Source organism: Faecalicatena sp. Marseille-Q4148, assembly GCA_018228665.1.
GTDB lineage: Bacteria > Bacillota > Clostridia > Lachnospirales > Lachnospiraceae > UBA9414.
In genome coordinates this window covers 2,755,833-2,812,285 of sequence record CP073692.1, presented here as the reverse complement: position 1 = coordinate 2,812,285, position 56,453 = coordinate 2,755,833, and the positions used below count along the sequence as shown (strand labels likewise).

70 protein-coding genes (2 of these 70 cut by a window edge) are annotated in these 56,453 nt (G+C 41.5%); 8 read left to right on the top strand and 62 right to left on the bottom strand.

From position 1 onward, the window contains the following. Window positions 1-797, bottom strand: partial view of a trigger factor gene (gene tig, locus KFE17_13595; GenBank protein ID QUO31840.1) — the 5' portion only. It extends 265 nt beyond the left edge of the window; 797 of the gene's 1,062 nt are visible here — the first part of the coding sequence; its start codon is at window positions 795-797; its stop codon lies off the left edge, out of view. Between the two features lie 263 nt (window positions 798-1,060). Beyond that, on the bottom strand, window positions 1,061-2,788 hold the full coding sequence (locus KFE17_13590; GenBank protein ID QUO31839.1) for an IS1634 family transposase: 1,728 nt from the start codon (window positions 2,786-2,788) through the stop codon (window positions 1,061-1,063). A 259-nt stretch (window positions 2,789-3,047) separates the two neighbouring features. Between KFE17_13590 and KFE17_13585 the strand changes: the two genes are divergently transcribed. Next, window positions 3,048-3,494, top strand: coding sequence for a hypothetical protein (locus tag KFE17_13585; protein QUO31838.1), 447 nt, complete (start codon window positions 3,048-3,050; stop codon window positions 3,492-3,494). Between the two features lie 135 nt (window positions 3,495-3,629). Here the strand turns inward: KFE17_13585 and KFE17_13580 are convergent, their stop codons facing one another. From KFE17_13580 to KFE17_13530, 11 genes are all read right to left on the bottom strand, one after another. After that, entirely contained in the window at window positions 3,630-4,106 is a 477-nt protein-coding gene (locus tag KFE17_13580; protein ID QUO31837.1) for a DUF1934 domain-containing protein, read from the bottom strand. A gap of 14 nt (window positions 4,107-4,120) precedes the next feature. Beyond that, window positions 4,121-4,948: a glutamate racemase gene (locus KFE17_13575; GenBank protein ID QUO31836.1), complete on the bottom strand. Its 828-nt coding sequence runs from the start codon at window positions 4,946-4,948 to the stop codon at window positions 4,121-4,123. 173 nt (window positions 4,949-5,121) lie between these two features. Continuing rightward, entirely contained in the window at window positions 5,122-6,096 is a 975-nt protein-coding gene (gene pfkA / locus KFE17_13570) for a 6-phosphofructokinase (protein QUO31835.1), read from the bottom strand. Between the two features lie 86 nt (window positions 6,097-6,182). After that, window positions 6,183-9,656 carry a DNA polymerase III subunit alpha gene (locus tag KFE17_13565; GenBank protein QUO31834.1) on the bottom strand — a complete coding sequence of 1,158 codons (3,474 nt, stop codon included), beginning with the start codon at window positions 9,654-9,656 and terminating at the stop codon, window positions 6,183-6,185. A gap of 9 nt (window positions 9,657-9,665) precedes the next feature. After that, the gene (locus KFE17_13560) at window positions 9,666-10,493 is read right to left on the bottom strand and encodes a S1 RNA-binding domain-containing protein (GenBank protein ID QUO31833.1); all 828 of its coding nucleotides are present in this window, start codon (window positions 10,491-10,493) and stop codon (window positions 9,666-9,668) included. 22 nt (window positions 10,494-10,515) lie between these two features. Then, complete coding sequence (locus KFE17_13555) at window positions 10,516-11,223, bottom strand: acyl-[acyl-carrier-protein] thioesterase (protein ID QUO31832.1); 708 nt, start codon at window positions 11,221-11,223, stop codon at window positions 10,516-10,518. Window positions 11,224-11,241: 18 nt separating this feature from the next. Then, entirely contained in the window at window positions 11,242-11,868 is a 627-nt protein-coding gene (gene spoIIR / locus KFE17_13550) for a stage II sporulation protein R (protein QUO31831.1), read from the bottom strand. Window positions 11,869-11,934: 66 nt separating this feature from the next. Next, window positions 11,935-12,606 (bottom strand): GntR family transcriptional regulator, encoded by a 672-nt coding sequence (locus KFE17_13545; protein ID QUO31830.1) that lies wholly within the window; start codon window positions 12,604-12,606, stop codon window positions 11,935-11,937. Between the two features lie 4 nt (window positions 12,607-12,610). After that, on the bottom strand, window positions 12,611-13,489 hold the full coding sequence (locus KFE17_13540) for a 4-(cytidine 5'-diphospho)-2-C-methyl-D-erythritol kinase (GenBank protein ID QUO31829.1): 879 nt from the start codon (window positions 13,487-13,489) through the stop codon (window positions 12,611-12,613). A gap of 69 nt (window positions 13,490-13,558) precedes the next feature. Then, the gene (locus KFE17_13535) at window positions 13,559-15,118 is read right to left on the bottom strand and encodes a DUF3794 domain-containing protein (protein QUO31828.1); all 1,560 of its coding nucleotides are present in this window, start codon (window positions 15,116-15,118) and stop codon (window positions 13,559-13,561) included. A gap of 14 nt (window positions 15,119-15,132) precedes the next feature. Beyond that, entirely contained in the window at window positions 15,133-15,540 is a 408-nt protein-coding gene (locus KFE17_13530; protein QUO31827.1) for a protease complex subunit PrcB family protein, read from the bottom strand. A gap of 110 nt (window positions 15,541-15,650) precedes the next feature. Between KFE17_13530 and malQ the strand changes: the two genes are divergently transcribed. From malQ to KFE17_13500, 6 genes are read left to right on the top strand one after another with little or no spacing between them, the layout of a single operon-like run. Beyond that, window positions 15,651-17,177, top strand: a complete 1,527-nt coding sequence (gene malQ, locus KFE17_13525; GenBank protein ID QUO31826.1) for a 4-alpha-glucanotransferase — start codon at window positions 15,651-15,653, stop codon at window positions 17,175-17,177. 15 nt (window positions 17,178-17,192) lie between these two features. Beyond that, window positions 17,193-17,927 (top strand): 1-acyl-sn-glycerol-3-phosphate acyltransferase, encoded by a 735-nt coding sequence (locus KFE17_13520; GenBank protein ID QUO31825.1) that lies wholly within the window; start codon window positions 17,193-17,195, stop codon window positions 17,925-17,927. 13 nt (window positions 17,928-17,940) lie between these two features. After that, the gene (locus tag KFE17_13515; protein QUO31824.1) at window positions 17,941-19,395 is read left to right on the top strand and encodes a nicotinate phosphoribosyltransferase; all 1,455 of its coding nucleotides are present in this window, start codon (window positions 17,941-17,943) and stop codon (window positions 19,393-19,395) included. Window positions 19,396-19,439: 44 nt separating this feature from the next. Next, complete coding sequence (locus KFE17_13510; GenBank protein ID QUO31823.1) at window positions 19,440-20,501, top strand: D-alanine--D-alanine ligase; 1,062 nt, start codon at window positions 19,440-19,442, stop codon at window positions 20,499-20,501. A 19-nt stretch (window positions 20,502-20,520) separates the two neighbouring features. Next, window positions 20,521-21,897, top strand: coding sequence for a UDP-N-acetylmuramoyl-tripeptide--D-alanyl-D-alanine ligase (locus tag KFE17_13505; GenBank protein QUO31822.1), 1,377 nt, complete (start codon window positions 20,521-20,523; stop codon window positions 21,895-21,897). Between the two features lie 2 nt (window positions 21,898-21,899). After that, complete coding sequence (locus KFE17_13500; GenBank protein QUO31821.1) at window positions 21,900-22,712, top strand: HAD family phosphatase; 813 nt, start codon at window positions 21,900-21,902, stop codon at window positions 22,710-22,712. A gap of 146 nt (window positions 22,713-22,858) precedes the next feature. Here KFE17_13500 and KFE17_13495 read toward each other — a convergent pair whose 3' ends face one another. From KFE17_13495 to KFE17_13450, 10 genes are all read right to left on the bottom strand, one after another. Continuing rightward, a complete protein-coding gene (locus KFE17_13495) occupies window positions 22,859-23,938 on the bottom strand; it encodes a M20/M25/M40 family metallo-hydrolase (GenBank protein ID QUO31820.1) in 1,080 nt (359 codons plus the stop codon). Between the two features lie 125 nt (window positions 23,939-24,063). Continuing rightward, the gene (locus tag KFE17_13490; GenBank protein QUO31819.1) at window positions 24,064-24,807 is read right to left on the bottom strand and encodes an amino acid ABC transporter ATP-binding protein; all 744 of its coding nucleotides are present in this window, start codon (window positions 24,805-24,807) and stop codon (window positions 24,064-24,066) included. Beyond that, the gene (locus KFE17_13485) at window positions 24,797-25,438 is read right to left on the bottom strand and encodes an amino acid ABC transporter permease (protein QUO33722.1); all 642 of its coding nucleotides are present in this window, start codon (window positions 25,436-25,438) and stop codon (window positions 24,797-24,799) included. Before KFE17_13485 ends, KFE17_13490 begins: the two co-directional genes overlap by 11 nt. 77 nt (window positions 25,439-25,515) lie before the next feature. Further along, on the bottom strand, window positions 25,516-26,310 hold the full coding sequence (locus KFE17_13480; protein ID QUO31818.1) for a transporter substrate-binding domain-containing protein: 795 nt from the start codon (window positions 26,308-26,310) through the stop codon (window positions 25,516-25,518). A gap of 317 nt (window positions 26,311-26,627) precedes the next feature. Next, window positions 26,628-27,128: a GNAT family N-acetyltransferase gene (locus KFE17_13475; GenBank protein QUO33721.1), complete on the bottom strand. Its 501-nt coding sequence runs from the start codon at window positions 27,126-27,128 to the stop codon at window positions 26,628-26,630. An 87-nt stretch (window positions 27,129-27,215) separates the two neighbouring features. Then, window positions 27,216-28,847: a Na/Pi cotransporter family protein gene (locus KFE17_13470; protein ID QUO31817.1), complete on the bottom strand. Its 1,632-nt coding sequence runs from the start codon at window positions 28,845-28,847 to the stop codon at window positions 27,216-27,218. A gap of 15 nt (window positions 28,848-28,862) precedes the next feature. Then, complete coding sequence (locus KFE17_13465) at window positions 28,863-29,783, bottom strand: serine acetyltransferase (protein QUO31816.1); 921 nt, start codon at window positions 29,781-29,783, stop codon at window positions 28,863-28,865. A 106-nt stretch (window positions 29,784-29,889) separates the two neighbouring features. Continuing rightward, window positions 29,890-30,831 carry a magnesium transporter CorA family protein gene (locus KFE17_13460; GenBank protein ID QUO31815.1) on the bottom strand — a complete coding sequence of 314 codons (942 nt, stop codon included), beginning with the start codon at window positions 30,829-30,831 and terminating at the stop codon, window positions 29,890-29,892. A gap of 20 nt (window positions 30,832-30,851) precedes the next feature. After that, window positions 30,852-31,280 (bottom strand): gamma-glutamylcyclotransferase, encoded by a 429-nt coding sequence (locus KFE17_13455; protein QUO31814.1) that lies wholly within the window; start codon window positions 31,278-31,280, stop codon window positions 30,852-30,854. A 9-nt stretch (window positions 31,281-31,289) separates the two neighbouring features. Then, on the bottom strand, window positions 31,290-32,051 hold the full coding sequence (locus tag KFE17_13450; protein ID QUO31813.1) for a TSUP family transporter: 762 nt from the start codon (window positions 32,049-32,051) through the stop codon (window positions 31,290-31,292). Between the two features lie 130 nt (window positions 32,052-32,181). Here KFE17_13450 and truA point away from each other — a divergent pair, with 130 nt between their 5' ends. Beyond that, window positions 32,182-32,955 (top strand): tRNA pseudouridine(38-40) synthase TruA, encoded by a 774-nt coding sequence (truA, locus tag KFE17_13445; GenBank protein ID QUO31812.1) that lies wholly within the window; start codon window positions 32,182-32,184, stop codon window positions 32,953-32,955. Here truA and KFE17_13440 read toward each other — a convergent pair. The 39 genes from KFE17_13440 to KFE17_13250 all read right to left on the bottom strand — a co-directional run. Continuing rightward, window positions 32,952-34,073, bottom strand: coding sequence for an aldo/keto reductase (locus KFE17_13440; GenBank protein QUO31811.1), 1,122 nt, complete (start codon window positions 34,071-34,073; stop codon window positions 32,952-32,954). The two genes, truA and KFE17_13440, sit on opposite strands and share 4 nt — an antisense overlap. 91 nt (window positions 34,074-34,164) lie before the next feature. Then, a complete protein-coding gene (gene rsmH / locus KFE17_13435) occupies window positions 34,165-35,214 on the bottom strand; it encodes a 16S rRNA (cytosine(1402)-N(4))-methyltransferase RsmH (GenBank protein QUO31810.1) in 1,050 nt (349 codons plus the stop codon). 176 nt (window positions 35,215-35,390) lie between these two features. Beyond that, on the bottom strand, window positions 35,391-35,915 hold the full coding sequence (locus tag KFE17_13430) for a 50S ribosomal protein L17 (GenBank protein QUO31809.1): 525 nt from the start codon (window positions 35,913-35,915) through the stop codon (window positions 35,391-35,393). 96 nt (window positions 35,916-36,011) lie between these two features. Next, on the bottom strand, window positions 36,012-36,971 hold the full coding sequence (locus KFE17_13425; GenBank protein QUO31808.1) for a DNA-directed RNA polymerase subunit alpha: 960 nt from the start codon (window positions 36,969-36,971) through the stop codon (window positions 36,012-36,014). A 62-nt stretch (window positions 36,972-37,033) separates the two neighbouring features. After that, window positions 37,034-37,627, bottom strand: a complete 594-nt coding sequence (rpsD, locus tag KFE17_13420) for a 30S ribosomal protein S4 (GenBank protein QUO31807.1) — start codon at window positions 37,625-37,627, stop codon at window positions 37,034-37,036. Between the two features lie 20 nt (window positions 37,628-37,647). Beyond that, window positions 37,648-38,043, bottom strand: a complete 396-nt coding sequence (gene rpsK, locus KFE17_13415; protein QUO31806.1) for a 30S ribosomal protein S11 — start codon at window positions 38,041-38,043, stop codon at window positions 37,648-37,650. A 98-nt stretch (window positions 38,044-38,141) separates the two neighbouring features. After that, entirely contained in the window at window positions 38,142-38,510 is a 369-nt protein-coding gene (rpsM, locus tag KFE17_13410; protein QUO31805.1) for a 30S ribosomal protein S13, read from the bottom strand. A 384-nt stretch (window positions 38,511-38,894) separates the two neighbouring features. Further along, complete coding sequence (gene rpmJ / locus KFE17_13405; protein QUO31804.1) at window positions 38,895-39,008, bottom strand: 50S ribosomal protein L36; 114 nt, start codon at window positions 39,006-39,008, stop codon at window positions 38,895-38,897. A gap of 112 nt (window positions 39,009-39,120) precedes the next feature. Beyond that, entirely contained in the window at window positions 39,121-39,339 is a 219-nt protein-coding gene (gene infA, locus KFE17_13400; protein ID QUO31803.1) for a translation initiation factor IF-1, read from the bottom strand. Further along, a complete protein-coding gene (locus KFE17_13395; protein ID QUO31802.1) occupies window positions 39,326-39,607 on the bottom strand; it encodes a KOW domain-containing RNA-binding protein in 282 nt (93 codons plus the stop codon). Before KFE17_13395 ends, infA begins: the two co-directional genes overlap by 14 nt. Window positions 39,608-39,671: 64 nt before the next feature. Next, window positions 39,672-40,316: an adenylate kinase gene (locus tag KFE17_13390; GenBank protein QUO31801.1), complete on the bottom strand. Its 645-nt coding sequence runs from the start codon at window positions 40,314-40,316 to the stop codon at window positions 39,672-39,674. Between the two features lie 75 nt (window positions 40,317-40,391). Continuing rightward, window positions 40,392-41,708: a preprotein translocase subunit SecY gene (gene secY / locus KFE17_13385; GenBank protein QUO31800.1), complete on the bottom strand. Its 1,317-nt coding sequence runs from the start codon at window positions 41,706-41,708 to the stop codon at window positions 40,392-40,394. After that, window positions 41,708-42,148, bottom strand: coding sequence for a 50S ribosomal protein L15 (gene rplO / locus KFE17_13380; GenBank protein ID QUO31799.1), 441 nt, complete (start codon window positions 42,146-42,148; stop codon window positions 41,708-41,710). Before rplO ends, secY begins: the two co-directional genes overlap by 1 nt. Before the next feature lie 22 nt (window positions 42,149-42,170). Then, the gene (gene rpmD, locus KFE17_13375; GenBank protein ID QUO31798.1) at window positions 42,171-42,350 is read right to left on the bottom strand and encodes a 50S ribosomal protein L30; all 180 of its coding nucleotides are present in this window, start codon (window positions 42,348-42,350) and stop codon (window positions 42,171-42,173) included. Between the two features lie 16 nt (window positions 42,351-42,366). Further along, window positions 42,367-42,876, bottom strand: a complete 510-nt coding sequence (rpsE, locus tag KFE17_13370) for a 30S ribosomal protein S5 (GenBank protein QUO31797.1) — start codon at window positions 42,874-42,876, stop codon at window positions 42,367-42,369. Window positions 42,877-42,888: 12 nt separating this feature from the next. Continuing rightward, window positions 42,889-43,257, bottom strand: coding sequence for a 50S ribosomal protein L18 (rplR, locus tag KFE17_13365; protein ID QUO31796.1), 369 nt, complete (start codon window positions 43,255-43,257; stop codon window positions 42,889-42,891). Window positions 43,258-43,274: 17 nt separating this feature from the next. Continuing rightward, window positions 43,275-43,817 (bottom strand): 50S ribosomal protein L6, encoded by a 543-nt coding sequence (gene rplF, locus KFE17_13360; protein QUO31795.1) that lies wholly within the window; start codon window positions 43,815-43,817, stop codon window positions 43,275-43,277. Window positions 43,818-43,877: 60 nt separating this feature from the next. After that, complete coding sequence (rpsH, locus tag KFE17_13355; GenBank protein ID QUO31794.1) at window positions 43,878-44,279, bottom strand: 30S ribosomal protein S8; 402 nt, start codon at window positions 44,277-44,279, stop codon at window positions 43,878-43,880. Window positions 44,280-44,387: 108 nt separating this feature from the next. Next, window positions 44,388-44,573, bottom strand: coding sequence for a type Z 30S ribosomal protein S14 (locus KFE17_13350; GenBank protein ID QUO31793.1), 186 nt, complete (start codon window positions 44,571-44,573; stop codon window positions 44,388-44,390). A gap of 16 nt (window positions 44,574-44,589) precedes the next feature. Further along, window positions 44,590-45,129, bottom strand: coding sequence for a 50S ribosomal protein L5 (gene rplE, locus KFE17_13345; protein ID QUO31792.1), 540 nt, complete (start codon window positions 45,127-45,129; stop codon window positions 44,590-44,592). Between the two features lie 23 nt (window positions 45,130-45,152). Further along, window positions 45,153-45,464: a 50S ribosomal protein L24 gene (gene rplX, locus KFE17_13340; protein ID QUO31791.1), complete on the bottom strand. Its 312-nt coding sequence runs from the start codon at window positions 45,462-45,464 to the stop codon at window positions 45,153-45,155. A gap of 13 nt (window positions 45,465-45,477) precedes the next feature. After that, entirely contained in the window at window positions 45,478-45,846 is a 369-nt protein-coding gene (rplN, locus tag KFE17_13335; protein QUO31790.1) for a 50S ribosomal protein L14, read from the bottom strand. Between the two features lie 20 nt (window positions 45,847-45,866). Next, the gene (gene rpsQ, locus KFE17_13330) at window positions 45,867-46,121 is read right to left on the bottom strand and encodes a 30S ribosomal protein S17 (GenBank protein ID QUO31789.1); all 255 of its coding nucleotides are present in this window, start codon (window positions 46,119-46,121) and stop codon (window positions 45,867-45,869) included. Between the two features lie 32 nt (window positions 46,122-46,153). After that, on the bottom strand, window positions 46,154-46,351 hold the full coding sequence (gene rpmC, locus KFE17_13325) for a 50S ribosomal protein L29 (GenBank protein ID QUO33720.1): 198 nt from the start codon (window positions 46,349-46,351) through the stop codon (window positions 46,154-46,156). Continuing rightward, the gene (gene rplP / locus KFE17_13320; GenBank protein QUO31788.1) at window positions 46,347-46,784 is read right to left on the bottom strand and encodes a 50S ribosomal protein L16; all 438 of its coding nucleotides are present in this window, start codon (window positions 46,782-46,784) and stop codon (window positions 46,347-46,349) included. Before rplP ends, rpmC begins: the two co-directional genes overlap by 5 nt. Continuing rightward, window positions 46,784-47,440, bottom strand: a complete 657-nt coding sequence (gene rpsC / locus KFE17_13315) for a 30S ribosomal protein S3 (GenBank protein ID QUO31787.1) — start codon at window positions 47,438-47,440, stop codon at window positions 46,784-46,786. Before rpsC ends, rplP begins: the two co-directional genes overlap by 1 nt. 11 nt (window positions 47,441-47,451) lie before the next feature. Then, window positions 47,452-47,838, bottom strand: a complete 387-nt coding sequence (gene rplV / locus KFE17_13310) for a 50S ribosomal protein L22 (protein QUO31786.1) — start codon at window positions 47,836-47,838, stop codon at window positions 47,452-47,454. Between the two features lie 31 nt (window positions 47,839-47,869). Next, complete coding sequence (rpsS, locus tag KFE17_13305; protein ID QUO31785.1) at window positions 47,870-48,151, bottom strand: 30S ribosomal protein S19; 282 nt, start codon at window positions 48,149-48,151, stop codon at window positions 47,870-47,872. 24 nt (window positions 48,152-48,175) lie between these two features. Further along, window positions 48,176-49,018 (bottom strand): 50S ribosomal protein L2, encoded by an 843-nt coding sequence (gene rplB, locus KFE17_13300; GenBank protein ID QUO31784.1) that lies wholly within the window; start codon window positions 49,016-49,018, stop codon window positions 48,176-48,178. Window positions 49,019-49,100: 82 nt separating this feature from the next. Beyond that, a complete protein-coding gene (gene rplW / locus KFE17_13295) occupies window positions 49,101-49,400 on the bottom strand; it encodes a 50S ribosomal protein L23 (protein QUO31783.1) in 300 nt (99 codons plus the stop codon). Then, entirely contained in the window at window positions 49,400-50,020 is a 621-nt protein-coding gene (gene rplD / locus KFE17_13290; protein QUO31782.1) for a 50S ribosomal protein L4, read from the bottom strand. Before rplD ends, rplW begins: the two co-directional genes overlap by 1 nt. A gap of 28 nt (window positions 50,021-50,048) precedes the next feature. After that, window positions 50,049-50,729 carry a 50S ribosomal protein L3 gene (gene rplC / locus KFE17_13285; GenBank protein QUO31781.1) on the bottom strand — a complete coding sequence of 227 codons (681 nt, stop codon included), beginning with the start codon at window positions 50,727-50,729 and terminating at the stop codon, window positions 50,049-50,051. Window positions 50,730-50,800: 71 nt separating this feature from the next. After that, window positions 50,801-51,118: a 30S ribosomal protein S10 gene (gene rpsJ, locus KFE17_13280; GenBank protein QUO31780.1), complete on the bottom strand. Its 318-nt coding sequence runs from the start codon at window positions 51,116-51,118 to the stop codon at window positions 50,801-50,803. A gap of 420 nt (window positions 51,119-51,538) precedes the next feature. Then, window positions 51,539-51,730, bottom strand: coding sequence for a hypothetical protein (locus KFE17_13275; GenBank protein QUO31779.1), 192 nt, complete (start codon window positions 51,728-51,730; stop codon window positions 51,539-51,541). A gap of 94 nt (window positions 51,731-51,824) precedes the next feature. Continuing rightward, entirely contained in the window at window positions 51,825-52,295 is a 471-nt protein-coding gene (locus KFE17_13270; GenBank protein ID QUO31778.1) for a proline reductase, read from the bottom strand. Window positions 52,296-52,307: 12 nt separating this feature from the next. Beyond that, window positions 52,308-53,072, bottom strand: a complete 765-nt coding sequence (prdD, locus tag KFE17_13265; GenBank protein QUO31777.1) for a proline reductase cluster protein PrdD — start codon at window positions 53,070-53,072, stop codon at window positions 52,308-52,310. A gap of 123 nt (window positions 53,073-53,195) precedes the next feature. Beyond that, window positions 53,196-54,602 (bottom strand): cardiolipin synthase, encoded by a 1,407-nt coding sequence (cls, locus tag KFE17_13260; GenBank protein QUO31776.1) that lies wholly within the window; start codon window positions 54,600-54,602, stop codon window positions 53,196-53,198. 92 nt (window positions 54,603-54,694) lie between these two features. After that, window positions 54,695-55,591, bottom strand: a complete 897-nt coding sequence (locus KFE17_13255) for a S8 family peptidase (protein QUO31775.1) — start codon at window positions 55,589-55,591, stop codon at window positions 54,695-54,697. A gap of 62 nt (window positions 55,592-55,653) precedes the next feature. Next, window positions 55,654-56,453, bottom strand: the 3' portion of a protein-coding gene (locus KFE17_13250) for a recombinase family protein (protein QUO31774.1). It continues 793 nt past the right edge of the window; 800 of the gene's 1,593 nt are visible here — the last part of the coding sequence; its start codon lies beyond the right edge, outside the window; its stop codon occupies window positions 55,654-55,656.

The following is a 56,453-nucleotide window of genomic DNA, read 5'->3' as shown; positions in this document are numbered from 1 at the left end:
AAAGTTTCTTCTGTCATTCCGTTCATTGCCTGAGAAAGAAAATCAGCAAATTCCAAACCATTCATCTCCGCAAGCTGTTTGTACTGGGCAATTAATGCTTCTTTCTGCTCCTGCACCTGTTTTTCCGGATATTTCTTTACTTCTGTATTATCTAATACGACCTGCCATGCATTGTTCTCCAAAGAAGTTCTGGCAGCTTCTTCATTTTTTTCTTTCAGTTCTTTTTTAATATTCTTTTTAAATTCTTCTACTGTCTTAGCATCTTCTGACACATCCTGTACAAACTGATCATTCAGTTCCGGAAGCGTATATGTTGTAATAGAGTTGACCGTAATGGCAAATACTGCAGGCTTTCCGGCAAGCTCCGGTGTATAGCTCTCCGGAAATGTCAGGTTGAGCTCAAAACTTTCTCCGACGCTATGTCCGATCAGCCCGTCTTCAAATCCCGGAATCATACTTCCGCTTCCGATCTCAACATCCAATGTACCGGAGTCGAACTCTTCTCCTTCGCTTGTTCCCGTATAGTTGATTGACACCGTATCTCCGCTCTGAGCCGGGCGATCTGACACATCATTTACAATTCTGTTTGCATATAATACGGACTGAATCTCTTCATCCACGTTTTCTTCTGTTACTTCAGCAATTTCTGCTTTCTCTGCTTCAACACCTTTATACTGAGAAATCTTAATATTATCATTTGACAATTCTTTTGAACCGCTTAATTTGCTGCATCCTGCCAGAGAGGAAATTACCATAGCGCCGGCAAGAATTGCTATCAACTTTTTCTTCATATTCATACCTCAATCTTCCTAATAATTTCTGTCTGCCGCACGCTTTCTTACATACATGCTTTGTCGCAGACGCTCTTTCATTTATAACACATTTCTTTCACAAATAAAAGGGATTTATCCTTTTTTCACAGAAGATTCATTTTCGCTTGCACTTCCCAGGTAACAATGATACAATCCCATCTTTGACAGTTAGGAAGAGCAAAAATCGCTGTATCCCTTGTGGTTACTGGGCTGCAGCGATTTTTGCTGTTGTCACGGATTATAGTATTTTATTCTTTCCCTTTACTTTTTTTCTGAATATTTCTCATTTTGCTTTTTGTTATGAACTGATAATCTGTTCGGAAACCACAGACGTCATGAAGATCATCCGTAATTCTTTCTCGTTTGTATAAAGGAATGAATCCCTGTTCCTGTATTTCGGCGAAATTCATTTCTTTTAGAATATCTAATAATTCTTCACATGTATATTTAGCATCCAGTTTTTTCTCAAGGAAGCGGTATATGGTCAATGCAAGAAAACAGATTAGAAAATGTGCTTTGATCCGGTTTTCATCCTGTAAATAGACAGGTCTTGCAGAAAAATCTGTTTTCATAATCCGGAAACACTCTTCTATCTGCCATCTTCCTTCACTTACTTTTAAAATATCACCAACTTCGTCATCTAAAAGATCTGTGCATACTGCGTAAAATCCATCATACTGGGCTTCTTCAAAAATCTTGATTTCATCTAGATAATGCTTTACATCAGCAGCTTCGCCTTCTTCTGTTATAGCCATAGTTCCGATGAAACGTGCTGGATCATTTGGATTTTTGCGGTTCTTTTTTGTGCTCCCTGAATCCAGCATCTTTTGTGCCCGTTCAATCTGTTTGTCTCGAATAGATTTTTGATAAAGGGCATATTTAGGAGAATAGGTAATGATCAGGCGTTGATGCAGCGTCTTTGTGGTGTAGGGCTCGTCTTTATAATAAAGTCCTTTATCATCTTCGGGTAGTTTTGTGATATCAACAGGGGTTCCATCGGATACTCTTTTAAATCCCTGTAAATTTAATGCCCATTCTTTTTCTTCTTTCTTCAGCTTTTTGATGGACTGGGTTACGATATAAGCACGTTCTCCCATGTGATTGTATTCCCGGATTGATTCAGAGCCAAGCCCGGCATCGCTGCAATAAATAAATCTCTGACAACCAAAATCTCCAAGAACTTTCTTTTCTAACGGTTTGAGAGAGGTCTGCTCGTTTGCATTTCCCGGAAAAAGAGAAAAAGCAAGAGGAATTCCATCTCCATCCATAAACAATCCCATTTGGATGATTGGGTTTGGTCTGTGTTCTTTACTTTTACCGTATTTTTTCTTTCCATCTTCTTGTTCAATTTCAAAGTAATAATTCGAGCAGTCATAATAAAGGATCTTATCATTTCTTTTCCCAAGGAAGTGGGAGTTTTTATAAACTTCCGTCTGAATAAGATCACATTCCGTACCAAGTACATCCAATGCCCGGTAGACATCATGAAGTTCGTAGGATGGTTTTTCTAAGAATTCAGATGCAACTTTGTAAGAAGAACGTTTGCTGCAAGGTTCTAAGATTCTTGCATAAATCAAATCCGAGAGGATTGCATTGATATCATACTTGAATTTATATTTTTGTTTCAATTTCCGGCAGATTTTATTCATTTGTAGTTGATAATAAATAGATTGGAGAAACAGATAGCCACCACGGAAGAAGACCTGCTTGTCATAATCTAATTGTCTATCCGCATGGAATGGTATCAATACTGTCTGTGCTTCTTTTTCCTTTTTATATTTTTCAGTTTCTATTTTCACTTCATTTTTCGCCCATGCAACGACATCATCTCTTGTAGGACCATGTTCAGGCAAAAGTTGTTCTAAGGTTCCCAGCTTGCGGACGATAGCTGAAGTAGTGCTGCCATTTGCTTTTGTATAAGATTTACAGATATAAAAGGACTCTGCATTTTTTGATTTTGTTATGTGAAGATTCATCTGTCATCCCTCCTATCCCTTATTATACCATACAATAACATAAAATAACAGCCATAAAAACAGAAAATTTGACATAAAAAAAGCAGGTTTTATGCGACCTGTGAGTACTTTTTTCGATATTCAACTGTCAAACTCCCGATTTATCCTTTTTTCACAGAAGATTCATTTTCGCTTGCACTTCCCAGGTAACAATGATACAATACAATCGTTATACATAAGTATATACAGAATCAGAATCTAAAAATGAGGAGGGATACTTTTGTCTTTATTTGCTAAAATCATGCTGATTATCCTGATCGTTATGATCGTTGTTTTAGTTGTCTTATATTTTCTTGGAAAGAAAGCTGAGAAGAAGCAGGCAGAACAGCAGGAAAAGCTGGATGCTATCAAGCAGAACGTCACGATGCTGATCATTGATAAGAAACATATGAAGCTCAAAGAAGCAGGATTTCCTGCCGCTGTAGTGGAGAATACTCCAAAGTATCTCCGCCGCTCCAAAGTACCGGTCGTAAAGGCCAAGATCGGACCTAGAATCATGACTATGATGTGTGATGAAAAGATCTTCGAGAACATTCCGGTAAAAAAAGAAGTAAAAGCTGTTATCAGCGGTATCTACATTACTTCTGTCAAGGGGCTTCGCGGACCACTGGAAGCGCCGCCGAAGAAAAAGAAATTTTTCGACCGCTTCAAAAAGAATCATAAATAAACTTTCAAACTGTGTTTACAGTATGTATAAAAAGAGACAGAAACTTTCGGGGAATCAATACTCCCGCAATAGCTTCTGTCTCTTTTCTTCTTCCATTTTCAGCTCTGTGCTTCCAATTCCGGAATACGCCGGCTTCTACTGCCAGTCTGTCTCCGTTACCGGAAATTCTTTTACCTCTTTTGATTGTACTGTAATTCGGATCTCACAATCTGCTATCGGATCATGATTCACATCTAATCCATATTCAATCAAAATCCTGATAAAATTCTCTGTCTCTTCCACTTGAACTTCCGTTGTGTGAATTCCTACAAGCATTTTTCCGTAGGGCGTGTCATAATAAGTCATGCTGTCTTTCCCTTTGCAGAAAAGCATATGGGTATTGACATTACCACTCTTCAAAATTTCAATTGTATTTGCATCCGTTACTTTAATTTTATTCTTTGTAACTCCCGGAAAGCCTTCTGTAACTTCCTCGTAAATGAGGTAATGTTTCCCGTTTTTGTAGAAATAGCTAGCAGGAGTAACGACTTCAATTGGTTCATCCTCTGTATCCTCTCTTGGAACAACGTCTGTCTGCAGTCCGGAAATGGTCACTAATACATCTCTTGTCATAAAATTGCTCTCTCCTAATATTCTTCAATACTGATCTGCTTTGTTGTATCAATCTCACACGGCCAGATTGTTCCCGCAAACTGACGGAATTTTTCTGCGGCATCACTCACATAAAAATCATATTCTGCATGTGCCCCTTCCGATACATCCTTTGCGATTTGTTTCTCTTCTAAAAGCTGTTTCAGATTCATTGCTGTCTCGTAAGCCGGATTCACAATATTGACTTCTTCTCCCATATAAGCACGGATTCCGGAACGGAGCAGCGGGTAGTGAGTACAGCCAAGTATCAACGTATCAATATCTGATTCTTTCATTGATTTCAGATAGTATTCAATGATTTCTTCTGTAACGTGATGCTTTGCAAATCCTTCCTCTACAAGCGGAACAAATAGCGGACAGGCTTTCCCTGTCACCTCAACATCCGGTTCCATTTCCTTCATCACTTTCGTATACATCTCACTTCGAATCGTTGCCTCCGTACCGATTACCCCGATCTTCTTTGTCCGCGTTGCCTGAAGCGCAGACTTAGCTCCCGGCACAACAACTCCCAGCACCGGAATATCCGTCTCATTCCGTACAATGTCAAGCGCCAGCGCACTTGCTGTATTGCATGCAATTACGATTGCCTTCACATCTTTCGTCTGAAGAAATCGAACAATTTGTCTGGAATACCGGATAATATTATCTTTTGATTTGCTTCCATATGGCACTCTTGCCGTATCGCCAAAATATACAATATCTTCCTTCGGGAGCTGGCGCATGATCTCTCTTGCTACAGTCAGACCTCCGACACCGGAATCAAAGACGCCGATCGGTGCATATTTTCTGTCATCTATATTCACAATCTAACTCTCCTTTTCAAGTCTACCTATTTTATTGTACTCACTCCGCCAGAACTTTTCAAGAGAAAAAAACAGACAGAAAATTTCCCGTGAACACATCACAGTCCTTTTCTGCCTGCATTTTCTATTTTCAATAGCTGATTCCCCAGCTCTTTCTCAAACGGCTCAATCTCTTATAATGCAAGAGCTTTCGCAACCTGATACTGATATTCCGGAATCTCTTTACTCATCTGAAGGGCTTCATTGATATCAAAGTCCACATATTCTCCATGGCGATATCCTACTACGCGGTTTGTCTTGCCTTCCAAAAGCAGATCAACCGCCTTACTTCCCATAATGGATGCATACACACGGTCTTTACATGTCGGACTTCCGCCGCGCTGCATGTGTCCGAGAACAGTTGCTCTTGTCTCCATGCCTGTTGCCTCTTCAATACGTTTCGCCATATTGATTGTATCGCCGATTCCTTCTGCATTAATAATGATATAATGCTTCTTACCGCGCTCACGGCTCGCAATAATATCTTTAATGATCTTTTCCTCATCATAATCATGTTCTTCCGGCATGATAATGCGTTCTGCACCATTGGCAATTCCACACCACAATGCAAGCCATCCCGCATCACGTCCCATAACTTCAATCACACTGCATCTCTCATGAGATGTGGAAGTATCACGCACTTTATCAATCGCTTCCATAGCTGTATTTACCGCTGTATCAAATCCAATTGTATACTCTGTACATGCAATATCCAAGTCGATTGTTCCCGGAATTCCGATTGTATTTACTCCCAGATATGCAAGTTTCTGTGCTCCCGCAAAGGAACCGTCTCCGCCAATTACTACAAGTCCGTCAATTCCGTATTTCTTGCAGATTCCCGCTGCTTTTCTCTGACCTTCTTCTGTTCTCATCTCCGGACAGCGCGCTGTCATCAGCATTGTTCCGCCTCTATGGATGGTATCTGACACATCCCTGGCTGACAGCTCAATGATCTCTTCATTTAAAAGTCCTGCGTAGCCTCTTCTGATTCCAACAACATTCAGTCCTTTTCCAAGTGCCGTTCTTACAACTGCACGAATAGCAGCATTCATTCCAGGTGCATCTCCACCGCTTGTTAAAACTCCAATTGTTCTCAATTTGCGTGTCATAGTTTTCCCTCCATTGTGATATCAACAATATCTATCTTCTTCACATTTCGACATTATTTTAACATTTCGAATAGATTGTACATGATTTAGTACATCTTTTCAATAGGTTTTTCTACAACTTTTACACAGCTTTCGCCATAGTAATTTGACAATATGCTTAAAAGCCCATCATTTACCTTGATATTTCTATTTGCCGGAAGCCGTTTGATCGCTTTTTCTGCCCGGCAGTAGATGACAACGCTGTCTTTCCCTTCGGATTCTTTCAATAAGTCATACAGTTCTCTCTCTCGTCTCAAAAAAGTCTGTTTATCTTCAAATTGAATCCAAAGTTCACATCGCGTCTCCTCAAACGGCACGATCGACTCACAGATCAGCTTGCTCGGACGGTCATCTTCTTCCACAACCCGACCCTGCACAAATACTTTTGCATCTTCATTCAGATATTCCCGATTCTTCTCATAGTCTCTTGGAAATACCACTACTTCTACTGTACCGAGAAGATCTTCGATCGTCAGAAATGCCATCGTCTGATTCTTCTTTGTATATTTAATCGTCTTGCCGACGATCATTCCGCCAATAATTTCTTTGGCTCCATCGGATACTTTCGTTCGTCCTGTCTCTTCGTCCATCTGGAAATCGAGAGTGGTCGCTGAAATACTCTTTCGCCACTTTTCTTCATATTCTTCCAGCGGATGTCCTGTCAGATACACTCCAAGTACTTCTTTTTCAAATGCAAGCTTTGTCTCTTTTTGATATTCTCCTACCGGTGGAAGGGCAATATCGAATTCCTTCTTCTGCTCTTCACTTACAATATCAAATAACGACAACTGTCCTGTCATCGAATATTTCCGCTCCTGATTTACCTGCTCAAGAATTTGGAGATAAATCACCATATACTGTTTTCTCGTTCCTCCGAGACTGTCAAGCGCTCCTGATTTGATCAGATTTTCAATTGTTCTCTTATTGACATCCTGTCCGCTCATTCGCTCAATGAAATCTTTCAGGTTTTTAAATCTGCCTCTGGATTCCCGTTCACGGATCATTGATTCAATGACCGGACGTCCAATGCTCTTGATTGCTCTCAGACCATAACGGATATTTCCTCCATCTGCCGAGAAGCTTCCCTCTCCCTCATTAATATCCGGAGGCAGAATTTCTATTCCCATCTGCCGGCTTGCATAAATATACTCCGTAACCTTTCCCGGATTATCAATCACAGAAGTCATCAAAGCTGCCATAAATTCCACCGGATAATAATATTTCAAATAAGCTGTCTGATAGGAAACAACAGCATAGGCTGCTGCATGGGACTTATTAAATGCATATTTGGCAAAATCAATCATTTCATCATAAATCTTATTCGCAGTTTTCTCATCAATTCCATTTGCAATACAGCCCGGAACGCCTTCTTCTTGATTTCCATAGACGAAATTCTGCCGTTCCTTTTCCATGACATCGCCTTTTTTCTTAGACATTGCTCTTCGTAACAAATCGCTCCGTCCCAGCGTATAACCTGCCAGATCCCGCACAATCTGCATTACCTGCTCCTGATAAACAATACATCCGTAAGTCGGAGCCAGAATCGGTTCCAGCTGTGGGCAGTCATATGTGACAGAGGCAAAATCATTTTTCCCTTTAATATACTGCGGAATAAAGTCCATCGGTCCCGGACGATATAAGGAAATCCCCGCAATGATATCTTCCAGATTATTTGGCTTTAGCTCTTTCATAAAGTTCTTCATACCGCCGCTTTCCAACTGGAAGACGCCCTCTGTCTTTCCCTGACCGATCATTCCAAGTACATTCGGATCGTTGTAATCAATCTGATCCATATCCAGTTTCTTTCCACTGCTCTTCTCAGCAAGAAGCACTGCATTCTGGATAACGGTAAGTGTTCGCAGACCAAGAAAATCCATTTTCAAAAGCCCCAGCTGTTCAAGCGTTGTCATTGTAAACTGCGCCACAACAGAACCATCTGCGCCAAGTGACAGCGGAACATATTCATCCACTGATTTCTGACTGATTACAACACCTGCTGCATGCATAGAAGTATGTCTTGGAAGTCCTTCCAGCCTTCGCGACATATCGATCAGTTCTTTGACCTGTGGATTTTCTTCATAGGCTTTTTTCATTTCCGGATTATTCAATGCCTTATCAAGTGTAATATTTAGTTCTTTTGGCACAAGTTTGGCAATGGAATCTACAAAAGCATATGGAAGATCCATAACTCTTCCAACATCCCGAATGACTCCCCGCGCTGCCATCGTACCGAAAGTAACAATCTGTACAACCCGATCTGCACCGTATTTTTCTACAACATAGTCAATGACTTCCTGACGCCGTTCAAAACAGAAATCCACGTCAATATCCGGCATAGACACTCGCTCCGGATTCAGAAACCGCTCAAAGAGCAGCTGATACCGGATCGGATCTATCGTAGTGATTCCAAGACAGTAGGACACGATGCTTCCCGCTGCCGAACCACGTCCCGGACCTACTTTAATCCCGTGATCTTTGGCATATTTAATAAAATCCCATACAATCAGAAAATAATCCACATACCCCATTGTCCGGATTACCTCTAACTCATAGTTAAGCCGGTCCCGCAGTTCCTGATCCGGAGCTTCATAAAGCCGCTCCAACCCCTCAAAACATAGTTTATTCAGATATTCCCATGACGTATACCCTTCCGGCACATCATATTTCGGGAGCTTCGTTACGCCGAACTCAATCGTCACTTCACATCGATCTGCAATTTTCTGCGTATTCTCTAATGCCTGAAGCGCATATGGAAAGAGCGCTTTCATTTCTTCCGGAGACTTTACATAGTACTGTCCTCCTTCGTAACGCATCCGATCTTCATCTGCCAGTTTTTTCCCTGTCTGAATGCAAAGAAGGATATCATGAGCCTTCTCATCTTCCGCATAAGTGTAGTGAACATCGTTTGTCGCCACAAGAGGGATTCCTGTCTCTTCTGACAGGCGAAGCTGTCTCTGGTTTACCGTTGCCTGTTCTGAAAGGCCATGATCCTGCAGCTCCAGGAAAAAATTTCCTTTACCGAAAATCTCTTCATACTGAAGCGCCGCCTTTTTGGCTTCATGATACATGCCGCGCAGCAGATTTTTCTGTACTTCTCCTGCCAGGCAGGCGCTAAGAGCAATAATCCCCTCATGATATTCCCTCAATACCTCCAGATCCACACGCGGTTTATAATAATAACCTTCCACAAATCCTTTTGACACAATCTTCATAAGATTCTGGTAACCTGTATTATTTTCCGCCAGAAGCACAAGGTGATAATATCGGTCTTCTCCGCTTCCTCCCGCCTCTTTCTCAAAGCGTGAACCCGGCGCCACATAAACTTCGCATCCGAGGATTGGTTTAATCCCCTGGGCTTTTGCCTCCCGATAGAAATCAATCACCCCGAACATGACGCCGTGATCTGTAATTGCCGCACTGTTCATGCCAAGTTCCTTGACTCTGGAAACATATTCTTTTATTTTATTGGAACCGTCCAGCAGACTGTACTCTGTATGGACATGTAAATGTGCAAAATTCATCTCAACCTCTTATTTCGTCGTAATCTTCTGTTCTCCGATTTCTATTTTTCCTGCTTTCAGAAGACGTCCCACCGCTCTCTTAAAAGCTGCTTTGCTCATTCCAAACTCTCTCTTGATGATCTCCGGATCTGCCTTATCTGTAAATGGGAGCATACCGTTTTGCGATTTCATTTTTTCATAAATCATCTCCGCATCCGCATCCATCTGAACAAATGCCTTTTCGCGCAGACTCAGATCCAGTTTGCCGTCTTCTTTGACTGACGTAACACGAGCATGGACGATTGTTCCAACCGGTATTTCACGGAATAATTCCCGTCGCGGAATCAGGGCTGAAAATTGATTATCTACTGCAACAAATGCACCGAACTGCTGGCTTGTCTCATACACGATTCCTGTTACCATATCATCTTTCTTATATTCGGAATCTTTTCGGAGCAATTCATATACCCGCATCGTTGCACATAATCTCTGGCTTTTGTCCACATACAGTGTCACAAGACATTTATCGCCTTTTTTAACACGGCTTGTCTGCTCCTTGAATGGAAGAAAAAGATCTTTTTCCAGTCCCCATTTCAAAAATGCCCCGTATTTACCGGTTTCTGCTACCTCTAAAACCGCCAACTCTCCCAGTGTAAGCAATGGTTCATTGGTTGTCGCAATCAGGCGATCCTGAGAATCTTTATAGAGAAAGACTTCCACCGGATCTCCCGGTTCTGCTCCTTCCGGCACCTGTTTTTTCGGCAAAAGCACTTTTTCTTTCTCTGTCCCGAGATAGACACCAAATTCCACCTGTTTTACAATTGTCAATACTTGTTTTTTCCCTAATGTTAATTCCATCTTTTGTCTCCTTTTTATCCGATTATTTCTGAAACTCCACAATTGCAAACAACTTTTTCTCGCTATCGCAAAGTCTGATCAGAATTCTATCCTCTTCTTCCATAACCCATGGAACAATCACATCTCCAAGCACAGCAGAACGCCTGTATTCTACTCTCACTTGATGAAATGCCGTATCCTGTGGAAGTACGTCCAATGCGATTCGGATATAAATACAGTTGTTCATATGTTCATTTGTATCAATATCACTTCCTGCAACCGTGATTTCTTTCCGACAGCTTCCATACTCCTCCGGAAGCGGAATCTTCCGGGGAGCATACTCCATTTCCAGAGGCGCTTCTACCCCGTAAGGCGCAATGTCTTCTTCCGCCGGACGTGCCGGTCTTCCTTTACTGAGATCCATAAAAACCCATATGGAATTGGCATACGCTAATTTTTTCCCGCTCTCATCACACATTAAAAAATTTCTCGTTCCATATAGCCCTTCAAATCCACTGGCCCATGTCCCTGTCCGGATCTTCGTTCCTAAATGCGGGTACTCTTCCACAACAATCTGCCATGCATTCAGCACCCAGGCTTTCTTATGTGTCTCCAGATATTCCACACCCAATCCGATATCTTCCGACTGAAATGCACTGCAGTCCTGAAAATAATTCACAATTGCAGGCAGCGTTGCTTTTCCTTTGTGATCCGTCTCGCTCAGACGGATTCTTCCATCTATTGTATACATATTTCCTCCGCTGTCATATTATTTTCCAAAAAAGAACCATTTTATCTTAAAATCTGTATAGGCGCTTACCATCTCATATTCCTCTTCCGTCAATACATTCTGCAGCTGTATTTTCCCCTCTTTTGGCACAACTGCATTCATAGCGTCCACAAAACAAAGATTTGGATAGAGTACACACCACCAGTTTCTTCCGGAAGCATTGCCAATCAGAATTTCCAGCGCTTCGTACATTCCAGCCGGAAATGTAATATCTCCATACGTTTTATCCGGGAATTTGCACGGACCGATTTGAACTTGAACCGAATAATCATAGCCTTCTGCCCGGATTACCCGCCTTGCTTCCCGAATCAGTTCTTCCTGATGCTTTATGGCCCAATCCTTTGTTTCCTTTGCACTGTCCGAATCCGGAAGCGCCTTTTTCATGTATGTAATCACTGCGTCCTTTACTTTCAGTTTCAATGTTTGATCTTCTTCCCTGTCACTGTTGGCACGCACATGAAAGCGAAATACTTCCTGTGCCAGTTCCTCCTGCAGTCCGGCTATTTTCTCCGCTGCCCTGCACTCTCTTTTCTCAATGATTCCTGCTGTCAAAAATACTGCCATAATAACTGACACGATAAAACAGATTCTATCTTGTTTTCTCATACCGATCTTTCACTCCTTCCTCTCTGTCAGGAGTATATCCGTCTTTTGACAGCCTATTCACATGATTTATTCTTTTCGGATTAAATCTGCAACAGCCTGTACCTGATTATCAATATGGCGGTTTGTGATTTCTGTTGCCTTTTCTTTATTATGAGCTTCAATCATATGAATCAGTTCTTCATGTTCATTCAACAGTCCTTCGTGACATTCCTTTCGTTTCAGGTATTCTACCCGATAGCGATACATCTGCTCCCGCAGATTATTTAGAAGCTGGATCAGACGTTGATTATCTGTTGCAAAATAAATCACATCGTGAAATCTCACATCCGCCTCAGCTATCTGTGTAATATCATCATGATCGAGACTCTCCTTAAATTCCCTGGCGCACTTTTTCAATTCAGCAATTCCTTCTTCTGTAATCTTATCACAGGCCAGCTGCACTGCCAGTTCCTCCAGAGCTTTCCTCACTTCCAGAACGTCTCTTAAATTCTTTTCTGTAATTTCCGCAACCTCTGCTCCCTTTCGCGGAATCATCAGCACAAGCCCTTCCAGTTCCAGTTTACGAATTGCCTCGCGAATCGGTGTACGGCTCACTCCTAATTTATTCGCCAGCTGAATCTCCATCAGACGTTCCCCCGGCTTAAGTTCTCCTCTCAGAATTGCCTGGCGCAGTGTGTTAAACACCACATCTCTGAGCGGAAGATATTCGTTCATCGTCACATTAAATTTGGCATCCATTCTCTTATATGTTCCTCCTTGCTCCATGTATATTTGTCAGGTATACCTGTTTTGTCACCGTATGCTCCCGAATCATCCGCATTGCTTTTGACGCCTTTTTCCGGTCATCAAACAGCCCGAACACCGTTGGACCGCTTCCACTCATCATTGCATTCAGCGCCCCTGCTTCTTTCATCATCTTCTTTACCTGATCAATAACCGGATATGCTTCTACCGTTACCTGTTCCAGTACATTTCCCATCTTAGATGCAATTCGCTGTAAGTCTCCCTCTTTCAGCGCTTCCATCATTCCATCCACATCCGGATGCTCCACAATCTCCTTTGCATCCAACTTCTCATACACCATCTTCGTCGATACACTGATCGGCGGTTTTGCAATGAGTACATAACATTTCGGAAGCGCAGGAAGTCTTGTCAATTCTTCTCCAATTCCTTCTGCGAGAACAGTTCCTCTCATAATGCAATACGGAACATCTGCTCCCAGTTTTACACCGCGCTCCATCAGTTCTTCTATACTTAATCCCAGGCCATACATCCGGTTCATTCCAAACAACACTGCGGCAGCATTAGAGCTTCCTCCGGCCAATCCTGCTGCCACCGGAATATATTTCTGAAGTGAAATACTGATTCCACCCGGAAGCCCGAACTCATCCATTAGAAGCTTTGCTGCCTTATATGCAATATTATTTTCATCAACCGGAAGGAAATACAGATTTGTTGAAATCCGGATTCCCGGCTCTTTTGTCTTTTCCAAAAGCACATTATCATACAGGTAAATACTCTGCATAATCATTCTCACGTCATGATATCCATTTTCCCGTCGTCCAAGTACATCAAGCGCAAGGTTAATTTTCGCCAATGCTCTTAACTTCAGCTTATCCATGTTGTATATTCCCTCCTTTTCTTTCGCATATATCATGTATTAGCTGTATCTTGTATACATTATACTATTTTAAAGTATACTCGTACTTTCTTTAAAAATCAATATTTTCTCTCCTTCTTTTACTTCTTCTGTCTGCAGATGATTCACTTCCCGGATTCCCTCTGCTGTTGTACTGTAGCGTTTCGCAAGCGCCCATAATGTATCGCCTTTTTTTACTGTATAACCTACGATCCCCGGACGTTTTTCCAACTCTTTTTTATCAATTTCACTGACTTCTATGGATTCCATTGTGTCCATCTCAAATGCTCTTTTCAAAAAACTCTGAAAAGAAAGTACCGCCTTTACTTCCACCTGATTTCCGCCAAGCAGATTCACAAAAAGCTGTTCAATCCCGTGCGTAATATCGTATTTCATGTCCGGTACAGTCTCATTGCTCTCAATCAGATGAGAAAATGGGATCATCCCCTGCCATACGTCAAACGGTACCTCATCACTGGCTTTCACATACAGAAAACAAATATGAATCACACCTTCTACGCGAATACCATCGGATTCCACACGGTAATTCTCCGGCTGCAGTACACCTTTACTGTGACAGATCTGTAAAATATCATTTTGCAGTTCCGGCAGCGATAACTGCTCTGTCAGCTTACACTTAGAGTGATTCTGCATAACCATACTCTCATAGCAGCATTTTCGAAAAGAAGGCTTCAGCTCCTGCTGCAGAGAATATACGTCTTCCAGAAAAGTTACTTCCTCTTCCTCATATACTGCGATTTTTAAATCAATCGTCCCTTCAATTCCCAAAATTCTCGGCTCCCCGTCTTCATCCATGCGAAGATCTATATTTACATCCCCGAGATTTTTCATAACATGATGATACATTCCACTTTCCGCTTTACTTACTTCAATGCGCCCCTCATAAGGAACCGTCTGTTCCAGCCAGTCCAGTTTTCCTTCTGCCGACTCATAGAAAACAAAGACAAGAAGCTCTCCCTGAAGCGCCAACGCTCCCTCCTCAAGCTTTGTTTCCAGTTTTCTTTCCGTTACGTCTGACCAGAGGATTGTTCCGACATTTTCCTTTGTTCCCGGAAGACGTATTTCTTCTTTCATCCGATAAGTATCTTTTTTACTTGCCCGCAGTTCCAAAAGATTTTCTTTCCGGAACTTCTTGCAGATGCTCTCCTCACTATCCACATCAATAGCTGCTTCTTCATCCCGAAGTCCCTCCGGCGCTGCTGCCAGATCCACGACTGCTTTGATACTAAGCTTTCTGGAATGTACAATGGATGCTGAAAATTCCACTTTCATATCCGTCAGCTGATAGCGCCCTTCTTCCTGTTCTTCTATGTAGATCATTTCCTCAAACGGAAGTTTCCCTTCCAGTGAAGCCAGCCTTTTCTCTCCCTCTTCCGTCACATACAAAATGGAAAATATAAGCCTGCCGGAGATCTTCAGATAGTTTTCCATGTGCCGCAGCTCTTCTACCCGAAGCTTTCCTTCACTCAGAACAATCCGCCCTACATCATTTTTTGCATCCGGCACATTATAATCTTCATCAAGAAAAAACTGAGCTGTGACCTTCTTTCCCGCATCATTAAAATGAATCATCTTTTTTACTAATTCCATTGCTTCTTCCTCCTCTACTTGAATACAATATATTTATCGGTCTGTTCCATTTTTATGACAATATATGGATATGTTTTTCTTTCCTCTGTCTTTTCTCCTTTCTTTGGACCAAGCAGATTTGTATGGATCCAAACCGCATCTTTGCTTTCATAAACCTCATCTGCAATAATACTGTAACCGCTCATTTCCTGCTCCCCGTAGCCCTTTGCTGCATAAATCATTCCCTGATCTTCATATGTCATTTGAAAAGGCTCTTTCTTCGCAGTTTCCAGTTCTTTTAGAAATGTTTCCGGAATCTCATGTTCTTCAAGAATGACATAATCCAGATCTTTTCCGCTTGCCTCATGGAGCTTCTGGAAATGACATCCTGATAACAAAACCAAAAAGCCTGTCAGCAGCACGCCCAGTATTGCCCGTTTCATATCCCCTCCGGCTTTCATTCTTTTTTAACATCATACACAGGAAGGTTGTGAAAAATACCAAAATCGAGTATAATAAACTTCAAATCATTTCAAAAAAGGAGAGGGCACTTATGAATTTTGAAACTGCCCAGACGACATATGGTCCGTCAGACCGTCTGTCCGGGATTTTACTGCACCCTACTTCTCTTCCATCTCCATACGGTATCGGAGATCTCGGAGACGGTGCTTATGAATTTATTGATTTTCTAAATAAAGCAGGTCAGCATCTCTGGCAGGTGCTTCCACTTAACCCGACCGGATTCGGAGATTCTCCTTATCAGAGTTTCTCTGCATTTGCCGGTCAACCGCTTCTGATCAGTCCTGACGATCTTCAAAAACTGGATCTCATCAGCGCAGAAGACTTAAAAGACTTGCCGGACACAGATTCTGAAACTGTTGATTATGGGACTGTGATTCCGTGGAAGAATGAACTTCTCCAGAAAGCCTACGAAAAATTCTGTCACACAGCTGACAAGATGCTTCTGGAAGAGTACGACTCTTTCTGCCTTGAAAATGAATTCTGGCTTTCTGACTACACGCTCTATATGGCATGTAAAGCTGCCAATGACGGGCGTTCCTGGCTGGACTGGAAGGCTCCGTACCGGAATCCTTCTCCGGCAGAAAAGACAGAATTAATGCTGTCTCTGAAACATGAGATTCATTATTACAAATTTGTTCAGTTCATATTCTTCCGTCAATGGTATGCCTTAAAAGCATATGCCAATGACAAAGATATCAAGATTATCGGTGATATCCCTATCTTCGTCTCTTTGGACAGCGCAGATGTATGGAGTCATCAGGAACTCTTTCTTCTTGATGAAGAAGGCTATCCAACTGTCGTTGCAGGTGTTCCGCCGGATTATTTTTCTGCAACCGGACAGCTTTGGGGCAATCCCCTCTATGACTGGAAAGTCCACAAGAAAACCGGATACGCCTGGTGGATTGCGCGGATTCGTAACCAGCTCGATCTTGTTGATTATTTGCGGATTGATCATTTTCGTGGATTTGAAGCCTTCTGGGCAGTTCCTGCCAACGCCGAATCTGCTGCTCTTGGAACATGGAAACGCGGTCCAAAGGAAGATCTTTTTCTTGCGATCCAGAAAGCTCTTGGAGATCATCTGCCAATCATCGCAGAAGATCTTGGGATCATCACACCGGAAGTCGAAAAACTTCGGGATACGTTTGGCTTTCCGGGAATGAAAGTTTTGCAGTTTGCCTTTGAATCAGAAGAAGAAAGCGCATATCTTCCTCACCAATTCACAACAACGAACTGTGTTTGTTACACCGGCACCCACGATAACGATACTTCTATGGGCTGGTATACGAATGCTTCTCCGAAAGCTCAGGATAAAGTGCGCCGCTATATGAATACGGACGGCAATTCTGTTCATTTTGACTTCATCCGCACCTGTCTCGGAAGCATTGCGGCCTATGCTATCTTCCCAATGCAGGATGTACTCGGCGTCAACTCAGACGGACGCATGAACGTACCCGGTAAAGCAGCCGGAAACTGGAGTTGGCGCTTTTGCCGCGAAGCATTGAGTGATTCCCTCGCGGAATATTTAAAATCTCTCTCCCATTTATATGGAAGATATTAGAAAGGACCGAATACTATGATTCGCTTTATCTTCGTCTTTATTTTTTTAGTCAGCTTTTTAATCTTGTCTATTCCTGTTATGCTTGTGGAATGGCTCATAGGTAAATTCCGTCCAAATGCACGGGACTACTCCAGTCTGCGTATTGTACAGTGGGGTTTTAAATGTATTCTTAAAATCACCGGGGTAAAGATTACTGTCATCGGAGAAGAACGTGTTCCGGATGAACCGGTGCTTTTTATCGGTAACCATAGAAGCTTTTTCGATATTCTTCTCACATATTCCCGCTGTAAGCGGCTGACAGGCTATGTAGCCAAAAAAGAAATGGAGAAAATCCCGCTTCTTTCCACATGGATGCGTCTGCTCTACTGCCTCTTCCTTGACCGCGAGAATATTAAAGAAGGATTAAAGACAATTCTGCAGGGCATCGACTATGTAAAAAAGGGAATTTCTATCTGTATTTTCCCGGAAGGAACGCGGAATAAAGGAGAAGAACTCTCACTCCTTCCGTTCAAAGACGGCTCATTAAAAATTGCCGAAAAAACAGGCTGTGCCATTGTACCGATTTCTATGAATAACACAGCTGAGATCTTCGAGAATCATCTCCCGCGGATCAAAAAAACACATGTGGTTATCGAATATGGCGAACCGATCTATCCGGGTTCCCTTGATAAAGAGACTCGTAAACATCTGGGACGTTACTGCCAGAATATCATCGACGAAACCATACACAAAAATGCAGCATTGCTGTAGGAGGACAATTAATATGGATTCAAGAAATTTAACATTACTTACAGATTTATATGAATTAACGATGATGCAGGGATATTTTGAACGGGGAGACAATGAAGTAGTCGTTTTTGATATCTTTTTCCGGGCGAATCCATGCGGCTCCGGATATTCCATTGCCGCCGGACTTCAACAGGCTATCGACTATGTAAAGAACCTGAATTTTTCTTACGATGACGTAGATTATTTAAGAAGTCTTCATATGTTCAGTGAAGAATTTCTCCACTATCTAAGCGGATATCATTTTAGCGGGAGCATCTATGCCATTCCGGAAGGAACTGTTGTCTTTCCTCGGGAGCCTCTTGTAAAAGTAATCGCACCGATGATGGAAGCGCAGCTTGTAGAAACCGCTCTTTTAAATATCATCAATCACCAGTCGCTGATCGCAACAAAAGCTTCCAGGGTAGTTCATGCTGCCCAGAATGATACCATTATGGAATTCGGTCTGCGACGGGCTCAAGGACCGGATGCAGGACTCTACGGCGCCAGAGCTGCTATGATCGGAGGCTGTGCCGGAACTTCCAACGTACTGGCCGGCAAAGAATTTGATGTCCCGGTTATGGGTACCCATGCTCATAGCTGGATTATGAGTTTTCCGGATGAATACACTGCATTTAAGACATATGCAAGACTCTACCCTTCTTTCTGCTGTCTTCTCGTTGACACTTATGACACATTGAAATCCGGTGTTCCAAATGCCATCCGGGTATTCCGCGAAATGAAGGAAGAGGGAATCGAACTGGAAAAATACGGTATTCGTCTTGACAGCGGCGACCTTGCTTATCTTTCCAAAAAGGCCCGCAAGATGCTGGATGAAGCCGGTTTTCCGGATGCATTTATTTCTGCCTCTAATGATCTGGATGAATACCTGATCCATGATCTGAAGATGCAGGGCGCAGCCATTAATTCCTGGGGCGTCGGCACAAATCTGATTACCTCCAAAGACTGCCCTGCTTTCGGCGGTGTTTACAAATTGGCTGCCATTCAAAATGAAGAAGGAGAATTTCTCCCGAAGATTAAACTTTCTGAAAATTCAGAAAAAATTACCAATCCAGGAAATAAAACCATTTACCGAATCTATGAGAAAGAAACCGGAAAGATTAAAGCCGATCTGATCTGCTTTGCCGATGAGATTCTGGACCCGGAAAAGGAACTTCTTCTTTTTGATCCAATTGAAACATGGAAGAAAACACGCTTAAAAGGCGGTTCCTACACTGTTCGTGAATTGATGTGCCCGGTATTTTTAAATGGGGCTTGTGTTTATCCTGAGAAATCTGTTACCGAAATTGCTGACTACTGCCGTCAGGAGAAAGAAACTCTCTGGGATGAGACAATGCGTCTCTTTAACCCGCATCCGGTCTATGTTGACCTTTCCCAGAAACTCTATGATGTGAAGAAGTCACTGCTTGACCAAATGAGCATGGATGATTAAAATAGGATAGACTATCGTTAAACTGAGAAAAGAGGATAATATATATGAAAATAGTTGTATTAGCAGGCGGATTAAGCACAGAGCGTGATGTTTCTCTTACATCCGGTGCCGGTATCTGCCGTACATTACTTGCAAATGGTCATCAGGCTGTCCTGATGGATGCATTTATGGGAATTCCATATGATGCTGATAAATTAGATGAACTGTTCTCCCTTCCGGATGCAGGACTTTCCATTGCATCTGGAATCAGCGCAGATGAACCTGATCTGGCTGCCATCCGCGCTTCCCGCCCGGACCAGTCTCCATGTCTGCTTGGACCAAATGTAATCGCCCTTTGCCAGATGGCAGACATTGTATTTATGGGACTTCACGGTGATATTGGTGAAAACGGAAAGCTCCAGGCTACTTTCGATGTGCTGGGAATCAAATATACCGGCCCGAATTCTCTTGGCAGCGCTCTGGCAATGGACAAAGGACTGACAAAACAAATTTTCCGCACAGAAGGCGTACCAACACCAAAGGGAACATGGCTTTACAAATCCTGCCGGGATACTTCTCTTGCTGCTCTTGGTCTTTCACTCCCAGTCGTTGTAAAACCATGCTCCGGCGGTTCCAGCGTTGGTGTATATATCGTACACACGGAAGACGAATATAAGCAGGCGATTGAAGCTTCTTTTTGCTATGAAGATGAGCTGATTATTGAAGAATATATTAAAGGACGGGAATTTGCTGTCGGAATTATTGAAGGAAAAGCGCTCCCGGTTATTGAAATCATTCCAAACAGCGGTTTCTTCGATTATAAAAACAAATATCAGGACGGATGTACTCAGGAAATCTGTCCGGCACAAATTCCGGAAGACATTGCACATAAGATGCAGTCTGCTGCCGAAAAAGCATTTGCTGCATTAAAATTAGATGTTTATTCAAGAGCAGATTTCCTTCTGACAGAGAATGGAGATATCTACTGTCTGGAAGTCAACAGCCTCCCTGGTATGACTCCTGCAAGCCTTCTCCCAAAGGAAGCCGGCGCTGCCGGAATCAATTACAGTGAGCTTTGTGAGATGATCATCGAAAAATCTCTTGCCCGCTACAACAAAACGGTCTAAACAAAAGAGGAACGGTATTATGAAACAAATGTCATTAAAAGAAATTGCCGCTGCCTGCGGCGGCACCTATTTTGGTAAAGATGAATTTGCCGCCCGGGAAGTTACCGGCGTTGCTATTGACAGCCGCAAAATTGAAACCGGATTTTTATTTGTCCCGATCAAAGGCGCCCGGGTAGACGGACATGATTTTATTCCGCAAGTCATAGAAAAAGGAGCTCTTGCCACGCTTTCTGAAAAACCGCTCGGCAATGTATCTTTTCCATACATCCTTGTGGAATCTGCTCCTCAGGCGCTCAAGGATATCGCCCGTCACTATCGTCAGGCGCTTGGAATTAAAGTAGTCGGTATTAGCGGAAGTGTCGGAAAAACAAGTACAAAAGAAATGATTGCCTCTGTATTGGCTCAGAAATACCATGTTCTGAAAACAGAAGGTAATTTCAATAACGAAATCGGTCTTCCTTTGACCGTATTTCGTATCCGTGAGGAACATGAAGTTGCTGTCCTTGAAATGGGAATCAGCGATTTCGGCGAAATGGATCGCCTGGCTGCCATCGCACAGCCGGATATCTGTGTCATTACAAATATCGGCTACTGTCACTTGGAACAGCTTGGAGACCGCTTGGGCGTTCTTCGTGCCAAAACAGAGATGTTCCGTCATATGCATCATGGCGGAGATGTGATTTTAAACGGAGATGACGATATGCTGGTTCATGCAGAAGTGCCGGATCACGCTTCCCGCTTCTTCTTCGGCCGCTCTTCCCAGAGCGATATTTATGCTTCCGATGTAGAAGACCTTGGACTTCGCGGAACTGCCTGCACGATCCATCTTCCATCCGGTACACTCCGGGCAATTATTCCAATTCCGGGTGCTCATATGGTATATAACGCTCTTGCCGGAGCCGCTGTCGGTATGAGACTCGGACTTTCTCTTGACGAGATACGTTCCGGAATCGAAGCGCTCCGCCCGGTTTCCGGACGCAATCACATCATAGAAACAGAACATTATATGCTGATTGATGACTGCTACAACGCAAATCCGGTTTCCATGAAAGCTTCCATTGATGTTCTTACCTGTGCTCTCGGACGAAAAGTAGCCATACTTGGAGATATGTTTGAGCTTGGAGCGAATGAAAAAGAAATGCATTATGAAGTAGGTGTATATGCCTCCCAAAAAGCAATTGATGTACTTATATGTATCGGAACTTTGGCACAGCAGATTGCCGAAGGCGCTAAAAGCATTCACCATAACGATGATTTTCACCCGGAAATCCATTATTTTGCAACAAAAGAAGAATTTCTTCAGCACCGTGAAGAACTCTTAACAGACAGGGACTCTATTCTGATCAAGGCATCACATGGAATGGAATTTCCAGTCATTGTGGAGGCACTGCAATAGCTATGAGTTACGAAATCATTACGCTCGATCTGGACGGCACGCTAACTAATTCAGAGAAGAAGATTACTCCGCCTACCAAAAATGCACTGATAGAGATTCAGAAAGCCGGCAAACAAGTGATTCTTGCTTCCGGCCGGCCGACGACCGGTGTGCTCCCTCTTGCAAAAGAACTGGAACTTGACCGTTTCGGCGGCTACGTCCTTTCTTTTAACGGTGGTCGGATTATGAACTGCAAAACAGGTGAAGTTATTTACCAGAAGGTGCTTCCGCCAGACGTACTGCTGCCAATTACAGAAGCTTCCATATCTTATCCGGTTGATATTCTCACTTACGATATGGAACACATTTACTGTATCCAGGCAAAAGAGACACCGAATGAATACACAATGCTGGAATCCCGGATCAACTCTATCCCGGTAGTTCCGGTCAATGATTTTTCCGGCATCTCCTTTCCGGTCAATAAGATATTAATCTCCGGGGAACCAGAATATACGGAAGAACTGGAAACACTGCTGAAAAAACAGTTTCGTTCCAGACTCAATATTTATCGCTCCGAACCTTTCTTTCTGGAAATCATGCCGGCAAACATCGATAAAGCCTATTCTCTCCAGAAGCTTCTGAACAATATCGGACGCAGCGCCAATGAAATGATCTGCTGCGGAGACGGCTTTAACGATCTGACGATGCTGGAATTTGCAGGACTTGGCGTGGCAATGGCCAATGCACAGCCGATTCTTTTGGAACGGGCAGATTTTATTACCAAATCCAATGATGAAGATGGGATTCTTCATGTAATCGACCATTTTATGCGATAACAAAAATAGAATAAAGTCAGACTATATTCCACCATATTGTATTTTAACGCTTTTCATCAAAAGAGATCGGAATTCTTTGAACAAACGCAAAGAATCCCGACCTCTTTTTTATCTTCTGTTTTTTACTGTTCTGCTGTTTATTGTTACTAGAAGTTTCCAATCGTCTCCTCATTGAGATGTTTCACGATTTCAACGGCAAGCCGCACAGAATTCTCGTAATCTTCAAGTGTACAGATTCCATAATGGCTGTGAATATAGCGTACCGGCACTCCAATAACGATTGTCGGCACACCGTGACGTGATGCGTGGATGTATTTTCCATTCGTTCCTCCGCCGCTTCTTACGGATTCCTGTACCGGAATACCAAGTTCTTCTCCCAGATCCAATGCAAATCTCTGGAATCGCGGATTTGTAATCATAGAACAATCAAAATGGCGCAGCATCGGTCCTTTTCTAAGAGCCGTCTGAATCATATAATCCAGTGAAAATGTATCATCTGCCGGACAGCCTTCAAAAGCAATACACACATCTGCATCGATATTGTCTACAGCTGCCATAGCGCCTCTTTCTCCCACTTCTTCCTGCACGGTAAGCGTTGCTTCCACATCCACCTCCAGTTCTTCTTTACTTAACTGGTTCAGCGCTTCAATCAGAGCTGCACAGCCTACACGGCAGTCAAATGCTTTTCCCATAAACAGATCCCGTTTCTCATCATAAGTACACTCCACATCCGGAACTACCGGGGCAGCCATGCGGATGTTAAAGTTCTTCTTCAGATCCTCTGTACTTACGGCTCCCACATCAATTGCCAGATCTGAAAGTGTGCGTCCACGTCCCTTCTCTGCTTCACTGATAAAATGCGGCGGCTTACTTGTAATAATGCCCGGAATGTATTCTCCGTCATCATTCCTTACCCGCACCTTATTTGACGGAAGATTCGTCACTTCACTCCCGCCCAGTGTAAGAAAATTCATCGTTCCATTTGGTTTGATCGCCTGCACAATATATCCTACTTCATCACTGTGAGCATCCATCCATACTTTTAATTTCCGCCCCTTATTATTTTTCAGGCTCATGTATGTATTTCTCAAAGAATCAATAGTAACATTACAATACTCCTCTGTCTCTTTTCTTCCGATTTCAGCAACCTCATCCTCAAATCCGGATACACCGTTGGCGTTGCTCAATGTTTTGATTAACTCAATGTTTTCTTCTCTTGTCCTCATCGCTCAACTCTTTCGCTGTCTGCATGCTGTGCCGATCAGCTCTTCCTTTCTGCAAATTCAAAAAGGACAGTGAAAATCACTGTCCTCACCTTGTACCATCATATCATATCCGGCACAAAAAATCACTATAGCACTTTGGATAAAAAATCCTGAAGTCTTGCATTTTTCGGATGAGCAAAAAACTCTTCCGGAGTATTCTCTTCCTGGATCTTACCTTCATCAATGAAAATAACCCGCGTTGCAACTTCTCTTGCAAATCCCATCTCATGTGTAACAACAACCATGGTCATGCCATCTGCCGCCAGCTCTTTCATAATATTTAACACTTCTCCTACCATCTCCGGGTCAAGTGCGGATGTTGGTTCATCAAAAAGCATCACATCCGGATTCATCGCAAGCGCTCTTGCAATAGCAATACGCTGTTTCTGCCCGCCGGAAAGACGATCCGGATAGGAATCCGCCTTGTCCGGAAGTCCTACTCTTGCCAGCAGTTCATCCGCTTTCTCTGACGCCTCTTCTTTTGTTAAAAGCCCAAGTGTTACCGGAGCCAGCATAATATTCTCTTTCACACTCTTATGCGGGAAGAGATTGAACTGTTGGAATACCATTCCGATTTTCTGGCGGTGACGGTTAATGTCCACTTTCGGATCAGTAATATCTGTTCCTTCAAATAAAATCTGTCCACCTGTTGGTACTTCCAGAAGATTTAATGATCTGAGAAAGGTAGATTTTCCTGAACCGGACGGTCCGATGATTGCCACAACTTCTCCCTGACAAATATCTGTAGAAATACCGTCCAACACCTTATTATCGCCAAACTGCTTCTGTAAATTTTTTACTTCAATTAACACATTCTTCTTATCGCTCATTTGTACGCAACCTCTTTTCCAGTTTGTTCATACATGCTGTCAACGCCATAACAAGTACGAGATAAATTGCCGCTGCTGCCAATAACGGCCAGAACGCATCGAATGTACGGCTCTGAATCATCATAGCGCCCTTTGTCAGATCCTGCATTCCAATATATCCAATGATTGAAGTCTCTTTCATCAACGCAATAAACTCATTTACAAGCGCCGGCAATACATTTTTAAATGCCTGTGGTATAATAATGAGACGCATTGTCTGACGATAATTTAATCCCAGGCTTCTGCCCGCCTCAAACTGTCCATTGTCCACTGCCATAATACCGGATCTCACTGTCTCTGCCACATAGGCGCCGGAATTAATTCCAAATGCCAGTGCCCCTACCAGAATCTTATTCATAGACACACTTGCGAAAATAACAAAATTCATAAACAAAAGCTGAATCATAACCGGTGTACCCCGGATGACTGTAATATAAATTACAAACAATCTGTTAAGAATCTTAAAAGATCCTGATTTGTCATGGCTCGCCCGCACAATCGCTACAAAAAATCCGATAATAATTCCGAGGATTACTGCAAAGATTGTAATGAGCAGTGTATTTTTCAAACCATCTAAAAGCCATTGATACATATCTCCGGCTATAAAATTAGAATAAAATCCATCTGCTATCTTATTAATCAAACTCACTTTGTCACCCGCTTGCTTTCTTACTTCTTAACGATAATTACCTGACTTGCATTTGCATATGTAGATGTAAAATCGGCATTTTTTTCACGCTCTTCTGTTACAGTCATACCTGCCATTCCAAAATCAGCCTTTCCGGATTGTACTGCCGGAAGAATAGAATCAAATTCCATATCATCAACCTGTAATTCATATCCAAGCTTGTCGCAGATTGCCTGTGCAATGTCTATGTCAATTCCAACAATCTTATCGCCTTCATGGTACTCATATGGATCAAATTCAGCATTGGTTGCCATAATCAATTTTCCATTAGAGTAGTCTGCATCTGCCGGCGATTCGTATGGAGTTTTTTTGGCATTTTCACCGATGTAATTAGACATAATCTCGTCAATCGTTCCCTCTGATTCCAGTTCTTCCAAAGCATTATTCATTTTCTCAAGAAGTTCTGTATTTCCTTTTTTCAAACATGCTGCATACTCTTCATTCACAAATTCTTCATCAAGGATCTTCAGATCGTCATTCTTTTCTACAAAATTCTTAGCCGGCTGTGAATCAATAATCACACAGTCAATCTGTCCTGTCTTTAATGCCTGAATTGCCTCGCTTCCTTTACTGAAACGCTGTACTTCTTTTGCACCGTACTCTTCTTTTGATGCTTCAAGATCGCCTGTTGTTCCTAACTGTACTCCGATAACAGCACCCTTCAGATCTTCTTTCCCTGCAATTGTTTTCGCTTCTTTTGTGCCTCCGCATGCAGCAAGTGAAGCTGCCATCATTACTGTTAAAATTCCTGCTGTAACTTTCTTCCAATTTTTCATAATCTCTCTTCCCTTCTTATCAATCAATCTTATTTATTGTTTCTTGTGTTCTGATGTTTCTTATTATAGCACTTAATTTTGCAAATGCAAGTATTTTTATTAATATTTTTGTATATTTATGCAAATTAACACTATTTCTATTTAGTTTCCAAGATATTTGTATATAATTATACATTTTCTTTGTATTTCTTCTCCCGCTGGTGCCTAAAATTCCCCCTGACACAGCATTGGAGTGGGATCATCTCTGATTACCCACTCCAAGCATTTCTAAAAACGTATCTTCCATTGCTGTCTATATATATTTCTCTTTATAAAAATCAGAAAATGCATTTCATATCATACCAGACTGCTCCTCCGTGTACGGACTCTGATACTCCATGATTTACAAAACCACAGGAAGAATAAAAGGGAATTAAATGCTCCTTGCATGTCAGAATAACGCCTTTCTTTCCTCTCTGTCTTGATGCTTCTATCATCTGCATTACCAACTGTCTGGCAATCCCCTGTCTTCGATACTGAGGACGCACATTCAGACCAAACACTGTCTGATAAGCTCCATCCGGCACATGAAGCTTTTCTTCTTCGTGATAGAACGCATCCGGAAGTTCTGGTTGATCAGTTGCTCCTCCATTGATAAATCCAAGTATGACGCCTTCTGATTCTGCCACCCAGAAATTTTCCGGAAACAATCGCATACGTTTTTCAATGGATTCTCTCGTTGCTGCCTCCGCCGGCGGAAAACACTCTGCTTCAATATCCGCCAGCAATTCCCATTCTTCCGGTCTTGCATTTCTTATGACTGCTTTTCTTTCTCCCATAATCAATTCCTTTTCTTTCATTTATCCTTTTTCATTTCTGTTTACAAGAAAGCGCTTCAAATTACAATAAAACACTTCAAAACTTTATTATACGTCCTGAATCTTTGCAAAATTCTGTGCAATATTCAATGCGTGATCCCCAATTCGTTCATAATCCACAAGTAATTCCGAATACAGTATCGCACTCTCCATACTGCATTCTTTCTTTCCGATACGGCGAATCTGTCTGCTTCTGTAGTCCGCAGATTCTTCATCCGTCTGCTGCTCAAACCGTATTGCCGCATCAAGTATCTCCTTGCACGCATCAAATTGCTCAAACCTTAATGCACCTAATCCTTCGCGGCAGTTTTCCTGCATCCGTTCTACTTCTTTTCTTCCTTTTTTAGACAATTCATATCCCTTTTCTTTCATTGTCTGGGCATACTCTGCGAGGTTGACTGCGTGATCGCCGATTCGTTCGATGTTCCCGATAATATTGAAAATGCAGTTCACTTGTTCTATTTCACTTACCGACTGCTCCACCGCAAGAATATCTGAAATACGTTCAGAAATCTCTACGTTATAAAGGTCGATCTGTTCTTCTCTGTCCTCGATATCCTGCATATCACTTGTCTCGCCTGTCAAAAACATTTCAAATGCCGCATTTACATTTTCACGAGCTGCATCCATCATATGCCCTGTCTGCTCAAGAAGATTCTGTACAGCAATCGCAGAGGAACCAAGAGCTCGTCCCGGTTTTCCGATCGCACGATACCACTGGCGGGAACCACTGTGCATACCGGCGCGCTCCGGAAGAATCATCTCTGCTGCTTTCGCAAGATACTCTCCAAACGGGAGTAACAACAATGTTGTTACAATATTAAACACGGTATGTACATTTGCAATCTGGCCTGCCGGATTCGTAGGTGTCAATGACTCTATCCACGGCACAAATGGTGTGACTAATGCAATGACTACAAATATTGTCGTTCCAATCACATTAAACAGTAAATGGATCACAGTTGTACGCTTTGCATTACGATTCGCACCGATAGATGCCAGAACTGCTGTAATACAAGTACCGATATTTTGTCCAAAAAGTACAAATACCGCGCTGTCAAGTCCGATTACACCGCTTACCGCAAGCGCCTGAAGAATACCTACAGATGCCGCAGAAGACTGGATCGCTGCTGTAAACAGAGCACCTGCCATAATGCCAAGAAGTGGATTGGAAAACTTCGTAATCAGATTAATAAATTCCGGTAAATCTCTCAAAGGTTCCATCGCTGCACTCATGGCATCCAGCCCCATAAACAAAATTCCAAGTCCGGCAACAATACTTGCAATGCTCTGCACTTTTTTATCTTTTGAAAACATCAGCACTGCTACACCAATAAATGCCACAAACGGCATAAATACGCCAATATCAAGCGCTACGAGCTGCCCGGTAATCGTTGTACCGATATTGGCACCCATAATAATCCAGACAGCCTGGCGAAGCGTCATCAATCCGGAATTTACAAATCCAACTACCATAACTGTTGTACCGGATGACGATTGAATCAATGCAGTGATTACCGCCCCCACGATAACTCCCAGCAGACGGTTCGACGAAAGTTTCTCCAAAAGCCCTTTCATACGGCTTCCGGCAACTGCTTCCAAATTCGTACTCATCATCTGCATTCCATATAAAAATAATGCCAACCCGCCAAGCAGGCCAAATAAAATACTAATACTCATTTGTATCTCCTTTTTTTAAATCTCCCAATCCTTTGCATTTCTTTTCGGACTTTTAATTACAAGTTCCGGACTTTTCGCACTCACTTTCGTATTCGGCGGAATCGATGTTGTAATGAACGTATTTCCGCCAATGATTGTATTTTCTCCAATCACAGTCTCTCCGCCAAGTACCGTTGAGTTTGAATAAATCGTTACATTATTTTCAATTGTCGGATGCCGCTTTACTCCTGCAAGCTGCTGACCGTCTCTCGTAGAAAGCGCTCCGAGTGTAACACCCTGATAGAGTTTTACATTTTGCCCAATCTCTGTTGTCTCTCCAATTACCACTCCTGTACCATGGTCAATAAAAAAATATTCTCCAATCGATGCGCCCGGATTAATATCAATTCCGGTTCTTCCATGAGCATATTCTGACATAATGCGTGGAAGAAACGGTACTTCTTCCTGATAAAGTACATGGGCAACCCGATATACATAAATCGCAAATAATCCCGGATAGGAATAAATGATCTCTTCTTTACTCTTAGCTGCCGGATCTCCGTCAAACCCTGCCTGAATATCTGTCAAAAGTGTTCTTTGAAGCTTCGGCAATTCCTCAAAAAATCTCTGGCAGATCTTATCTGCCTCCTCATCCCGTTCAGCCTCACATGCCTCTATTTCTCTAAAATAGGCCATTGCAATCGCAACCTGCTCCTTTAACATACAATACAGGTGACTGATCCTGTAGCCGATATAACAATTTACATCTCCGTCCAGCGCTGCATCTTTCCCGAAATATCCAGGAAATATAATCTTCTTCAATTCCCGGATAAATTCAATAATCACTGCCCGTTCCGGCATCTTCTTCCCCGGCTTCGGCCGAAACAGTTCTTCTTCTTCGTAATTCTTGCAGATCTCCCTGGCAGCTCCTGCTATACTTTCACCGATTCCCTGCATCTGATCCCTCCTATTTGTTTTTTCTGCTAAAGACTGTCATAAAACTCTATCTCTTTATAAATAGTATGAAATTTCTTCACAATATGAGCGTGTCCATATAAAGTGATTACATCATCTTTCGCTTCTTTAAGATCACTACTGTCACGCAGCAGATCACAAGCGTCATGAGACAAATAATTCCAAATCCATATGGATTCTGTGAAAGAGGCATCCCGCTTGCCTCAACATTCATCCCGTACAGCCCGGAAATAATTGTCGGAATCGCCATTACAATCGTAATCGAAGCTAAATATTTCATTACATTATTCAAACGATTATTAATGACCGTTGACAGCAATTCCTTTGTACCACTGATAATATCTCTGTAAATCTGTGTCATTTCAATCGCCTGCGTATTCTCGACAATCACATCTTCCAAAAGTTCACTGTCCTCCGGATACTGCTTAATCCGTTCATATCTTGTCAGTCTGTTTAATACAACTCCATTCTTCCGCAAAGATGTTGCAAAATATACAAGGTTTGACTCTAATTCATGAAGATCGATGAGATCAGAATCTTCTGTGTTCTTATGAATGCTTGCCTCGATTTCCGTTCTTCTGCGGTTAATGACTCTCAGATAACTCTGATAATACATACAACAGCGATACAACAGCTGATATACAAAGCGCATACGTTTCTTTGTACTGAAATCTTTCAGGCGATGATCTGTAAAATAATCCAGCACCGCATTTTCTTCCGCGCAGACAGTAATGATTACCGATTCTGTCAAAATAATACCAAGAGGGATTGTTGTGTACGCTTCCCTTCCATGTCGTACTTCTCTTGACGGAATATCTACAAGGATGAGTGTATATCCGTCTTCAATACTGACACGGGCACTCTCCTCATCATCAAGCGCTGTTCTAAGATCAAGAATATCAATCTCGAATTCTGCTGCCACTTCCCGACATTCATCCAGTGTCGGACTCGTAAGCTGTATCCATGTACCATCTTCCGGTTTTTCCAGAGCGTGCATAACACCATGTTCTGTCTTATAAATTCCTACCATGACCACTCTTCCCCCTGTTTTTATTCCCGTTTATGCGTCTGAAGTTCCGGATGCGCATCTACACATGCATCAATCTCTTTTCTCAGATTTTCTTCGGAAACACAGGAGTATGTTCCACTGATTTCCAGTTTGCGAAATTCTTTCGGGCGCTCTGTCATCATATAAACAGTAGCCTCTTCCAGGCCCTGTTCTGTGCGGACCGGAAAATGTCGTCTCGTATACAGCGGTACATTTTCCCAAATATCTGCCCGATCAAGCTCCTCTTCCGTCAGATCAAGCACCATTCCGCTTACACTGCTGCCCTCACATTCGGTAAGATCATAATATTCCAATGCACAGTTTACCGCAAAATTCTCCAAGATACCTTTTCGTCCCTGTATCACCCTTCCAAGAATCTTTTCCTGCACATACGGATGTTGGAATGTTCCATATGTAAATAGCTTTTCCATAACTTACCCCTACTTTCCTAGTATTACTTTTATAAATAAAGCCGCAAGCACAAATATCACGACCGGTTTTACAATCTTTGTTCCATCCTTGACAACCATTCCCGCACCCACATAATGTCCGGCAATACAACAAACAGCTCCGGCAATTCCAAGTCGATAATCCACTGCTCCGCTGATAAGAAATGTAATCAGCGCCGATACATTGCTTGACAAATTAATGATCTTCGTAGCAGCACTTGCCTGTTTCATAGAAAGATGGGTAATTCCTGTCAAAACAAGCAGCAGAAAGGTTCCGGTTCCAGGTCCGTACAACCCGTCATACATTCCAATCCCAAACGCTGCTGCAAGCGTCAAAAAGATTCTTTTCTTTCCCGGAAGCGGTTGTGCCTCCTTCTCCTCTGAAAATGATTTATTTCTCAATACAAAAAATGCTACTACCGGCAGTACAATCAGCATCAGGTTCTCAATAATCTTCTCCGGAACAAACAATGCAATCCTGGAACCCGCTGCGCTTCCGGCTATTGCTGCCACAGCAGCTAAGGCAGCCAGCAGACCGATTCCTTTCAAATAACCGTTTTTCATATACCTGATTGTTGAAATCAATGTTCCGCTAGTAGACGAGAGTTTATTTGTTCCAAGCGCCATGTGGGGCGGAATCCCTGCAAATAGATAGGCTGGAAGCGAAATAATCCCCCCACCTCCTGCAATCGCATCCACAAAGCCTGCAAGAAAGACTAGTGGACACACAATCAGCAGTCCCTGTAACTCCATATTTCTTTCCTCCTCAACTTTCATTCACATTCTTTTTTAGTATAGCATTGAATGGGGGGCTATGTTAAGATAATTATAATATTTTTCATGAGAAAATTGCATAAAAATTTAAAAGAATGGAGAACAACCAATGAAACGAAATATAAAGATGATACTAGAATACGATGGAACCCGCTATTATGGATGGCAGCGTCTCGGAAATGATACTAACACAAACACAATTCAGGGAAAGCTGGAAGAGGTACTCTCCAAAATGACCGGAGAAGAAATTTCTGTTATTGGTTCCGGGCGAACAGATGCCGGTGTTCATTCTCTCGGACAAACTGCTAACTTTCATACTAACTGCTGCAGATCCTGTCAGGAAATTCGCACATATCTGTCTTCCTATCTTCCAAAGGATATTTTTGTATATTCCGTAGAAGACGTTCCTGAACGATTTCACAGCCGCCTAAGCGCCTCTGCCAAGACTTATCTGTACCGTATTGCAAAGCCGGATTGCCCTTCTGTTTTCGATCGCAAATATACCTGGCAGTTTCCGGAAACATTAAACCTTTCTGCCATGCGTCAGGCAGCTTCCGTGCTGATCGGTGTTCATGATTTTAGAGGATTTTCTTCTTTGAAAAAAACAAAGAAATCCACTGTCCGGGAAATCTACTCACTTGATATCATCGAGTTGGAACGCGAGATTCAAATTCGTATCCGCGGAAATGGATTTCTTTATAATATGGTACGCATTATCTGTGGAACCCTTGTAGATATTGGGCGGGGCACACTTCCTCAAACTGCCGCAGCACAGATTCTTTCCTCCTGCGACCGGAAAGATGCGGGAATTACCGCTCCTCCACAGGGACTCTTTTTAGAAACAGTCGAATATCCTGAAAGCACTCTGCAAATGAATCACTAAAGTGCTTTCATTTCCGCTGCAACTTTTGCCAGGTCTTCCCGAATGGAGATCTTCTGTGGACATACCGTCTCACATTTGCCGCATTTGACACAGTGATCTGCCCTGGATTCCTCTTCCCAGCCTTCCCATCGCTTTTTGATCTGGGATGTGTTTTCGTAGATTGCATGTTCATTCCACAGCTTAAAGTTTGCCGGAATATTTACCCCTGCCGGGCAAGGCATACAGTAAGCGCATCCTGTACAGCCATTCTTTACTCTTGCTTTCAGTCCGTTTGCCGTATCCTCAATTAGCTTCTGCTCTTCTTCTGACAGCGGATGAAAGTTCTGGAATACATGCAGATTGTCTTCCACCTGCTCCATAGTGCTCATACCGCTTAAAATAACTTTGACATTGGAAAATGTTCCCACAAACCTAAGCGCCCATGAAGCTACGCTCTCTTCCGGCGCCATCGCCTTTAACGGACCTTCTGCCTGTGACGGAAGCGATGCAAGCATACCTCCTTTGATCGGCTCCATAATAACAACCGGGATTCCTTTTTCCTCTGCCAGATGATAGCCTTTTAATCCTGCCTGTTCTTCTGTATCCATATAATTAAACTGAATTTGGCAGAAATCCCAATGATAGTAATTCAGAATCTCCTCAAATACTTCATAATCGTCATGGAAAGAAAATCCAATATATCTAATCTTTCCTTTCGCACACATCTCTTCAAGATATGGAATGATTCCAAGATCTACTACCTTCTGAAAACGTGCTTTGTCAAGCGCATGCAATAAATAAAAATCCACATAATCTTTATGCAGTCTTTCCAGCTGCTCTTCAAAGATATGCTTTGCATCTTCCAGTGTCTCAAGTTTCCAGATTGGAAGTTTTGTTGCCAGGTAATAATCTGCACGATTATATTTATCAAGTACACGTCCCACAAAAGGCTCGCTGTCCCCATTATGGTACGGGTATGCCGTATCAATATAATTCACGCCGCCTGCAATAGCACAGTCGATCATCTTTTCTGCTTCCTGCTCATCAATCTTTCCCTCTTCTGTCATTGGAAAACGCATACATCCAAATCCAAGCAAAGACGTTTCCACCCCTAATTTTTCAAATTCCCTTTTTTCCATATTGCTGTCTCCTTTGTCATGTATTTATCGCATTCAATAGATTTCTTTTATTGTATCACGAAATGAGATTTCTTTGAAGCACTCTTCATATCTATTCTGCGCGGATTGCCCAACGCATTTTTGTAGAGCGGGCACGGCTGTTCATAATACACTCTTCCTTTGACGGACGAATCACATCTTCTGCCACATCACTGTAAATTCCTTGTCGCTTAAATTCCTTAAAGGCTTTTTTAACAATCCTGTCTTCTCCGGAATGGAACGTCAAAATGGCTGCCCTTCCGCCCGGTGCAAGAATTTCCGGCAATTTTTCCATAAACGTATATAATACCTCATACTCGCTGTTTACATCAATCCGCAGCGCCTGAAACGTTCTTTGGCAGGATTTCTTTACCGCTTCTTTTCGCTCTGCTTCCGGAAGAAAGCAAAGCGCCTCTTCAATCGTTTCCTGCAGCATCGTTGTCGTCGCAATACGGATTCCCTGTTTTCTCTTTCGCATTACTTTGGCTGCAATCTCTGCCGCATACGGTTCATCGGAATTCTCAATCAACATTCCCACCAGTTCTTCTTCTGAAACCGAATTCAATCTTTCTGCCGCTGAAATTCCTTTCTGCGGATTTAGGCGAAGATCTAACGGTCCTTCAATCTTATAAGAAAAACCCCTGTCCGGATTATCAATCTGCATCGAGGATACTCCAAGATCTGCCAGTACAAAGTCAAATTTTCCTGCCTCTGCCGCCACCTGATCTGCATCTGCAAAATTAATATTGCGAATTGTCAGAATCTCCGGTCCATAACCAAGACTTTCTAAGCGTTCTTTCGTTTTCACTGACTCAATCGGATCGATATCTAATGCATACATATGCCCTTCGCCCTTCAGACATTTCATCATCTCCAACGTATGTCCTCCATAACCAAGTGTTGCATCCAAGCCTTTTTGTCCCGGTTGAATCTGCAGAAAATCCAGAATTTCTTTTACACAGATTGAAATATGCATTCCTGCCGGAGTTCCGCCTTTATCAATAATGTGCTTTACCATTTCCGGATATTTTTCCGGCTGCAATTCTTTATATTTTTCTTTATAACTGCGAGGATGTGTTCCTTTATACCGTACGCGTCTTTTATGCTTTTGTTCCTGTTCCATATTCCTTCCCTTTCCGTTTTGAAGTTCTTTGTTTCCTGTTCTATTTATACATGAATAATATCATAAAACACTACAATATACCATCAGAAAACCTAACACACACGATAAGCAGTATCACAGAGCAAAGAAAAAGAGCCTATGCCCTTTATTTACAAGGGTTAGGCTCTTAAATATTCTTATACTAATTCCATAAGAACTTCCATTGCAGCATCACCTTTACGAAGACCGATCTTGATGATTCTTGTGTATCCACCTTTACGGTTTTCATATTTTGGTGCGATTTCGTCGAACAGTTTTGCAACTAAATCAACTTCTTCTGCTTTTTTCTTTCCAGCTGGAACTTCTTTCACTGGGTAAAGAACTTTTAACATTTCACGTCTTGCATGAAGTCTTGATGGTTTATCTTTTTTGATTGTTTTTTCAACTTCGTCGTATACAGTTACTTTCTTTCCGTCTACAACTTCTTTTACTCTCTTACCATCTTTGTCTTTTCTGGCAACTTTAGCTTTTACAGTAACTTCTTCGTAGTTATCTTTTTCTTTTACTGCTAAAGCAATCAGACCTTCTGCAACTTTTCTGATTTCTTTTGCTTTTGCCTCTGTTGTAACGATCTTGCCGTTAGCTAATAAAGCTGTAACCTGAGATCTGATCAGTGCTTTTCTCTGACTGGATGTTCTTCCAAGTTTTCTATAATTTGCCATTGTAATTTTCCTCCAATAATATGCAGCAAATACATGCGTCTTCGGGCTTACTGCATCTGCCGTCTGGTTATGCGTCTTCGGGCTTACTAGCCAGAATTATTCTTCTCCCGGATTTAATTCTAATCCGAGCTCTTTTAATTTCGCAAGTACTTCTTCAAGAGACTTACGTCCGAGGTTACGAACTTTCATCATATCCTCCGGAGTTCTGTTTGTAAGTTCTTCTACCGTATTGATACCTGCACGTTTCAGGCAGTTGTATGAACGAACGGAAAGTTCAAGTTCATCAATGCTCATCTCAAGGACTTTTTCTTTCTCATCGTCCTCTTTCTCAATCATAACTTCTGCTGCCTGAGCAACTTCTGAAAGATCGATGAAGAGTTTCAGATGTTCGTTAAGTACCTTCGCTGCAAGACTGACTGCTTCATCCGGCACAAGTGTTCCATTTGTATAAACATCAAGTGTCAGTTTATCGTAGTCAGTAATCTGTCCGACACGCGTATTCTGAACTGTCAGGTTTACACGTTCTACCGGTGTGTAGATAGAATCAATCGGAATGACACCAATTGGAAGGTCTTCTCGTTTATTCTTCTCTGCACTTACATAACCTCTGCCTTTTGTAATCGTCAGTTCCATGTATAATTTGCTGTCTACGCCTCCGTTCAAAGTTGCGATCACTGTGTCCGGATTCATAATTTCGATATCAGGATCTGCCTGAATATCTGCAGCTGTTACTACACCTTCGCCTTCGAAGTCAATATAAGCAGTCTTTGGTTCATCTGTTTCTGAAGAATTTTTGATAGCTAAAGTCTTGAGATTCATGATGATCTCTGTCACGTCTTCTTTTACGCCCGGAATTGAGCTGAATTCGTGAAGTACACCTTCAATCTTTACCTGACTGATAGCAGCTCCCGGAAGAGAAGAAAGCATAATTCTTCTCAGGGAGTTTCCAAGTGTAGTACCGTAACCTCTTTCGAGCGGCTCTACAACAAATCTGCCATATTTTTTATCTTCTGAAATCTCAGTAATTTCGATATTTGGTTTATTAAAATCAAACACTACAAAGCCCTCCTTATGGGTTAATAAAATGTTGAGGGTTCCTTCTATTTAAACCTTATGGCCTATTTAGAATATAACTCGACGATTAACATTTCGTCAACCGGTACATCAATTGCTTCACGGTGTGGAAGTTCTTTTACTGCACCTTTTAAGTTTTCAGCATCAACATCTAACCATTCCGGAACTAATCTTCCGCCTGTTACTTCCAGGATGTCTTTGTATCTCTGAGAACCTTTGCATTTTTCTTTGATTTCAATTGTATCTCCGGCTTTTACAAGGTAAGACGGGATGTTTACCTGTTTTCCGTTAACTAAAACGTGTTTGTGGTCAACGATCTGACGAGCTTCACGTCTTGTTCTTGCAAATCCAAGACGGAATACAACGTTATCTAATCTTGACTCAAGAAGAACCATAAGGTTTTCACCAGTCATACCACTCATGCGCTGAGCTTTCTTGAAGTAGTTACGGAAAGGTTTTTCTAATACGCCGTAGATGAATTTCGCTTTCTGTTTCTCGCGTAACTGGAGACCATACTCGCTCATTTTTCTATTTGCTCTTTTTAACTGTCTGTTAGATTTTTTATCAATTCCTAAGTAGATTGGGTCCATTCCTAATGAACGGCATCTTTTAAGAACCGGAACTCTATTTACTGCCATGTTCTTCTATCCTCCTAAAATTAGACTCTTCTGCGTTTTGGTGGACGGCAACCATTATGTGGTACCGGAGTTACATCTTTGATACTTGTTACATCAATACCGCATGCCTGTAATGCACGGATTGCTGCTTCTCTTCCTGAACCCGGTCCTTTTACCATAACGTCTACTGATTTCAGACCATGAACTAATGCTGCTTTAGCTGCTGTTTCAGCTGCCATCTGTGCAGCATATGGAGTAGATTTCCTTGAACCTCTAAATCCAAGACCACCGGCACTTGCCCATGATAAAGCATTTCCCTGTGCATCTGTCAATGTAACGATTGTATTATTGAAAGATGACTGGATATGTGCCTGTCCGCGTTCAACGTTTTTCTTGACACGTTTTTTTGTCACTTTTTTTGTAACTTTTTTAGCCATTTAAACTAACCTACACTTTCCTATATGATATAATTTCTTCGTTTCTAAATCTTTAAGCTGCATCATGCAGCCCGTCCAAACCGAATGCAGTTGCTTTATTATTTTTTCTTGTTAGCAACAGTTCTCTTCGGACCTTTTCTTGTTCTGGCATTTGTTTTTGTCTTCTGTCCACGAACAGGAAGTCCTTTTCTATGACGGATACCTCTGTAGCATCCAATCTCCTGTAATCTCTTGATGTTTAAAGCGATTTCTCTACGAAGATCACCTTCTACCATCTGTGTTTCATCGATTACAGCACTGATTTTCTTAACTTCATCATCTGTTAAGTCTCTTACACGAGTATCTGGATTTACACCAGCCTCTGTTAAAATACGGTTCGCACTTACTCTTCCGATTCCATAAATATAAGTAAGTCCGATTTCTACACGTTTGTCTCTTGGTAAGTCTACACCAGCAATACGAGCCATTGTAAAATTCCTCCATTTTGAATTCTGTCAGTCCGCTCACACAGCTCCTTGTCGCCAAAGCCTGAAATGTGTGTGTGATGACTGCTCTTATTAATATTGTCTCAAATTGGGGAGTAAGAAAAATTTTTCACTCCCAGCCGCGCGACCGCGCAGCCTTTCCGGCCACCTTACGGTAATGACGAGCCGGTATTATAAGCAATATACCAGGGATCGAATATGGTATGTGACACCCGATCCTTACACCAATGTGCCTGTAGAAGACTCTGGTGCGTCCTTGTATATTTTAATAGCAGTTCCACACGACCGTGTGTGTCATCTGCTACAGCCGCCTAATGAAAATGTTGCACTCTTTTTTTAAGTGCGGGATACAAACATAGTCAATAATTAACCCTGACGCTGTTTGTGCTTAGGATTCTCACAGATTACTCTGATGCTTCCTTTTCTCTTGATGATTTTGCATTTTTCGCAAATCGGTTTAACTGATGATCTAACCTTCACGTCAAATCCTCCTTTCCCTAAGTGCCTGCCTACATTTCAATAACTTGCGAAGAAAACTCCGCAAGCGTACGCTAATTATTATAGCACCTTTATCCCTGAAAAGTCAATAGTTTTATTTATCTCTCCAGATAATTCTTCCTTTTGACAAATCATACGGAGACAGCTCCAATGTTACTTTATCTCCAGGTAAGATTTTAATAAAGTTCATACGGAGTTTCCCACTGATATGAGCCAGCACCTGATGTCCGTTCTCAAGTTCTACTCTGAACATTGCGCTTGGCAGTTTTTCAATTACAACTCCTTCAATTTCAATCACGTCACTCTTTGACATACTCTTCCTCCTTGTGTCCGGTCTTACGTTCCTGAACATAATCTTTTATTATTTTTTTGATTTTTACATTGTCTGCTTCGGATATCTCATAATATCTGCAAATAGGCTGAACATGTATCTTTCGCTTCTTTTTCGGCTTATCGATCATTCTATGTACGCCGTCAACGACATAAATATATGCGCCCTCTTCTTTCCATATGAGATATATCTGATCTTTATCATGTCCCGCTTTTGATTTTACAAGCATTCCCGTTCTCATGTCAATCATATTTTATCCTCTTTTGGCAAAGTAAGGAACACCGGATCACCGGACTTATTTGTGATTGGCATCCCTATTCACCTAAAATTCTTTTGATATCATCAAATACAGCTTCAAGGTTCTGTGTTCCATCGATCGTTTTCAGAATGCCTTCTTCAGCATAATAGTCGATCAGAGGTTTTGTCTGTTCATGATACACCCCAAGACGTTTTGTTACCGTCTCTGGCTTATCATCATCGCGAAGTACGAGCTCGCTGCCGCATACATCACAGATTCCTTCTGTTTTTGGCGCTGCATAAACAACATGATATGTAGCCCCACAGGAGATGCAGGCTCTTCTTCCTGCCATACGTTTTACGATATTCTCATCCGGAACATCTACATTAAGTGCATAGTCTAAATGTTCTCCCAATCCACTCAGCGCTTTGTCGAGAGCTTCTGCCTGTGGGATTGTTCTTGGAAAACCATCGAGCACATAACCATTTTTGCAGTCATCATGCTCAACACGATCGATTACAAGATTTACTGTCAGTTCATCCGGAACAAGAAGTCCCTGATCCATGTAAGTCTTGGCCTGTTTTCCGAGCTCTGTTCCCTCTTTAATATTCGCGCGGAAAATGTCACCTGTAGAAATATGAGGAATCTGATATTTCTCTGATATTTTTTTTGCCTGAGTTCCTTTACCAGCTCCAGGAGCACCTAACATAATTATTTTCATAAAAAATCTCCTTATAGCGTTTTAACCCGCGAGATTTCTCTGAATAATTTCCAAGAAAAACCCGCGAGCTAAATATTAATTGTTCAAAAATCCTTTATAGTTACGCACAAGCATCTGTGATTCAATTTGTTTAATTGTCTCCAGAACGACACCTACAATAATGATGAGTGAAGTACCGCCAAATGAAACACTGGCATTAAACACACCATTAAAGAAAAATGGTACGATCTGAACAAGAATCAGTCCGCATACACCGATAAAGATAATCTTGTTTAAAATCTTTGTCAGGTAATCGACTGTTGGTTTACCCGGACGGATACCCGGAATAAATCCACCGCTCTTTTTCATATTATTTGCGATTTCTAATGGATTAAATGTAATAGAAGTATAGAAATATGCAAAAAATACAGTTAAAAGGATGTAAACCAGAAGTCCCCAGGAATATTTCAGCTGATCCGGATTACACCAGTTCTCGGAATTAAGTCCGCGTAAAATCTCACTTCCGATACCTGTTCCATTACCCTTTCCTAAGAAAGATGCAATGATAATCGGTGTCTGCATCAGTGATGATGCGAAAATAACCGGAATAACACCAGCTGTATTAACTTTCAGCGGAATATTTGAGGAACGACCGCCAAAGCTTTTTCTTCCCTGAATCTTCTGAGAATACTGAACCGCGATTCTTCTTTCCCCATCCTGTAAAATAATAACAAATACAACAAGGAAAATAATAATCGCAAGAATGATCACACCTGCAAGTCCAGCTTTTGCAAGGCTTTTGCCTTTCATAAACTGTTCATACAATCTTGTGAGATCACTTGGAACACGAGAAAGAATATTAATCAGCAACACGATTGAAATACCATTGCCGACACCCTTTTCTGTGATCCGCTCACCAATCCACATCAAGAATGCGGAACCGGCTGTTAAAGCAATTACAACAACTGCAGCATTTACAAAATTATATTCTACCAGAAGTCCCTGACGTCCAAATCCAACAGCCATTGCAGTAGACTGGATCAGCGCAAGAACAACCGTCACATAACGGGTAATTGTTGCAATCTTCTTTCTTCCGTCAGCGCCCTCTTTCTGCATTTCTTCAAGTTTTGGAATTGCAATTGTGAGCAGCTGCATAATGATAGAAGAAGTGATATACGGTGTAATGCTTAACGCAAATACAGACATTCTCTCAAAAGAACCACCGGTGAAGGCGTTAAAGAAATTAAACGCTTCACCAGTCTGGTTTGCAAAGAAGTTCTGAATGTAAGTTGGATCTACTCCCGGAGTCGGAAGCTGTGATCCGATTCGCACTACGATCAACATTAAAAATGTATAGATGATTTTCTTACGAATATCCTCAATTTGAAATGCTTTTCGGAATGTCTTAAGCATTAGATCACCTCTGCTTTTCCACCAAGTCCTTCAATTTTAGCTTTTGCGCCTTCACTGAATGCATTAACCTGTACTGTAAGTTTTTTAGTTAATTCACCGTTGCCAAGAATCTTCACACCATCTCTTGGGTTTTTAACAATTCCTGCCTCGATCAATGTATCTACAGTTACTACTGCATCATTTTCGAATACCTCTAATGCGCTAACATTGATACCTACGATTGTCTTAGAGTTTCTGCAAGTGAAACCTCTCTTTGGCAATCTTCTGTATAACGGCATCTGACCACCTTCAAAGCCTGGTCTCGGTGCTCCTGAACGAGCTTTCTGACCTTTATGACCTTTACCTGCAGTCTTACCGTTTCCTGAACCGTGTCCACGGCCTCTTCTGAAATTATCGTTCTGTTTTGAACCATCAGCTGGTCTTAAGTTTGATAAGTCCATTGTGACACCTCCTTATCTATTATTATACCTCTTCAACTTTTACAAGATATTCAACCTGTTTTACCATACCTCTTGTTGCGGCGTTATCTGGTAAAATAACAGTTTTGTTAAGTTTCTTTAAACCTAAAGCTTCTACTGTTCTTTTGTGCTTCGGTACAGCACCGATAGTAGATTTCACTAATGTTACTTTTAAATTTGCCATTTTATGCTCTCCTTCCTTAGCCTAAAATCTCTTCTACAGATTTGCCACGAAGTTTAGCAACTGCTTCCGGAGTTTTTACCTGGCTTAAACCAGCAATCGTAGCAAGAACTACGTTCTGTTTGTTGTTTGAACCAAGAGATTTTGTACGGATGTTCTTAATTCCAGCCATCTCGATTACCGCACGCGCAGGACCACCTGCGATAACTCCAGTACCTTCCGGTGCTTTCTTCAGTAACACGGAAGCGCTTCCGAATTTACCATATAAGTCATGTGTAATACTTTCGTTTTCATCTAAAGCAACAGTCACTAATTTTTTCATAGCGTCTTCTTTTCCTTTGCGGATAGCTTCCGGAATTTCTGTTGCTTTTCCTAAACCTGCACCAACATGGCCATTTCCATCACCAACAACTACTAAAGCTGTGAATCTGAAGTTACGACCACCTTTAACAACTTTGGTTACACGTTTAATTGATACTACTTTTTCTGTTAATTCTAATGAACTAGCATCAATACGATTCTGTCTCATGTGTCTTTCCTCCTAGAATTTTAATCCAGCTTCTCTAGCTGCGTCTGCTAATGCTTTTACTTTACCGTGGTAAATGAATCCGCCTCTGTCAAATACGACTTCTTCAATACCTTTTTCGATTGCTTTTTTAGCGATAACTGTTCCAAGGTATGCTGCTGCTTCAACATTGTTTGTTTTCTCAAGCTCAGCTTTCACATCTTTCTGAAGAGTGGAAGCAGAAACCAGAGTGTTTCCTACTGTATCGTCAATGATCTGAGCATACATATGATTATTGCTTCTGAACACAGCTAAACGCGGTCTCTCAGCAGTTCCGCTGAAACGATTACGTAATTTTCTATGTTTATTTACACGAACTTCTGTTCTTGATTTTTTACTAACCATTTTCGCACTCTCCTTAATTATTTCTTACCAGTCTTACCAACTTTACGTCTGATAACTTCATCAGCATATTTAATACCTTTTCCTTTGTACGGTTCAGGTCTTCTCTTATCTCTGATTTCAGCTGCGTACTGTCCAACTTTTTCTTTATCGATACCTTTAACTGTGATTTTGTTCTGTCCTTCAACAACACTTTCAATGCCTTCCGGATCGATCATTTCAACTGGATGAGAGTATCCGAGGTTCAGTGTTAATTTATTTCCTGATTTAGATGCTCTGTAACCTACACCGTTTACTTCAAGAACTTTTTCGTAACCGTTTGTTACACCAACAACCATGTTATTGATCAGAGTTCTTGTTAAACCATGTAAAGATTTCATTTTCTTTAAATCGTTTGGTCTTGTTACAACGATTGCATCGTCTTCTTTTTTGATTTCCATTTCAACTGGAAGCTCTCTTACAAGAGTTCCTTTAGGACCTGTTACAGTCACTTTGTTATTCTCAGCGATTTCAACAGTTACACCTGCTGGAATAGCTACCGGCAGTCTTCCTATACGTGACATTGCCTTTACCTCCTACTTAAATTCTCGGAACGGATATGATATCCGCTCTGTTTTCAGTTACTACCAAATAAAGCAAAGAACTTCTCCGCCTACACCTTTTGCTCTGGCTTCTTTATCTGTGATCACACCCTGGTTTGTAGAGATGATAGCTGTTCCAAGTCCACCAAGAACTCTCGGAAGCTCATCTTTACCAGCGTATACACGAAGACCTGGTTTTGAGATTCTCTTCAGTCCAGAAATAACTTTTTCGTTTTTATCTGCACCGTATTTTAATGTGATATGGATTGTTTTGAACACTCCATCTTCAATAAGGTCATATTTTGTAATATATCCTTCGTCTAAAAGAATATTTGCAATAGCAAGTTTCATTTTTGATGCCGGAACATCTACTGTATCATGTTTTGCAGTATTTGCGTTACGGATTCTTGTAAGCATATCTGCGATTGGATCACTCATAGTCATTTGAAGTTGCCTCCTTAAAAATATTATTGATTTGTTTCTTTTATAAACATCCTTCAGATGCCGCCCTGGCCGAAAAGCCCGGCGGCGCTGCTACGGATATCCTACTGCCTACCAGCTGGCTTTTCTTACGCCCGGGATTTCTCCCTTGTATGCTAATTCACGGAAGCAAACTCTGCAAATTCCGTATTTTCTTAAATATGCATGTGGACGACCACAAATTCTGCAGCGGTTGTATTCTCTAGTAGAGAATTTCTGTTTGCGCTGCTGTTTTAATTTCATTGCTGTCTTTGCCATGAATTTCCCTCCTTAATTATTTCGCAAATGGCATGTTAAACTGTCTTAAAAGTTCACGAGCTTCTTCGTCAGTTTTTGCTGTTGTAACAAAAATTACGTCCATACCTCTCACTTTATCTACTTTATCGTATTCGATTTCAGGGAAAATCAGCTGTTCTTTGATTCCAAGAGCATAGTTACCTCTTCCATCAAATGCGTTCGGGTTAACACCGCGGAAGTCACGTACACGAGGTAATGCAAGGTTCACTAAACGATCAACGAACTCATACATTTTTTCTCCTCTTAAAGTAACTTTACATCCGATCGGCATACCTTCTCTGATTTTGAAGTTCGCTACGGAATTCTTAGCTCTTGTAACGACAGCTTTCTGTCCGGAAATTTTTTCCATATCAGCGATAGCTGCGTCTAAAAGCTTAGCATTGTCTTTTGCTTCACCTACACCCATGTTGATAACAACTTTATCGAGTTTCGGCACTTCCATGATATTTTTATATCCAAATTTCTTGATCATTGCATCAATGATCTCGTTCTGATACTGTTCTTTCAGTCTACTCAACGCCCTGTACCTCCTTCCTAAAATTAATCAATTACTTCGCCTGTTGATTTTGCAAAACGAACTTTTTTGTCTCCATCCATTTTGAAACCTACTCTTGTAGCTGTTCCTTTGTGAATGTACATTACGTTTGAAATATCAATCGGGCCTTCCTGATGAATGATTCCGCCGTTCTGATTAGCAGCACTTGGTTTTGTGTGCTTTGTCAGCATGTTGATTCCTTCAACAAGCACTGTGCGGTTTTTAGGATTTACGGAAATAACTTTTCCTTCTTTGTCTTTATCTTTTCCGGCGATTACTTTAACTAAATCACCTTTTTTAATTTTCATAGTTGACATCCTCGGCACCTCCCTATAATACTTCCGGAGCCAGAGATACGATCTTCATGAACTGTTTCTCACGAAGTTCTCTTGCTACTGGTCCAAAAATACGAGTTCCTCTTGGGTTTTTGTCATCTTTAATAATTACAGCTGCGTTTTCATCGAAACGGATGTAAGAACCATCTTTACGACGTGTGCTCTTTACTGTACGAACAACAACAGCTTTCACTACATCACCTTTTTTAACAACGCCGCCTGGTGTTGCATCTTTAACAGAAGCAACGATAACGTCGCCGATATTAGCATATCTTCTAGTAGAGCCACCTAATACGCGGATGCAAAGAAGTTCTTTTGCTCCTGTATTGTCTGCTACTTTCAGTCTACTTTCTTGCTGAATCATTGCAGGTAAACCTCCTTCAATTATTTAACTTTTTCCATAACTTCGACAAGTCTCCATCTCTTATCTTTTGATAACGGTCTTGTCTCCATAACTTTTACTTTATCACCAATGTTGCATTCGTTGTTCTCATCATGTGCTTTTAATTTGTATGTTCTCTTCACGATTTTGTTGTAAAGAGGATGTTTTACATGGTTCTCAACTGCAACTACGATTGTTTTATCCATCTTGTTGCTGATAACCTTACCAACACGAGTTTTTCTAAGGTTTCTTTCCACAACTGTCACTCCTTTCCGGACTTGTTCAATAATTATTTACCAGCGTTTTCAGTGATTGCTGTCTGAATTCTGGCAATATTTCTTCTAACTTCTTTGATTCTGCTTGTGTTATCTAACTGATTTGTTGCGTTCTGGAATCTTAAGTTGAAAAGTTCCTTTTTAGCAGCTACTAATTCTTCATTTAATTCTGCAGCTGATTTTGTCTTTAAATCTTCTACAAATGTCTTAATTTTCACTGTTATCACCGCCTTCTAAGTCTGCGCGAGAAACTATTTTACATTTACAAGGTAACTTGTGTGTTGCAAGACGAAGAGCTTCTCTAGCTACTTCTTCCGGAACTCCTGAAATCTCGAACATTACACGGCCCGGTTTTACAACAGCTACCCAGTATTCTAATGTTCCTTTACCGGAACCCATACGAGTCTCAGCTGGTTTTGTAGTTACTGGTTTATCTGGGAATATTTTGATCCAAACTTTACCACCACGTTTGATGTAACGTGTCATAGCGATACGGGCAGCTTCGATCTGGTTTGAACGAATCCAGCATGGCTCCGTTGCAACGATACCATATTCACCATTTGAAATCGTATTTCCTCTTAAGGCTTTACCTTTCATAGAGCCACGGAACTGTTTACGACGTTTTACTCTTTTTGGCATTAACATTATTTATCGCTCCCTTCCTTAGTTGCCTTTGTTGGAAGAACTTCGCCTTTGTAGATCCAAACTTTCACACCTACTTTTCCGTAAGTTGTGTCAGCTTCTGCGAAGCCATAATCAATATCTGCTCTTAATGTCTGAAGCGGAATTGTTCCTTCGCTGTAGAACTCTGTACGAGCCATATCAGCTCCGCCAAGACGTCCGGAAACTGCTGTTTTAACACCAAGTGCTCCGGCTTTCATTGTTCTTGACATACAAGATTTCATAGCACGTCTGAAAGAGATACGGTTCTCTAACTGTAATGCAATGTTCTCAGCTACTAACTGAGCATCTTTGTCTGGTCTCTTGATTTCTTTAATATCAACAATAAGTTTTTTATCTGTAAATTTCTGAAGTTCTGCTTTTACTTTCTCAATCTCAGAACCGCCTTTACCAATTACTACACCTGGTTTAGCTGTGTAGATAATGATTTTTACACGGTCAGAAGCTCTTTCGATTTCGATTTTAGAAACTCCAGCACTGTATAATTTCTTCTTAAGAAATGTTCTGATCTTGTGGTCCTCTACTAAGCAGTCTGCAAAATCAGCTTCTGCATACCATTTAGAGTCCCAGTCTTTAATAACACCGACTCTTAAGCCATGAGGATTAACTTTCTGTCCCATGATTGCCCTCCTTATCTTTCATTCAGCACAAGTGTAATGTGGCTCATTCTCTTTTCGATTCTGTAAGCTCTGCCCTGTGCTCTCGGTCTGATTCTCTTCATTGTTGGTCCTTTATTTGCATAGCATTCTTCAATATAAAGGTTCTCAGCGTTCATACCGTTATTGTTTTCAGCATTAGCGATTGCTGATTCTAATAATTTCTTTATAATACTTGAAGCATATCTTGGGTTGTATGTTAAAATACCAAGTGCTGTTGTTACATCCTTACCTCTGATGGCATCCAATACGAAACATGCTTTCTGAACAGATACTCTTGCGTAAGATAACTTAGCTGATGGTCTGTTGTCTTTCTGAGCATTTCTCTCTCTCTTGATTTGGGATCTATGTCCTTTAGCCATGGATGAAACCTCCTTTCGAATACGTTATCTATTATCTAACTCTTGATTTCTTTTCGTCTTTTCCGTGTCCTCTATATGTTCTTGTAGCAACGAACTCTCCGAGTTTGTGGCCTACCATATCTTCTGTAACATATACCGGAACGTGTTTTCTTCCGTCGTGAACAGCGATTGTGTGTCCAACGAATGAAGGGAAGATTGTTGAACGACGTGACCATGTCTTAATAACTGATTTATCACCTGCAGCGTTCATAGCATCTACTTTTTTCAGTAAGCTTGCATCTGCAAATGGTCCTTTCTTCAGTGAACGAGCCATTAGGTTTTACCTCCTTGAAATGAATTATTTAATACCTTTTCCGTCTCTTCTTCTTACGATTAATTTGTTAGAAGATTTGTTTTTCTTTCTTGTCTTGAGACCAAGTGCAGGTTTGCCCCAAGGTGTACATGGACCCGGACGGCCGATTCCACATTTACCTTCACCACCACCGTGCGGATGGTCATTAGGGTTCATAACAGAACCACGAACTGTTGGGCGGATACCCATGTGACGTTTACGTCCTGCTTTACCTACGTTGATCAGGTTGTGCTCGCCGTTACCAACTACACCGATAGATGCGCGGCATACAAGCGGAACCATTCTCATTTCACCAGATGGTAATCTAAGTGTTGCGTATTTTCCTTCTTTAGCCATTAACTGAGCGCTGTTTCCAGCTGAACGAACAAGCTGTCCGCCTCGTCCCGGATAAAGCTCAATGTTATGGATCTGTGTACCAACCGGGATTTCAGAAAGCGGCAGGCAGTTTCCTACTCTAACTTCTGCTTCCGGTCCGTTCATAACTTTCATACCGTCTGTTAATCCCTGTGGAGCTAAGATGTATGCTTTTTCTCCATCAGCGTAGCAGATCAGTGCGATGTTAGCTGTTCTGTTTGGATCGTATTCGATTCCGATTACTGTAGCCGGAATTCCGTCTTTATTTCTCTTGAAATCGATTACTCTGTATTTTCTCTTTTCTCCGCCTCCGCGGTGTCTTACTGTGATTTTACCCTGTGCATTACGACCAGCTGTTTTCTTCAGAGAAACTACCAATGATTTCTCTGGAGTTGTCTTTGTGATTTCTGCGAAATCAGAGCTTGTCATATGTCTTCTGGAAGGTGTGTAAGGGCTATATGTTTTAATTCCCATTACTGTCTCTCCTTTCAACTCCTAATTATTCGTTTCACGGATTTGCACCGTATATAGTTTCAATTCTGTTCGCGACTGCTTCTTACAGTCCTTCGAAGATCTCGATATCTGCGCTGTCAGCTGTTAACTGAACGATCGCTTTCTTTGTTTTAGCTGTTTTTCCAACTGTCATTCCACGTCTTTTGGATTTTCCATCCATATTCATTGTGTGAACACTTGCAACTTTTGTTCCTGCGAACATTTTTTCAACAGCTTCTTTTACCTGATTTTTTGTTGCTTCTGTGTGTACTAAGAAAGTATATTTCTTTTCACCCATAAGCTCCATGCTCTTCTCAGTGATAACTGGTTTGAGGATTACGTCATAATATTTAATGTTTGCCATTATGCATACACCTCCTCGATTTTTTCAACAGCTGCCTTTGTAGCGATAACTGTGTTATATTTTAAGATGTCATATACATTAATTGTATTTGTATGTGCTGTCTTCACATCTGCGATATTTCTTGCAGAGATTTCAGCATTTTTGTTTCCATCTTCAAGAACTACTAAAGCTTTGTTTACTTTTAAGTTGTTCAGCATATTCTGGAAATTCTTTGTTTTGATTTCAGCGAAGTTCATCTCATCAACTACGATGAATTTCTGTTCTGCAACTCTTGATGTAAGAGCAGATTTCAGAGCAGCTCTCTTCTCTTTTTTGTTTAATTTGAAAGAGTAGTCTCTTGGTGTTGGAGCAAATACAACTCCACCGCCTGTCCACTGTGGAGATCTTGTTGAACCCTGTCTTGCATGACCTGTTCCTTTCTGTCTCCATGGTTTTCTTCCGCCTCCGGAAACTTCAGAACGTGTTTTAGCTTTCTGTGTTCCCTGACGTTTATTTGCAAGCTGGCTTACAACTGCCATGTGCACTAAGTGTTCGTTTACTTCAACACCGAATACTGCATCATTTAAGTCGATTGTTCCAACTTCTTTACCTTCGATATTGTAAACAGCTACGTTTGCCATTTATGTGTTCCTCCTTTCCTGATGAAACCTATTTAGATTTCACAGATTCCTTAATTGTCACTAATGATTTTTTCGGTCCCGGTACTGAACCCTTAACTAAGATAAGGTTGTTCTCTGCATCTACTCTCACTACTTCAAGATTCTGAACTGTGATTTTTTTGCTTCCCATATGTCCTGGCATCTTTTTGCCTTTGAACACTTTACTCGGATCAGATGCAGCGCCGTTGGAACCTGCGTGACGGTGGAATTTAGAACCGTGAGCCATAGGTCCTCTGTGCTGATTATGTCTCTTAATAGCACCCTGGAATCCTTTACCTTTTGAAATAGCTGTTGCATCAATCTTATCGCCTGCTGCGAAGATATCTGCTTTGATTTCCTGGCCAAGTGCATATTCTTCAGCGTTTTCAAACTTGAACTCGCGAACGAATTTCTTTCCAGCAACACCAGCTTTTTCAAAATGTCCTTTTTCAGCTTTTGTTACACCGTGTCTGTGCACGATTTCTTTCTTACCGTTCTTGTCTGTGTTTACGATTCTGTCTTTTTTGTCAACGAATCCGACCTGAACAGCTTTGTAACCGTCGTTGTCTTCTGTCTTAACCTGTGTTACTACACATGGTCCAGCCTGAAGTACAGTTACCGGAGTTAAAACTCCATGCTCGTTGAAGATTTGAGTCATTCCGACTTTTGTAGCTAAGATAGCTTTCTTCATTATTCTTACCTCCTGTGATTTACAGCGGAACACTTTATGTGTTCATCCTAAATTTTAGGATTGATACTGTCTTATTTGTTTTTCATTTTGATGTCGATATATACACCAGCCGGCATTTCTAATCTTGATAATGCATCAACAGTTTTCTGTGTTGGTGTGATGATATCGATCAGTCTTTTATGAGTTCTCTGTTCGAACTGTTCTCTGGAATCTTTGTATTTGTGAGTTGCTCTTAAGATTGTAACAACTTCTTTCTTTGTCGGTAACGGCACCGGTCCGCTCACCTGTGATCCATTCTTTTTAACAGTTTCGATGATTTTTTTAGCAGATGCATCAACTAACTGATGATCATATGCTTTTAATGTGATTCTCATTACTTGACTTGCCATAAAAAAAGTCGCCTCCTTTTCGTACTTTCAAACTCAGTACGACAAGCGGTGACTGTACACTCTCCCGTGTGTGTCCTCTTATACCCACACGTTGTTACCATATTTCAATGGCCGTTATGAATTCGTACAGTGACTTGTCGCCAGTTTCCTAACTTGACATTCGCTCCACGGAAAACCTGCCATGCGGTATTGCCTTCCATCCCACAGGCAGCAACCTCACGCTTCAACGCTATCATGTCACAGCTTTTTCATTATATAAGATGATCCGTCAGATTTCAAGTATTTTTTATAATATTTTTACAAATTATTGCACTTTTTCCAAAACATTGAATTCTAACGTTTTTTCTACATTTCTTTTGTGCATTATTGCCGAATCTGGATTTGTATCCGCTCACTCCATGCCGTCTTTCCGGCTTTTCTTTATTCTTCTTCGCCATCCTCTTTTTTATTGCTTACCGCAGTAAGAAGTTCCAATGTAATCGCAACTGCCGCAATCATAACAATGATTACCTTTGCATATAATGCCCATTCTGCCCCAAGATATCTTTCAGATAGTCCCATTCCAATCATCGCTAACAACACTGTAATTACTACTTTTATGATTCTGGCCATATTTCCTCCTTATACTTTCCATTTTATAATCATTCTCTTCCTTATATAATAAAGAAGATTCCCATACCATCCTTCAATGATTCCATCCATGCAGTTATTTACACATTTTCCTCATTTTCAGTTTCAGCATCGCTGCAGCCTTTCTTGCATCCAATGTATTTACGCTATTTTCACCAAGCACACATGTTTCTACCCCTGATGGATTCTTATTAATATCAACAATCGCATCCAGATTATCGCTCTCCACAACAAACTGTCCGGCTGTTCCGCAAAAATCCAGTCCCGCAACTGCAATCCCCCGTTTTGCAAGCTGGTCTACTGTATTCACATAATCTACATCGCTATTTCCCCAGCCGTCTGATGAAATAATCACACCATCTGCCCGCATCGCTTCTGCCCATACAGCTGCCCGTGTCCCCACAAGCATTTTATCTGCATTGCCATCCGGTGTTCCCACAAGCATAATTCCCATCAGATCCAATTCTTCATCTGCAGACACAATTTCAAGCAGCGGATCATGAAAGTGATGACGTGATGTTTCCTTTGTCGATGGTCCAATTCCCATAACTAATTCCTCCTACTGCATTGATCTAATAATTCCATCCCGGTATTCGTTCGGCGTCACAATGACCGGCATATTTCCCATATCAATAATCGAGCGGCCGCCTTCCACTCCAGACGGTTCCTTCGCAAATAAATGTGTATCGTACATTGCTCCCTGACCTGCCACCTGTTTGATAATAAGTACCCGTTTTTTACCTGTCCGTACAATATCGTGATATTCGTGGCGCTCTGTGCAGCGGTTTCCATTAAACATTTTCATCTGATCGCGCAGCTGCTGCAAAAGCATATCACAAACACGGTGGGCAGCTGTCACTCCGGAACGCTCCTGCCCCTGTCCCGCTTCAAACGTTACATCGACAGAGATAATATAATCCGACACTTCCGGCGTCCCCGCCCGACCAAACTTTACCTGTTCTTTTAAGATTCCCTCAGAAGAGCCAAATTCTGCCGTCTGTATCCCGTTAACATCTACCCCTGTCAAAATTGCACATACTCCCGTTAATGTATGGGTAATTCCTTCTCCGATTTCTCCGAGTACCTTTGTTGAAATCGGTATCACATCCATAATCGTATTCGTAAAGCGCTCATGATCATATGGCGGAATCAACTCAATCTTTACCGAATGAATCGCCGGCTCTTTTTCCACAATTTCATTTAACGAATACGGATCGATCTTCATCCATCCATCAACGCTGACTTCATTCTTTTCCCCCACAGTTACTTCTTCTATATGAAACGTCTTAATCACAAGACGCCGCAGATCTTTTGTTTCACTCATGTTCATCACCTTTATCAACTATTCTCATCTGCAAACTGCATACACAATTAGTATACACTCCATTTCTCACCTTGTCATTGCTTTTCTAAAAAACTTTATCCTTCGCCGCCGTCAGACACCACTTTACATTAGCGGTGCAAACGGCAGGAAAATACTCTCTAAGATCCGTTCTTTTCTGTCTCGCCCCCGGAACGCATCCCAAGTGTAAAAATCACACTCAGAAATATCATGATCATAAATCTTATTATATCGCTGTACAAGCTGATTTTCATAAAAGACACCACAGACTTCATCATCCACCATCAAACTTCGGATATCCATATTTACCGAGCCTACACAGCACAGTTCATCATCAATAATCATCGTCTTCGCATGGATATATCCCCTGTATTTATAAACTTTTGTTCCATATTCAAGCAATTGACCGCTATAATAATTTGTAACCGGATCCAAGAAGAAGCTTGCCTTAATCCCCGGAATCATTAACTCAATCTCCACCCCGGAAGCTGCCGCCGTCTTTAACGCATCCAGAATCGAAGCATCCGGAATAAAATATGGAGATTGAATTCGAATACGCTTCTTTGCACTTCGTATTATACTCAAATAGCACATCTTAACCGCTTCCTTATCTGTGTCTACGCCACCCGCAATAAATTGACAATAAGATGTTGTCATTTCATATGATTCCTGCTTCATCTCTTTCAGGTAGTGAATCGTATCTTCCCAGTCACAGCGCTTAATCGAGCAGAGCCAGTCTTTTAAAAAATATGTATTCAAAATCGATGTGCATGCTCCCTCCAGGCGAATCTGTGTATCCCTCCACGGGTTTTTCACGCGATCCATATTTGCGTACTGTTTTCCGATATTCATTCCTCCAATATACGAAATTTTCTGATCGATCGAGACAATCTTTCTATGACTTCTATAATGGGTAAAATATGGTTTCACACGCACAACTTTTCCTCCGGCATCTTCAAGCGGCCGGAACATCTTCTTAGGTGTGGAAAGGTTCGCAATAAAATCACACATTACCCATACTTCCACTCCCTCACTTGCTTTTTTTGTCAAAACTTCCACAAGTTTCTCTCCGATCATATCGTGATGGATTGTATAAAATTCAATAAAAATACACGTTTTGGCCTGTTCCAGATCTTTAAAAAGCTGGGTATAATGGGCTTTTCCACTCGTATAAAATTCTGCATTTTGACAGCAAGTCAGTTCACTTGCGTTATACACTGTATTAAATCGGATTACCTGCAGATCAGATTCCGACAAATGCCCTTCTTCCAGCGAAACCGGCGACAATAACTCTACATTATCCGGCTGCATCTGAAGTTTCTTCCTGCGTATAAATGCAGTTAACTTGATTGCAACTGTGCTTCCGAATATCAGATATAAAATTGTCCCAAAATATGGCAGACAAATCATAATCACTACCCATAGCAACGCTTCTGTCGGATGTTTTCGTTCTACAAAAACCACCATCAGAATAAGTGAAATATAAATGATCAACAACATCATGTGTAACATTTTCATCACCGTCCTAACTTCATTATATGTAATATAATATGACTTAGGAACAGACAGTGGTCAAGTACTTATTCACAAAGATTCTATAAACTTTACTCCGGGATGCTCTCCCTCACACACAACGCCCCAAAACCCACATATGGATTGGGATATTCTTCAAACTCCGGCAGCGCTCTGGCTCCTTTTCTCAAATACGCTTTTACTTTCTCTCCATACAGATATGGATCATTTCCTCTTATGATTCCCCATTCCATCATCAATGCCGCTGCTCCGGTCACAAAAGGCGTCGCGAAAGAAGTTCCTGTCATCTCAACATAGCCTCCCCCAACTCTTGTCGTCCGCACATTAACTCCGGGCGCCGCAAGATCCGGCTTAATCTGATTTGTAATTCTTGTATACCCCCGCCCGGAAAAATCAGCATAGGAAAATGTCCTGCTGTCATAAGCCCCTACGGTTACCACGTTTGCTGCCGCAGAAGGAATCGTCAAAGTCGTTTTCGCTGTAGGATACAAAAAACCGGTTCCTCTGTTTAATACCTGCTGCCCCGGCATCCACATTTCATATGCTCCCCTCACAATGCTGACAGGCGTTAATACAATCCCCCAAATTCCACTATCGATATAATCCGTCTCCGGCAAAAACGAAATATAAACTTCCTGTGCAGTGCTATACGGATTTGGCTCTCCATAATACAGTAAAATTTCTGTTCGTTCTATTTTAAACCGCTGCGGTCCCAGCACTTGTTTTATCGGTCCTACCCGAATCCCTGATGGCGCAATAATCGAAATTTCCATTTCATCCTCGTATTCCTTCCAAATCTGAATACTCAGTTCCGGCTGCCGATCCTGTACTGCAAATTCTACTATTTCCTCTTCTTCTGCCGTTAAAACTCCAGACGTATGACCGGCGCCGGCCGCCTCATTGCCTGCCCCTACACAAATAACTGTTTTCCATATATTCGCAAGAGAATCAATAAATCGTTCTGCCAAAGTCGTTCCATCATGTGTTCATTATAACTAGGGGAAAATTATTGTAAAAAAATTTGCAGTCTTTACACTGCATTTTTCTCTACAGGATAAGGTGACTGATACTTAAATACGATATCAATGCTCTTATCTCCATTCACAACAATTTTTTCAATCAACTCTGTCACAATTTCTCTTGTCACTTCGGATAATGTTCCATACTTGATAAATTTCTCTATCCAGTTTTCATAAGATTCTTCTGCCTCTCCAAAGCTGTCTTTCTCTTGTTCTGCCAACTGAATCTTCTCCCTGATCTCTTTATCCTGCTTTTCATATTCTGCCTTATAGGAGAGATATTCTTCTTTATCCAGAACACCATCTACATAATTTTCGTAAGTTTTCTTTTTATACTTCTGAATAGCTGCAAGTTCTTTTTGCAACCGTTCAATCTGCTGATCTGCTTCTACACATCGCCTCTGCACCTCCTTCCTTCTATCTGCTGCTTTTAATATTTCATCCTTATCACTTTCTTTCAGTGCCAGTTCCGCTTGTCTTTGGATTTCATTTTTTACAATAGAATCCAATACTTCTTTTTTAATGAAATGAGAATAACAAACTGTGTTTCCTTTTTTATGATAGGTACCGCACTCATAACCATCCCGACAGGTAACCCTCTGGAAATTATATCCGCAATCTCCGCAAACAATAATTCCTGCGTATGGATTTACCTTTCTCACTTCGCTATTAAATCCCGGTGTCCGTGTTCTTTTCTTCATAAGTTCCTGTACCTGCTCAAAAGTATCTTTGCTGATAATTGCTTCGTGCATTCCTTCCACAATATACTGCTGTTCCTCTGGAATATATTGATACTTTTCCACTTTATAGG

What these genes read in the sequence shown, in the direction of transcription:
- KFE17_13540 (QUO31829.1), bottom strand. Translation starts at nt 13,489, where the DNA reads ATGGATAAGCTGAAGTTAAGAGCATTGGCGAAAATTAACCTTGCGCTT.
- infA (QUO31803.1), bottom strand. Translation starts at nt 39,339, where the DNA reads ATGTCAAAGAGTGACGTGATTGAAATTGAAGGAGTTGTAATTGAAAAA.
- rpsJ (QUO31780.1), bottom strand. Translation starts at nt 51,118, where the DNA reads ATGGCAAGTCAAGTAATGAGAATCACATTAAAAGCATATGATCATCAG.
- rplP (QUO31788.1), bottom strand. Translation starts at nt 46,784, where the DNA reads ATGTTAATGCCAAAAAGAGTAAAACGTCGTAAACAGTTCCGTGGCTCT.
- rpsS (QUO31785.1), bottom strand. Translation starts at nt 48,151, where the DNA reads ATGGCTCGTTCACTGAAGAAAGGACCATTTGCAGATGCAAGCTTACTG.
- KFE17_13505 (QUO31822.1), top strand. Translation starts at nt 20,521, where the DNA reads ATGAAACAAATGTCATTAAAAGAAATTGCCGCTGCCTGCGGCGGCACC.
- rplX (QUO31791.1), bottom strand. Translation starts at nt 45,464, where the DNA reads ATGTCAACTATGAAAATTAAAAAAGGTGATTTAGTTAAAGTAATCGCC.
- KFE17_13590 (QUO31839.1), bottom strand. Translation starts at nt 2,788, where the DNA reads ATGAATCTTCACATAACAAAATCAAAAAATGCAGAGTCCTTTTATATC.
- pfkA (QUO31835.1), bottom strand. Translation starts at nt 6,096, where the DNA reads ATGACACGCAAATTGAGAACAATTGGAGTTTTAACAAGCGGTGGAGAT.
- prdD (QUO31777.1), bottom strand. Translation starts at nt 53,072, where the DNA reads ATGAGTGAAACAAAAGATCTGCGGCGTCTTGTGATTAAGACGTTTCAT.
- KFE17_13500 (QUO31821.1), top strand. Translation starts at nt 21,900, where the DNA reads ATGAGTTACGAAATCATTACGCTCGATCTGGACGGCACGCTAACTAAT.
- KFE17_13480 (QUO31818.1), bottom strand. Translation starts at nt 26,310, where the DNA reads ATGAAAAATTGGAAGAAAGTTACAGCAGGAATTTTAACAGTAATGATG.
- KFE17_13450 (QUO31813.1), bottom strand. Translation starts at nt 32,051, where the DNA reads ATGGAGTTACAGGGACTGCTGATTGTGTGTCCACTAGTCTTTCTTGCA.
- spoIIR (QUO31831.1), bottom strand. Translation starts at nt 11,868, where the DNA reads ATGAGAAAACAAGATAGAATCTGTTTTATCGTGTCAGTTATTATGGCA.
- rpsK (QUO31806.1), bottom strand. Translation starts at nt 38,043, where the DNA reads ATGGCTAAAAAAGTTACAAAAAAAGTGACAAAAAAACGTGTCAAGAAA.
- rsmH (QUO31810.1), bottom strand. Translation starts at nt 35,214, where the DNA reads ATGGAACAGGAACAAAAGCATAAAAGACGCGTACGGTATAAAGGAACA.
- KFE17_13565 (QUO31834.1), bottom strand. Translation starts at nt 9,656, where the DNA reads ATGAATTTTGCACATTTACATGTCCATACAGAGTACAGTCTGCTGGAC.
- KFE17_13515 (QUO31824.1), top strand. Translation starts at nt 17,941, where the DNA reads ATGGATTCAAGAAATTTAACATTACTTACAGATTTATATGAATTAACG.
- KFE17_13560 (QUO31833.1), bottom strand. Translation starts at nt 10,493, where the DNA reads ATGGAATTAACATTAGGGAAAAAACAAGTATTGACAATTGTAAAACAG.
- secY (QUO31800.1), bottom strand. Translation starts at nt 41,708, where the DNA reads ATGCTTAAGACATTCCGAAAAGCATTTCAAATTGAGGATATTCGTAAG.
- KFE17_13490 (QUO31819.1), bottom strand. Translation starts at nt 24,807, where the DNA reads ATGAGCGATAAGAAGAATGTGTTAATTGAAGTAAAAAATTTACAGAAG.
- KFE17_13470 (QUO31817.1), bottom strand. Translation starts at nt 28,847, where the DNA reads ATGAGTATTAGTATTTTATTTGGCCTGCTTGGCGGGTTGGCATTATTT.
- KFE17_13395 (QUO31802.1), bottom strand. Translation starts at nt 39,607, where the DNA reads ATGATTGACATGAGAACGGGAATGCTTGTAAAATCAAAAGCGGGACAT.
- KFE17_13530 (QUO31827.1), bottom strand. Translation starts at nt 15,540, where the DNA reads ATGAAACGGGCAATACTGGGCGTGCTGCTGACAGGCTTTTTGGTTTTG.
- KFE17_13545 (QUO31830.1), bottom strand. Translation starts at nt 12,606, where the DNA reads ATGGATGCCAAATTTAATGTGACGATGAACGAATATCTTCCGCTCAGA.
- rpsD (QUO31807.1), bottom strand. Translation starts at nt 37,627, where the DNA reads ATGGCAGTAAATAGAGTTCCGGTTCTTAAAAGATGCCGTTCATTAGGA.
- KFE17_13430 (QUO31809.1), bottom strand. Translation starts at nt 35,915, where the DNA reads ATGGCAAATTATAGAAAACTTGGAAGAACATCCAGTCAGAGAAAAGCA.
- rplB (QUO31784.1), bottom strand. Translation starts at nt 49,018, where the DNA reads ATGGGAATTAAAACATATAGCCCTTACACACCTTCCAGAAGACATATG.
- KFE17_13485 (QUO33722.1), bottom strand. Translation starts at nt 25,438, where the DNA reads ATGTATCAATGGCTTTTAGATGGTTTGAAAAATACACTGCTCATTACA.
- KFE17_13580 (QUO31837.1), bottom strand. Translation starts at nt 4,106, where the DNA reads ATGACAAGAGATGTATTAGTGACCATTTCCGGACTGCAGACAGACGTT.
- rplC (QUO31781.1), bottom strand. Translation starts at nt 50,729, where the DNA reads ATGAAGAAAGCTATCTTAGCTACAAAAGTCGGAATGACTCAAATCTTC.
- KFE17_13535 (QUO31828.1), bottom strand. Translation starts at nt 15,118, where the DNA reads ATGGAATTAGTAAAAAAGATGATTCATTTTAATGATGCGGGAAAGAAG.
- KFE17_13440 (QUO31811.1), bottom strand. Translation starts at nt 34,073, where the DNA reads ATGGAAAAAAGGGAATTTGAAAAATTAGGGGTGGAAACGTCTTTGCTT.
- malQ (QUO31826.1), top strand. Translation starts at nt 15,651, where the DNA reads ATGAATTTTGAAACTGCCCAGACGACATATGGTCCGTCAGACCGTCTG.
- rplO (QUO31799.1), bottom strand. Translation starts at nt 42,148, where the DNA reads ATGGACTTATCAAACTTAAGACCAGCTGATGGTTCAAAACAGAACGAT.
- rpsH (QUO31794.1), bottom strand. Translation starts at nt 44,279, where the DNA reads ATGACTATGAGTGATCCAATCGCAGATATGCTTACAAGAATCCGTAAC.
- rplN (QUO31790.1), bottom strand. Translation starts at nt 45,846, where the DNA reads ATGATTCAGCAAGAAAGTAGACTGAAAGTAGCAGACAATACAGGAGCA.
- KFE17_13520 (QUO31825.1), top strand. Translation starts at nt 17,193, where the DNA reads ATGATTCGCTTTATCTTCGTCTTTATTTTTTTAGTCAGCTTTTTAATC.
- rplV (QUO31786.1), bottom strand. Translation starts at nt 47,838, where the DNA reads ATGGCTAAAGGACATAGATCCCAAATCAAGAGAGAGAGAAATGCTCAG.
- KFE17_13495 (QUO31820.1), bottom strand. Translation starts at nt 23,938, where the DNA reads ATGAGGACAAGAGAAGAAAACATTGAGTTAATCAAAACATTGAGCAAC.
- rplF (QUO31795.1), bottom strand. Translation starts at nt 43,817, where the DNA reads ATGTCACGTATAGGAAGACTGCCGGTAGCTATTCCAGCAGGTGTAACT.
- KFE17_13390 (QUO31801.1), bottom strand. Translation starts at nt 40,316, where the DNA reads ATGAAAATAATTATGTTAGGTGCTCCTGGAGCTGGTAAAGGAACTCAG.
- rplW (QUO31783.1), bottom strand. Translation starts at nt 49,400, where the DNA reads ATGGCAAACATTAAATATTATGACGTAATCCTCAAACCAGTTATCACT.
- KFE17_13460 (QUO31815.1), bottom strand. Translation starts at nt 30,831, where the DNA reads ATGGTAGGAATTTATAAGACAGAACATGGTGTTATGCACGCTCTGGAA.
- KFE17_13455 (QUO31814.1), bottom strand. Translation starts at nt 31,280, where the DNA reads ATGGAAAAGCTATTTACATATGGAACATTCCAACATCCGTATGTGCAG.
- rpsE (QUO31797.1), bottom strand. Translation starts at nt 42,876, where the DNA reads ATGAGACAGAATCGTATTGATGCTAGTTCATTAGAATTAACAGAAAAA.
- KFE17_13275 (QUO31779.1), bottom strand. Translation starts at nt 51,730, where the DNA reads ATGGCCAGAATCATAAAAGTAGTAATTACAGTGTTGTTAGCGATGATT.
- KFE17_13270 (QUO31778.1), bottom strand. Translation starts at nt 52,295, where the DNA reads ATGGGAATTGGACCATCGACAAAGGAAACATCACGTCATCACTTTCAT.
- rpmD (QUO31798.1), bottom strand. Translation starts at nt 42,350, where the DNA reads ATGGCAAATTTAAAAGTAACATTAGTGAAATCTACTATCGGTGCTGTA.
- rplR (QUO31796.1), bottom strand. Translation starts at nt 43,257, where the DNA reads ATGGTTAGTAAAAAATCAAGAACAGAAGTTCGTGTAAATAAACATAGA.
- KFE17_13465 (QUO31816.1), bottom strand. Translation starts at nt 29,783, where the DNA reads ATGCAGGGAATCGGTGAAAGTATAGCAGGAGCTGCCAGGGAGATCTGC.
- KFE17_13350 (QUO31793.1), bottom strand. Translation starts at nt 44,573, where the DNA reads ATGGCAAAGACAGCAATGAAATTAAAACAGCAGCGCAAACAGAAATTC.
- truA (QUO31812.1), top strand. Translation starts at nt 32,182, where the DNA reads ATGAAACGAAATATAAAGATGATACTAGAATACGATGGAACCCGCTAT.
- cls (QUO31776.1), bottom strand. Translation starts at nt 54,602, where the DNA reads ATGTTACACATGATGTTGTTGATCATTTATATTTCACTTATTCTGATG.
- KFE17_13510 (QUO31823.1), top strand. Translation starts at nt 19,440, where the DNA reads ATGAAAATAGTTGTATTAGCAGGCGGATTAAGCACAGAGCGTGATGTT.
- KFE17_13555 (QUO31832.1), bottom strand. Translation starts at nt 11,223, where the DNA reads ATGTATACAATAGATGGAAGAATCCGTCTGAGCGAGACGGATCACAAA.
- KFE17_13475 (QUO33721.1), bottom strand. Translation starts at nt 27,128, where the DNA reads ATGGGAGAAAGAAAAGCAGTCATAAGAAATGCAAGACCGGAAGAATGG.
- rpsC (QUO31787.1), bottom strand. Translation starts at nt 47,440, where the DNA reads ATGGGACAGAAAGTTAATCCTCATGGCTTAAGAGTCGGTGTTATTAAA.
- rpsM (QUO31805.1), bottom strand. Translation starts at nt 38,510, where the DNA reads ATGGCTCGTATTGCTGGTGTAGACTTACCAAGAGACAAACGTGTAGAA.
- rplD (QUO31782.1), bottom strand. Translation starts at nt 50,020, where the DNA reads ATGGCAAACGTAGCTGTTTACAATATCGAAGGTAAAGAAGTTGGAACA.